The organism is Aeromonas sp. TW 6, assembly GCF_013168745.1.
GTDB lineage: Bacteria > Pseudomonadota > Gammaproteobacteria > Enterobacterales > Aeromonadaceae > Aeromonas > Aeromonas caviae.
Genome location: NZ_JABERS010000025.1, coordinates 1 through 57,671, shown reverse-complemented (window position 1 = coordinate 57,671; position 57,671 = coordinate 1). Strand labels below are relative to the sequence as shown.

52 protein-coding genes (1 of these 52 running past the window's edge) are annotated in these 57,671 nt (G+C 56.9%); 34 read left to right on the top strand and 18 right to left on the bottom strand.

Translation table 11 applies throughout. From position 1 onward, the window contains the following. Positions 1 to 87, top strand: the final stretch of a protein-coding gene (locus HKD46_RS13490) for a DUF2726 domain-containing protein (RefSeq protein ID WP_114522814.1). The gene continues 474 nt to the left of window position 1, outside the view; the window shows 87 of its 561 coding nt (coding positions 475-561); its start codon lies beyond the left edge, outside the window; it ends in the stop codon at positions 85 to 87. A 503-nt stretch (positions 88 to 590) separates the two neighbouring features. Here the strand turns inward: HKD46_RS13490 and HKD46_RS13485 are convergent. The 5 genes from HKD46_RS13485 to HKD46_RS13465 form a co-directional block, all read right to left on the bottom strand. Beyond that, the gene (locus HKD46_RS13485; RefSeq protein ID WP_171865539.1) at positions 591 to 1,910 is read right to left on the bottom strand and encodes a PD-(D/E)XK nuclease-like domain-containing protein; all 1,320 of its coding nucleotides are present in this window, start codon (positions 1,908 to 1,910) and stop codon (positions 591 to 593) included. A gap of 76 nt (positions 1,911 to 1,986) precedes the next feature. Beyond that, the gene (locus HKD46_RS13480; protein WP_147273901.1) at positions 1,987 to 2,700 is read right to left on the bottom strand and encodes a hypothetical protein; all 714 of its coding nucleotides are present in this window, start codon (positions 2,698 to 2,700) and stop codon (positions 1,987 to 1,989) included. A 408-nt stretch (positions 2,701 to 3,108) separates the two neighbouring features. Next, the gene (locus HKD46_RS13475) at positions 3,109 to 3,834 is read right to left on the bottom strand and encodes a thioredoxin fold domain-containing protein (protein WP_114522817.1); all 726 of its coding nucleotides are present in this window, start codon (positions 3,832 to 3,834) and stop codon (positions 3,109 to 3,111) included. Beyond that, a complete protein-coding gene (locus tag HKD46_RS13470; protein ID WP_114522818.1) occupies positions 3,831 to 4,352 on the bottom strand; it encodes a hypothetical protein in 522 nt (173 codons plus the stop codon). The genes HKD46_RS13475 and HKD46_RS13470 overlap by 4 nt, the downstream gene beginning before the upstream one ends. A gap of 159 nt (positions 4,353 to 4,511) precedes the next feature. Further along, on the bottom strand, positions 4,512 to 4,754 hold the full coding sequence (locus tag HKD46_RS13465; protein ID WP_114522819.1) for a hypothetical protein: 243 nt from the start codon (positions 4,752 to 4,754) through the stop codon (positions 4,512 to 4,514). 163 nt (positions 4,755 to 4,917) lie between these two features. Here HKD46_RS13465 and HKD46_RS13460 point away from each other — a divergent pair, with 163 nt between their 5' ends. The 5 genes from HKD46_RS13460 (at position 4,918) to HKD46_RS13440 (ending at position 7,458) form a co-directional block, all read left to right on the top strand. After that, complete coding sequence (locus HKD46_RS13460) at positions 4,918 to 5,238, top strand: hypothetical protein (protein WP_114522820.1); 321 nt, start codon at positions 4,918 to 4,920, stop codon at positions 5,236 to 5,238. Then, positions 5,223 to 5,948 carry a hypothetical protein gene (locus tag HKD46_RS13455; RefSeq protein ID WP_114522821.1) on the top strand — a complete coding sequence of 242 codons (726 nt, stop codon included), beginning with the start codon at positions 5,223 to 5,225 and terminating at the stop codon, positions 5,946 to 5,948. Before HKD46_RS13460 ends, HKD46_RS13455 begins: the two co-directional genes overlap by 16 nt. 233 nt (positions 5,949 to 6,181) lie before the next feature. Further along, positions 6,182 to 6,397, top strand: a complete 216-nt coding sequence (locus HKD46_RS13450; protein WP_114522822.1) for a hypothetical protein — start codon at positions 6,182 to 6,184, stop codon at positions 6,395 to 6,397. Positions 6,398 to 6,472: 75 nt separating this feature from the next. Next, entirely contained in the window at positions 6,473 to 6,871 is a 399-nt protein-coding gene (locus HKD46_RS13445; protein WP_147273902.1) for a hypothetical protein, read from the top strand. 167 nt (positions 6,872 to 7,038) lie between these two features. Next, positions 7,039 to 7,458, top strand: a complete 420-nt coding sequence (locus HKD46_RS13440; protein ID WP_161507968.1) for a hypothetical protein — start codon at positions 7,039 to 7,041, stop codon at positions 7,456 to 7,458. On the opposite strand, the gene HKD46_RS13435 is transcribed toward HKD46_RS13440, so the two are convergent. Next, positions 7,455 to 8,534, bottom strand: a complete 1,080-nt coding sequence (locus tag HKD46_RS13435; RefSeq protein WP_161507969.1) for a DNA-binding protein — start codon at positions 8,532 to 8,534, stop codon at positions 7,455 to 7,457. The two genes, HKD46_RS13440 and HKD46_RS13435, sit on opposite strands and share 4 nt — an antisense overlap. Before the next feature lie 191 nt (positions 8,535 to 8,725). Here HKD46_RS13435 and HKD46_RS13430 point away from each other — a divergent pair, with 191 nt between their 5' ends. Beyond that, on the top strand, positions 8,726 to 10,396 hold the full coding sequence (locus tag HKD46_RS13430) for a DUF4942 domain-containing protein (protein ID WP_171865538.1): 1,671 nt from the start codon (positions 8,726 to 8,728) through the stop codon (positions 10,394 to 10,396). A gap of 259 nt (positions 10,397 to 10,655) precedes the next feature. Here the strand turns inward: HKD46_RS13430 and HKD46_RS13425 are convergent, their stop codons facing one another. The 11 genes from HKD46_RS13425 to HKD46_RS13375 all read right to left on the bottom strand — a co-directional run bounded on the left by HKD46_RS13425 (position 10,656) and on the right by HKD46_RS13375 (position 24,107). Continuing rightward, the gene (locus tag HKD46_RS13425) at positions 10,656 to 13,199 is read right to left on the bottom strand and encodes a TraC family protein (RefSeq protein ID WP_161507971.1); all 2,544 of its coding nucleotides are present in this window, start codon (positions 13,197 to 13,199) and stop codon (positions 10,656 to 10,658) included. A gap of 82 nt (positions 13,200 to 13,281) precedes the next feature. After that, positions 13,282 to 13,917, bottom strand: coding sequence for a TraV family lipoprotein (locus tag HKD46_RS13420; protein WP_114522828.1), 636 nt, complete (start codon positions 13,915 to 13,917; stop codon positions 13,282 to 13,284). A gap of 10 nt (positions 13,918 to 13,927) precedes the next feature. Next, positions 13,928 to 14,707, bottom strand: a complete 780-nt coding sequence (locus HKD46_RS13415) for a hypothetical protein (RefSeq protein WP_114522829.1) — start codon at positions 14,705 to 14,707, stop codon at positions 13,928 to 13,930. 28 nt (positions 14,708 to 14,735) lie between these two features. After that, positions 14,736 to 16,493: a hypothetical protein gene (locus HKD46_RS13410; protein WP_114522830.1), complete on the bottom strand. Its 1,758-nt coding sequence runs from the start codon at positions 16,491 to 16,493 to the stop codon at positions 14,736 to 14,738. Positions 16,494 to 16,636: 143 nt separating this feature from the next. Further along, positions 16,637 to 17,350 carry a hypothetical protein gene (locus tag HKD46_RS13405; RefSeq protein WP_114522831.1) on the bottom strand — a complete coding sequence of 238 codons (714 nt, stop codon included), beginning with the start codon at positions 17,348 to 17,350 and terminating at the stop codon, positions 16,637 to 16,639. A 110-nt stretch (positions 17,351 to 17,460) separates the two neighbouring features. Then, positions 17,461 to 18,069 (bottom strand): lytic transglycosylase domain-containing protein, encoded by a 609-nt coding sequence (locus HKD46_RS13400; RefSeq protein ID WP_114522832.1) that lies wholly within the window; start codon positions 18,067 to 18,069, stop codon positions 17,461 to 17,463. After that, entirely contained in the window at positions 18,069 to 18,557 is a 489-nt protein-coding gene (locus HKD46_RS13395) for a hypothetical protein (RefSeq protein WP_114522833.1), read from the bottom strand. Before HKD46_RS13395 ends, HKD46_RS13400 begins: the two co-directional genes overlap by 1 nt. Before the next feature lie 9 nt (positions 18,558 to 18,566). Beyond that, positions 18,567 to 19,952: a TraB/VirB10 family protein gene (locus HKD46_RS13390; protein ID WP_114522834.1), complete on the bottom strand. Its 1,386-nt coding sequence runs from the start codon at positions 19,950 to 19,952 to the stop codon at positions 18,567 to 18,569. 14 nt (positions 19,953 to 19,966) lie between these two features. Next, positions 19,967 to 21,139 carry a type-F conjugative transfer system secretin TraK gene (locus HKD46_RS13385; protein ID WP_114522835.1) on the bottom strand — a complete coding sequence of 391 codons (1,173 nt, stop codon included), beginning with the start codon at positions 21,137 to 21,139 and terminating at the stop codon, positions 19,967 to 19,969. Beyond that, complete coding sequence (locus HKD46_RS13380) at positions 21,139 to 22,032, bottom strand: TraE/TraK family type IV conjugative transfer system protein (protein ID WP_114522836.1); 894 nt, start codon at positions 22,030 to 22,032, stop codon at positions 21,139 to 21,141. The genes HKD46_RS13385 and HKD46_RS13380 overlap by 1 nt, the downstream gene beginning before the upstream one ends. 104 nt (positions 22,033 to 22,136) lie before the next feature. Further along, a complete protein-coding gene (locus tag HKD46_RS13375) occupies positions 22,137 to 24,107 on the bottom strand; it encodes a helicase-related protein (protein WP_171865537.1) in 1,971 nt (656 codons plus the stop codon). 71 nt (positions 24,108 to 24,178) lie between these two features. Here HKD46_RS13375 and traD point away from each other — a divergent pair, with 71 nt between their 5' ends. From traD to HKD46_RS13305, 14 genes are all read left to right on the top strand, one after another. Further along, positions 24,179 to 26,107: a conjugative transfer system coupling protein TraD gene (gene traD, locus HKD46_RS13370; protein ID WP_161507976.1), complete on the top strand. Its 1,929-nt coding sequence runs from the start codon at positions 24,179 to 24,181 to the stop codon at positions 26,105 to 26,107. 1 nt (position 26,108) lies between these two features. After that, positions 26,109 to 26,777 (top strand): DUF4400 domain-containing protein, encoded by a 669-nt coding sequence (locus HKD46_RS13365; protein ID WP_114522839.1) that lies wholly within the window; start codon positions 26,109 to 26,111, stop codon positions 26,775 to 26,777. Positions 26,778 to 26,891: 114 nt separating this feature from the next. Further along, positions 26,892 to 27,224, top strand: a complete 333-nt coding sequence (gene traA, locus HKD46_RS13360; RefSeq protein WP_171865536.1) for a TraA family conjugative transfer protein — start codon at positions 26,892 to 26,894, stop codon at positions 27,222 to 27,224. Positions 27,225 to 27,287: 63 nt separating this feature from the next. Further along, a complete protein-coding gene (locus HKD46_RS13355) occupies positions 27,288 to 27,578 on the top strand; it encodes a hypothetical protein (RefSeq protein WP_171865535.1) in 291 nt (96 codons plus the stop codon). Between the two features lie 45 nt (positions 27,579 to 27,623). Further along, complete coding sequence (locus HKD46_RS13350) at positions 27,624 to 28,391, top strand: hypothetical protein (protein WP_171865534.1); 768 nt, start codon at positions 27,624 to 27,626, stop codon at positions 28,389 to 28,391. A 21-nt stretch (positions 28,392 to 28,412) separates the two neighbouring features. Continuing rightward, positions 28,413 to 28,910: a metal-dependent hydrolase gene (locus HKD46_RS13345; RefSeq protein WP_114522843.1), complete on the top strand. Its 498-nt coding sequence runs from the start codon at positions 28,413 to 28,415 to the stop codon at positions 28,908 to 28,910. A gap of 280 nt (positions 28,911 to 29,190) precedes the next feature. After that, on the top strand, positions 29,191 to 31,569 hold the full coding sequence (locus HKD46_RS13340; protein ID WP_171865533.1) for an Ig-like domain-containing protein: 2,379 nt from the start codon (positions 29,191 to 29,193) through the stop codon (positions 31,567 to 31,569). A 23-nt stretch (positions 31,570 to 31,592) separates the two neighbouring features. Next, positions 31,593 to 33,950: an Ig-like domain-containing protein gene (locus tag HKD46_RS13335; RefSeq protein WP_171865532.1), complete on the top strand. Its 2,358-nt coding sequence runs from the start codon at positions 31,593 to 31,595 to the stop codon at positions 33,948 to 33,950. 28 nt (positions 33,951 to 33,978) lie between these two features. After that, positions 33,979 to 36,363: an Ig-like domain-containing protein gene (locus HKD46_RS13330; protein WP_171865531.1), complete on the top strand. Its 2,385-nt coding sequence runs from the start codon at positions 33,979 to 33,981 to the stop codon at positions 36,361 to 36,363. A gap of 25 nt (positions 36,364 to 36,388) precedes the next feature. Beyond that, positions 36,389 to 38,779, top strand: a complete 2,391-nt coding sequence (locus tag HKD46_RS13325; protein WP_171865530.1) for an Ig-like domain-containing protein — start codon at positions 36,389 to 36,391, stop codon at positions 38,777 to 38,779. A gap of 25 nt (positions 38,780 to 38,804) precedes the next feature. Next, positions 38,805 to 41,192, top strand: coding sequence for an Ig-like domain-containing protein (locus HKD46_RS13320; protein ID WP_171865529.1), 2,388 nt, complete (start codon positions 38,805 to 38,807; stop codon positions 41,190 to 41,192). 11 nt (positions 41,193 to 41,203) lie between these two features. After that, complete coding sequence (locus HKD46_RS13315; RefSeq protein WP_114522847.1) at positions 41,204 to 45,409, top strand: hypothetical protein; 4,206 nt, start codon at positions 41,204 to 41,206, stop codon at positions 45,407 to 45,409. 73 nt (positions 45,410 to 45,482) lie between these two features. Further along, positions 45,483 to 45,767 carry a hypothetical protein gene (locus HKD46_RS13310; protein ID WP_114522848.1) on the top strand — a complete coding sequence of 95 codons (285 nt, stop codon included), beginning with the start codon at positions 45,483 to 45,485 and terminating at the stop codon, positions 45,765 to 45,767. Between the two features lie 140 nt (positions 45,768 to 45,907). Continuing rightward, complete coding sequence (locus tag HKD46_RS13305; RefSeq protein ID WP_147273905.1) at positions 45,908 to 46,261, top strand: hypothetical protein; 354 nt, start codon at positions 45,908 to 45,910, stop codon at positions 46,259 to 46,261. Between the two features lie 78 nt (positions 46,262 to 46,339). On the opposite strand, the gene HKD46_RS21635 is transcribed toward HKD46_RS13305, so the two are convergent. Continuing rightward, positions 46,340 to 46,546 carry a DUF1778 domain-containing protein gene (locus tag HKD46_RS21635; protein WP_114522850.1) on the bottom strand — a complete coding sequence of 69 codons (207 nt, stop codon included), beginning with the start codon at positions 46,544 to 46,546 and terminating at the stop codon, positions 46,340 to 46,342. 111 nt (positions 46,547 to 46,657) lie between these two features. Between HKD46_RS21635 and HKD46_RS13295 the strand changes: the two genes are divergently transcribed. The 13 genes from HKD46_RS13295 to HKD46_RS13240 form a co-directional block, all read left to right on the top strand. Further along, positions 46,658 to 47,209, top strand: a complete 552-nt coding sequence (locus HKD46_RS13295; protein WP_114522851.1) for a 3'-5' exonuclease — start codon at positions 46,658 to 46,660, stop codon at positions 47,207 to 47,209. A 22-nt stretch (positions 47,210 to 47,231) separates the two neighbouring features. Then, a complete protein-coding gene (locus tag HKD46_RS13290) occupies positions 47,232 to 47,543 on the top strand; it encodes a hypothetical protein (RefSeq protein WP_114522852.1) in 312 nt (103 codons plus the stop codon). Positions 47,544 to 47,585: 42 nt separating this feature from the next. Further along, on the top strand, positions 47,586 to 48,017 hold the full coding sequence (locus HKD46_RS13285; protein WP_171865528.1) for a hypothetical protein: 432 nt from the start codon (positions 47,586 to 47,588) through the stop codon (positions 48,015 to 48,017). Between the two features lie 228 nt (positions 48,018 to 48,245). Next, on the top strand, positions 48,246 to 48,752 hold the full coding sequence (gene lepB / locus HKD46_RS13280; RefSeq protein WP_171865527.1) for a signal peptidase I: 507 nt from the start codon (positions 48,246 to 48,248) through the stop codon (positions 48,750 to 48,752). Next, the gene (locus tag HKD46_RS13275; RefSeq protein ID WP_171865526.1) at positions 48,712 to 50,007 is read left to right on the top strand and encodes a TrbC family F-type conjugative pilus assembly protein; all 1,296 of its coding nucleotides are present in this window, start codon (positions 48,712 to 48,714) and stop codon (positions 50,005 to 50,007) included. The genes lepB and HKD46_RS13275 overlap by 41 nt, the downstream gene beginning before the upstream one ends. Then, complete coding sequence (locus tag HKD46_RS21400) at positions 50,004 to 50,132, top strand: hypothetical protein (RefSeq protein WP_260395745.1); 129 nt, start codon at positions 50,004 to 50,006, stop codon at positions 50,130 to 50,132. The genes HKD46_RS13275 and HKD46_RS21400 overlap by 4 nt, the downstream gene beginning before the upstream one ends. Beyond that, complete coding sequence (locus HKD46_RS13270) at positions 50,129 to 51,280, top strand: TraU family protein (protein WP_171865525.1); 1,152 nt, start codon at positions 50,129 to 50,131, stop codon at positions 51,278 to 51,280. Before HKD46_RS21400 ends, HKD46_RS13270 begins: the two co-directional genes overlap by 4 nt. Positions 51,281 to 51,378: 98 nt before the next feature. Next, on the top strand, positions 51,379 to 54,507 hold the full coding sequence (gene traN, locus HKD46_RS13265) for a conjugal transfer protein TraN (protein WP_171865524.1): 3,129 nt from the start codon (positions 51,379 to 51,381) through the stop codon (positions 54,505 to 54,507). 71 nt (positions 54,508 to 54,578) lie between these two features. Further along, a complete protein-coding gene (locus HKD46_RS13260) occupies positions 54,579 to 55,388 on the top strand; it encodes a hypothetical protein (RefSeq protein WP_171865523.1) in 810 nt (269 codons plus the stop codon). After that, on the top strand, positions 55,388 to 55,711 hold the full coding sequence (locus HKD46_RS13255; protein WP_171865522.1) for a hypothetical protein: 324 nt from the start codon (positions 55,388 to 55,390) through the stop codon (positions 55,709 to 55,711). The genes HKD46_RS13260 and HKD46_RS13255 overlap by 1 nt, the downstream gene beginning before the upstream one ends. 372 nt (positions 55,712 to 56,083) lie before the next feature. Then, the gene (locus HKD46_RS13250) at positions 56,084 to 56,533 is read left to right on the top strand and encodes a hypothetical protein (protein ID WP_171865521.1); all 450 of its coding nucleotides are present in this window, start codon (positions 56,084 to 56,086) and stop codon (positions 56,531 to 56,533) included. Positions 56,534 to 56,691: 158 nt separating this feature from the next. Further along, the gene (locus HKD46_RS13245) at positions 56,692 to 57,354 is read left to right on the top strand and encodes a hypothetical protein (RefSeq protein WP_235673830.1); all 663 of its coding nucleotides are present in this window, start codon (positions 56,692 to 56,694) and stop codon (positions 57,352 to 57,354) included. 54 nt (positions 57,355 to 57,408) lie between these two features. Continuing rightward, positions 57,409 to 57,671, top strand: a 263-nt coding sequence (locus HKD46_RS13240; RefSeq protein ID WP_171865520.1) for a transposase, incomplete at its 3' end; no start/stop codon positions are given.

Below are 57,671 nucleotides of genomic sequence, written 5' to 3'. Positions count from 1 at the left end.
GAGGTCCGGGCGAAGCTGCAACCGCTGTTGGACAAAGTTGCCGCCCGCAACGTGGTGCCGCTGTCCCCGTTAAAGGCCGTCAAATAAGCCTGACTCGATGTGAACGACCAATGACAAAGGGCTGCAATGCAGCCCTTTTTGACGTCAATTATCCGTGACCACACGGACTCATGTAAGAACTAACAAAAGCTAATAACGTCTATCCGTGATCGCACGGAGGAGTAATGCCAGTACGTGAAAGACTCTACCACATTGCCGGTCTAAGGACAGCCCAGTATGAGATGCGAGCAAATGTCCTGCGAGGACGGCGAGAGAATACCGAGGGAGCGTGACCTGGCAGGTACTGGCAAGCGAGTTGGACCTAGAGATGCGGAACGGACGTCGTTATAATGCGCCCACGTAATGGCTACCTGTGCAATTACGAACCAAAGACACAATTAAAACCCATTCTCTTGGGCAAAACAGCACATTTTAAAGGCGAGCTCCCATGCGGGGCTTGCCTTTTCTTTTGCCAATTGTCTCGGGAGGACTGTGAGGGTGATGAGCTCACCCCCAGGAGAGTCACTGTCATGGGTCAGGTTGGATTGTGGCTACCAGTCTAAAACCATGGTGGTCTGGTTGGGGTTGTAGCCGTACCAAAAATCCCGGCTCTTACAGAATTGCAGATCCTGCATCATCGAGCGGCGGTTGTTTTCAGCCCGCACCCGCACCCTCTCCGAGAACTCAAACACCTCACAGTTGTCCATGTCGGCAAACTCCACACAGACGAAGCTAAACCCGCGCAGTTGAATGCCAAGCAGCTTGGCGACGTGGGTATAGAAGGCATCCTGCAAGTCATAGCCAAGGTCGCGAGCCTGATAGGTGAAGCGATCCGGGTTGGTGTCACGGGTGGTTTTGAGGTCCACCGAGATGAGGTCGTAGCGCAGCCAGTCGAACTTGGCCTTCACGAACATGCCGGTTTCCGGATCCTGAGCAATCATGGTCAGCTCCGCGATACCGTCACGCAGCAGGGAGTCAGCCCGCATGTGGCGGCGTACCGAGTCACGGGCGCGATGGGCGTCCTGATAGGTGATGGGGTCGAGCACGAACTCATTCATGTAGGCGATGCAGGCGGGCAGGGTCATCACCCGCGCCTCATGCACCGCTTGCAGGTTGTGATGTGTCACCAGTGTCGGGTCGATGACGATCAACTGGGCATACAGGTCGTCCAGATCATCGCTCACCGGGGTGAGGCCCTTCTTGGTGCAGGCACTCTCGTAGTCCTTGAGGGACAGCAACGCCTCCGGATAGTCAGCCGGGTTGGGCTTCATCCACGGCAAACCGAGCTTGCGGAACCGCTTCATCAGGTGCTCATGGGCCAGCACATCGAAGATCTGGTCGGCCATGGCCGGGTCGGCTGCCAGCAGCTGCTCAATCAGGCCGGATTTGAGCGTGCCCTTGGGCTTGAGCCCACGCTTCTCGATGGCGGCCTTGAGGTCAGCGACGGTATGCAGCGCCTGTGGGTAGTCGATGGGGTTGAGGTGATACCAGTAGAGGTCGGCGCAGCGCTCAGGCTCAAGGATGAGGCCATGGGAGACAGTCCCGGTCATAAAGGCGGTAGCGGTGGAGGCCGACTTGGCACGGCTCAGGGGAGCCACATACTCGCGATAGTAGAGTGCGGGTGACTGAGCAAATTTCTTGAGCTTGGAAGAGCTGAGCGCCGGGATGGCGTGATAGTCATCGTTATCCACGTCGGCATAGATGCCAGGGACCGGGTTGCCCTCGCGGTCGAGGAAGTTAGGGGTATTCCACTCCGAGTCATAACCCGGCTTGATAGCGTTTTGGAGCAGGGTGCGTGCGCCACTGGCAGTGGCTTGCTGACCGATAATCTGCGAAGAGAATGTCGGTTGGTTGGTATCAAGACTGCTCATCATGCTATCCATAAAACCCCCTGATGTCTGTTTGATAAATATTACCAACAGATAAAAACGCCAGCAAGCAATATTTCTATAACCCGAAGTCATTAAAGTCAAAGGCGCAGGCTTTGGGCTTGGGCGGCTCATACAGGGTCAGGATTGTGTCGGCTAGACGCGGGTTACCAGCCGCCTCCATCAGGGTTTCGATGGTAGAGGGGATAGCCTTCACAGAGCGAAAGCGGCGCAGGGAGCCCGATAAGGTAGCGGTGAGGCGCTGGCGCTCCTGCTGGCACTTCTCAACGATGCCGTTATGCGCCTCCAGCAGCCGGAAGTAACCGCTGAAATCGGTCGGGAACGGGAAGCGGGAGTTGATCTGCCATTTCATCATGAACCGGATAGCGACGTTGAGCATGAGCCCTTTGATGGTCCTCTCGTTCTGCTCGACTCCGCCGTAGCACTCGGCGTTCTGGTAGTCGATGGCGGCATCCAGCTGCGAGCGGTCAATCAGCGCGTAGGTGTACGGCTTGGTCTCTTTATAGCGGGTCAGCCCGATGACGACGGCGGCCACGTTGGCAACAGAGCGGTCGGCCGTGGCGGACGGCACCAGATCATAACCCACCTCGTTACCGTGGTAGGTGAAGTCGTCGCCGTAGTAGACCAGACAGCCCTGCACATGCAGGCCGGTGGCGTTGAGCGCCTTGATATAAGCCGTGGGGGAAGGGTCAACCTCTGCGGTCAGCTCGTTGTTCACGCTGCGGCGCAGGATGAGCAGACAGTCTTGAGGGTTGAGTTGAAGGTCGATCATCGCTTCCTGAACAGCCTGAAGGCTGTACGGGTTGGCTTGTGCGGCATTCACGGTCTGGCCCTGGAACTGGGCGGTGATAGTAGTGAGTTCAAGACCCGCGATCATGTGACCTCCGAAAACATGTTAACTATACATAAACGCTATATGTAAGCGTTTATGAAGTCAAGCGGTTGACCCAGATAATCACGAAACCGGGTGCCAAGGATTGGAGAAGGCTGCCACCAGGGAGCACGGCGCGTAGCTGCCGTCCTTCGTGGACTCTGAGCCTGTCCGCGCGGCCGACGAGCCGGGCCTGGAGGAGGGCGTAGGTCGGACAAGACGCCCTTGATGGCCGCACCCGGAGTGAGGTGAAAACGGAGAAAGAAAAGGGCCCCGCGAGAAGGCCCTTGGAGGAGTGAACGCGCAGGATCAAGCGGTGGGAACGGCCAGCATTTTGATAATGTCCTCCACGGAGTGATAGCCCGTCACCAGATGACCACCAGGCAGCATTAGGGTCGGGGTACCTTGCAGGCTGACCTTCTGGCCCAATGCCCACCCCTTATCAACTGCATTGCCCTTGGCGCACTTGGCGTTCGGCACCTGTCCGCCAAGGAACAAGGCGGAGATGGCTTCACGCGGATCGGCCGCGCACCACGCAGAGCTCATGTTTTCAAAGCTAGGGGTGCCGGGACCACTGCGGGGGTAGGCAACGTAATGGACAGTGATCCCCTTGGCGGTGAGCTCAGGCACTTGGGAGTGGAATTTTTGACAGTAACCGCATGTCACGTCAGTGAAGACGACCACACTGGCCTTCTCTTTGGGGGCCTTGAAGGTCATGGCAGTGCCGTCGGCAATCATCGTTTCGGCCTGCCGCCAGCTCGCCGCCACCGTCAGGTTGGTCGGGCGGTTGTTCTTATCGAACTGCACGGCTTGGCCAAACAGCATGATGTCGCCGTCCGGGGTGGCATAGACCGTCTCACCGTTGATGGACATCTCGATGAGGTGCTTGCTCAGGCGCTGCACTTTGTCGACCGCGATGTTGCGGGCTTTCATCTTGGCGGCGATGGCGTTGAGTTCCGTGTCGTCAGATGCTGCCGTGACGGTGCCCGCCATGGACAGCGAAGCCAGCAGCAGAAAGGTGAGGGTTCGTTTCATGCGGTGGCCTCGGGCATGGCGCTATTGTGTTCTTCGAACATCACAACCAGCTCCATGGCCAGTTGGGAGTCAGCGCGGGCGTGGGTGATCAGCTGGGGTTGAATCCCATAGTTGGTGACGAACACGTACCAGCTCCCGGCGAAGATCTCCACCTTGACGTCCTCGCTGGACATCAGGGTAAGAGAGCGGCGGTACATGACCTGGCCAAAGAGCCGATCTTCCACCACCACCTGGTTATCCGGCGAGAAGAAAACGTAGCGGTTAATCATCACCGCAAAGGTGATCAGCACGGTGAGCACGAAGAAGCACATCTCGACGGTGGCACTGGGAGCCGCCTTCGTCAGGATATAGTCCAGTGAGATCATCCAGATCAGGATAAGCCAAACGATCGCACTGACAATCACCATCGAGAAAAGCAAGGGTGACGCAGTGACGGTCCGGGTTCTCACCTCGATGGGGTTCAGAACAGGCCACTTCTGGTGCTGCTGGGGAGTGGGCTGTCCCTCATTGCTGTGCATAATTACAACTCCTTTCACAAATACCGATAACTAATGGTGGGCGTCATCGTTATCTATATCTAACGCCGTGGTAACACATTCGTGGATAAGACCGTTTACCCACCGCCGCAAACCAAAAGGGGGCTATGAGCCCCCTCTGTCCGTGACGGAAATTCGTGCTCACGCCTTCTGTGCCAAGGCAGCGATGGCAGCCTTCCAGGTTAGCTGAACCCGGTTCTTGCGGTAGAGCAGCAGGGTTCCGGCGAACACGATGAGCGACGCGGTCATCATGTTGAATTGTTGGTTGGACAACAGAAAACCGAAGCCGACCGCCAGCAGACCAAACAGCGAGAGGAGGAAAAACGCCTCCGGAGCACCACTGGAAGGATTAGAGACAGTTTTCTTGGAGGGAGCACTTTTCATATCAAACCCCTTTTTTACAGAAACGCATAAGATTATCGTTAAGCATCAGTCTTATATCAATATAAGATGAGCGGGCAAAATAGGCTAGACAAGGATCTCTGTCGCAAGTTACAACGATGCGTGTTGAGGATGGACCCTTGCCATTGACCAAAGGGGGGAAGACATGGAGATAGCGACACTACTGCTCGTCTCGACATTGGCGGCGCTTCCGCCGGTCGATCTCAATAGCGACCATCTGTGCGATCCGGTGACGTCTGAGGAGTCGCTGCCAGATGTGGCAGAACGGTTGAAGCTGGAGTGGTTGTCCAGGGCAGACACGGTAACGGGTCACACGGCGCTGGGAGAACACGACCAGGGCACAACCCTATCCATTGAGTCGGTGACTGAGACAGCGGTGACGACGGTGCAGCCACAGGCTGACGTCCGCTATTCCCAGTATTTCGACCTCGATAGCGAAAGGAAGTATCTATGCGTATCAGACTAGCGGCGATAACTGCGGGGCTATTGGTCTGCGCCAGCACGCAGGCCAGTAACTCTATGAGTGATGCGTGGAAGCTCTATGCGCCGATGATGGTGGCGGAAATCTATGCCATGTCATCACCAACGGATGACAACGTAACCGTGATGCAAGCCCGAGGTGACTACCTGCTGACAAACCTTGGGGTACAGCCCAACAAGCGCATCCAGAGCATGACCCAGGCTATCAGTGTGCTGGTGACGTCCGGCAAGATGGACGGGTCAATCAGCGACCTCAAAGACGTGGGACTGCTACCGGAGTTACTGCCTGACTTGCCCCAGGATCAGCCACTCACTGAGGTATTCAGCCATCCGTCCGCCTTCGCCAGCATCAAAGAGTGCATTCTGCAGGGTGAGTTCGGCCAGCAAGCTATGTGTCAGGCACTGGGGTTCTATCTGTCCGCACTGCGCTATGAACCGGCGCGACGCGAGGTGGCGGTCCTGAAGGATGAGTTTCTGAACACCACCGGGATCTACCCGACCATCATTGAGCTGTCACGTTATCTGGTGCGGCTACCTGACCAGCAAGTGGACGACAACTTAACCGTCGCAGCGTCGGATACGCTGACCAATGAGGAAGAGGGTAATCCCTTCAAAGACCCCAGCATCGACCTCATGATGGCCAAGCAGGCGCTGATCAATGCGGTGCTCGCAGCGAGGCAGATCACCCAGCTGTAGTCCGCCAAAGACAATGATGCTCTCCGGGGGAAAGATTCACCCTGGTAACGCGGTGGCCAGCTGGCCAGCACAACGCAGATGACATAGGGCCCCCATGGTGGAGGCCCTTTTTTATTCTCTGAGAGCATTGATGGCAGTCGAATGATGCCAGCGCATAGGGTGAAAAATGCTCGCACAGATTGACCATAAAGGGTAAACTGATGTCATGATAGTCACAGCGAAAGGTGAGTCATATGGAGCAGGAAAAAGTGGTGCAAATTGTTAGTCGCGGGCGTAGCGTCTGGGTAACGCGAGCTGAGATTGACGAGCTGCCGCGCAATGCGTGGTCTGCCTACTGCGCATATCGGCTGAGTATGTCCCACCGGCAAGCCATTGCTGAGCTGACCCATTTCACCGTCACCTATCCAGCGTCGGCCTGGCCAAACGGCGTGGTACCCAATGTGGCCTGATAGACAGGCTCAATGCGAGCCCGAAACACAAGCAGAGGAGTAGCAGGTATGACAGAGGGAATGACTGGAGTGCGTGTGAAGGTCGAAGACCTCAGCATGGCTGAACTGAATTTCTGGGCCGGGCGAGCGCTGGGCCTGCCGGTCGTGCTGCAGGGCGATGAGGTCCGTCTGATTGGGCCGATCCCGGCTGAGTGTGAGCCTCATCTTGGCCCATACATCAGTGACCAACGTCCACTGGACTTCGTTGGCGATCCTGCGCTTGGTCATGTGGTCATTGAGTGGATTGGCTTCAATCTCACTCGGCCAACCACCCATCAACGGGAACGTCGCTGGTGGGCAGTGACGGATTGGCGCGGCGAGAATCGAGCGCATGTCTGGCAGGGCCCCGTCAGTGCCTGTGGCAGCACCGTCTCCCTGGCGGTGATGCGAGCCTTGGTTGAGGCCACATTTGGTGCGAGTATTGAGCTGGTTTAGCGGCAATGTTCAGCAGGGAGTAAAGCGATGTCGATACGTTATTGCACCCGGTTATTGAGTTTGTGGCTACAAGGCAAGATCACCGGCCACACCGTTATCTATGCGCTACGACAAAAACCTGCTGCCGTGGCAGGGAAGGGAGGAGCGTTCATTTTGAAGGAAAGGCCATGACAGCAATTGTGATAGGAAACGATGGTCCGTTGATCCAAACGACCAACTACTACGACAGTGAGGCGGCCAGTCGTGGTCTTCTTTACGTGTCATGGAATGCCAATGCGGCGCGAGTGCTGGTACCAGATAGCCAGCTGGCCATGGTGGCGGAGATGAAGACCGGAAAAGAGTGCATCGTCTCTGCCGGTCCAACGGAGAGGGGGCTTGCCTACGAATTGCTGTTCGAAGACCACACCGACAGCCCGTTTAGCGTGACCGTGGATATGCGTATGAGTGACCGCCTGATCCCCGCGTCACAGCAGGGCGGCGGGTTTGTGGTTACGGTCTGGACCCGGCACGGGCAGCAGCTCAGCCTACCGGGTCGCTATCGGAAAGTGAAAGCCCTGCCCTGTCTCGCTCCATGGGGAAAGCATTAAGCCTGTGGTTTGTCCCCGGCACTGAGGCGTCCGGCCATCAGTTCCAGTAACTCAGCGTGTTGTTTCTCAGCTGCCTGCAGTTGTCCTGCTATGCGGGCAGCATCAACGGACGCCTTCTGGGCTTCAGTAGTGGCCTCATCGGTGCGTGTCTGCGCGGTGGCCAGTGCCTCCAGTGCCCGTGTCAGCTCACCTGCCATCCTCGCCTTATCTTCCTCGGCGGACTTCGAGAGAGCCGCGTGCTCGCGCTGCGCATTCGACACCTCAAGCTGCAAGCTGGCAACGTGCTCACCACGCTCTTTCGCCACGGCTTGCTGAGCGGCGAGCTGTTCCTCCAGTCTGGTCATCGCTTGCTGGTGGACCAGCACCGCATCGTTGGCTGATTGCTCCCGCGCGGCCAAGCGTTCACGGAGCTGTGCGAGCTCTTCCCCCTGCTGTTCAATCTTGCCAGAGAGTTCCAGTCGCACGCGCTCGGTCTCTGCCTGGGCGTGCTTGGTGTCCGTTTCGTACTGCGACAGGGCAAGCTGCTGCGCCTCCTGGGCGGCGTGGGTGGTCTTCTCGGCGGCGAGGCAACGCTCCTGCAGCTGCGCCAGCTCCAGCGAGAGGGAATACTCGGTCGCCTGTGAGGCGATAAGTTGTTTTTTCAGGGCCTCCAGCTCGGTCTGGGTGCTCTCCTGCTTGGCATCAGCCTCATCCAGGGTGTGAGCCGCATCGGTCAGCTCGGCATTGAGTTGGCTCAGCTCCTCCCTGATCTGCGCGGTCTGCTCCTGGGCGTTGCGCTCGGCAAGCCGCACCGACCGGCCATGAAGATCGGAAATCATGGCGGACAGCTGCTCCGTCATGGTCGTGGTGAAAGCCGTCAGCTCCTCGGAGAGCTCAAGGGGCAGCGCCAGCTTGTCCGCTGCAGGCTGCGTCCCTTCCTTACTGTTCAGGTGATCCTGCCAGACCTTCATCAGACGAGCGGGGTTGCCACTTTTGATCTCCTGACGAAGGCCAAAACCGGTCACGGCACGGCCCTTCTCAAGTAATACGTGACCTGCGTTGATGACCTGTTTATCGGTGACATTGGCTGGACGCATGACTGACCCTCTGAAGGCTTGGAAATTGACAGGGAGAGGGTAGCACAAATCAGAAAAAACTAAACAAACAAACCAAACAAACAAAACAAACTTTAGTTAGTTTGTTTGTTTCGCTTGCCAGATTGACCATAAAGGGTAAACTAATGGTGCGGGACGGGTGGGCCGTTGACTGCAAAAATGAGGGTTTTTCGATGAGCGACCTACAGTTCTACCCAACACCGGCGGCGCTGGCTAAGAAGATGGCGTCCAAGTTCACCCGTCCCATCACCCGCCTGCTTGATCCGTCCGCTGGTACCGGTGATCTGCTGGACGCGGTCGAACAAGTCAAAAGGGTGCGCCGGAGCTCGGACTGTGTCGAGCTGGATCCCGAGCGCCGCGCCGTACTCAAGGACAAGGGCCTGAACATAGTGGGTGCTGATTTCCTCGATATGGAGCCGGTGGCCTGTTATAGCTCGATCATCATGAACCCCCCCTTTGCCGAAGGGGCCCGCCATGTCCTGCACGCTTTTAATTTCCTTTTTTGTGGTGAACTGATCGCGCTGGTCAATGCAACCACCCTCACCAACCCCTACACCGCCGAGAGGAAGTTGCTCTGCAAACTGATTGAGGATCACGGTGGCGATGTTGAGTACGTCGAAGCGGCGTTCCAGACCGACGAGACCGAGCGCAAGACGACGGTAGATTGCGCGATCATCCACCTGGTCAAGAAGAACACCGAGCAGTTCGATTTCATCCGACTGATGGACAAGACCGAGGCAAAGGATGCGTTGGGCAGCGAGCGGGTAGAGCAAGCCCGCGATCTCATGTTGCCGGGGGATGAGCTCAAGAACCGGGTCATAGATTTCACCCAGGCCGTGGAATTTATGAAGGTCCATCGGAAGGCCGAGATGATGGCGGTTCGCTTTAAGCGGCGGTTGGGCAAAGCCATCAACGACACCACAGAGGACACTCAGACCGATTCTGAGAGCGATCTGATTGAGTCGATGCACAAGGACTATCAAGCCCTTAAAGATGCGGCATGGAGCGGCGTGATGCGCAGTTTGCGCGTAACCAACCGGCTCACCAGCGGCGCACAGAAAAAACTGGAGTCCCAGTTTGAGGACATTCGCCGGATCGATTTCACCTTGACCAACATCGAGGGCTTTTTGCTAGGGCTGGTGGAGCAGCAGGGGGATATGCAGATTCAAATGCTGCTGGATTGTTTCGACATCTTCAGTAAGTACCATTTCTGCAACCGGGTACATTACAAAGGCTGGAAGTCCAACAGCCGTCATCGTACCCAGGCATTTAAGTTGAAGATGAGCCGGATCATTCTACCGGCGTCCAACCGCTCTGACCTTCAGAGTTGGGGCGGGCTCGGTTATTCAGACCTGCAGGCAATGGCCGACATCGACAAGGCGTTTGCCCTGCTCGACGGCAAGCATTTCGAGGCGGTAGATGGTCTTCACCGCTTCTTCTACCACAACCGTAAGGTGGTGAGCGGCGAACGCTTCACTACGGCCTACTTTGATGTCCGGGTCTACGCTTCGGCCGGAACGATCCACCTCTACCCTCGTAACCCGGCTCTGCTCGATAAGCTCAATCGCTATGTGGGCCGCCATCGCAATTGGTTGCCTCACGACGAGCAGGCGGCTAGTCCCGCGTTCTGGGCGCAGTATGAAGCGGCCGACAGGGTAGAGAAGGCAATGATCTTGAAGGGGATCAGTGCTTGGGAGTTGCGCCAGATGGATTGCGATTCAGTCCATGCGCAAGAGACCCGCGAGAAATTTGAAAATGCGCTTACTGTGGCACAAGCAGCGGTCGGGGTGGAGTATTACCCCGAAGGGTTGGCGTACCAGGAAGAACTGTTGCTGATCGCATAACCTCAGTGTCCGGGTCGGAAGCTGGCCAGCAGAAAGGGGCGTTGAGCCCCTTTTACATAACTGCCAATGGATGTTCCAAGGGGATGTTACAGCGCCTCATCATTGACGTCTCTATTCCCCTGAGCAATCTCAATCCCGCATTCCTCGCATGATACCCATCACTGTCTCCTATAAACGAAAAAGCGGTGTATCTGAAAGCCGCCCGGCGAGCGGCTTTGATAAGCACCCAAGCCCACGGAATGGGTGCTCAGGTAGGCCGTTATCGACGCTTCTTGATCTCTTCCGTGGCGTAGATGATGGCGTCGCGCAGGTTGTAGCCCTGTGCGGTGTACTTGGCGATGATCTTCTTCTCCTCCGGATCGGTGGTATGGACGGTCATCGACCGGTCGTCCATGTAGAGGCGCATTACCTGGTAGATGCCCTCATACTGCACCAGCACCTCCGAGAACATGCCCTTGTCGGTACGGACGGACTCCATCAGATCGAACACAAACTGCGGCGCATCCATGAGCTTGTCGGACTTCAGACGGCTGATAACCGGTGTTTCCTGTGCCAGCGTGAGCAGCCACGGGCTGTTTGCGAAGATCGCCTTGCCGGTCTTGGAGGAGTAGTAGTCCGAGACCTGCTGGGTGATACACACCCCCATGGCTTGCGTTTTCCGGAACCTACGCCAACCCGCCTCGATAAATTCCGCAAAGAACGAGTTGTTCGACGTGCTGGAGCCTTCCCCGATGTACTCCCACGCCTCATCCAAGATGAAGGCGCGGCGGCGGCCATCGTCCTTCTGAAACATCGCGTCCTGGGCCTGCTGGATGACGCTCATCAGCACCACGGTCTGCAGGTGCGGTTGAGCCTTCAGTTGGCCGAGTTCACAGACGATCATGCGCGAGGTGAACCGGATGGTGGGGGCGAGCTCCCGGTCAAAGATCCGGGCGTACTTACCGCTGCGGGTGAAGTCGTGCAGCTGGGCCCCGATGTCGCGGATCCGCTGGTCCTCGTGCTCGTTACAGAGCTGGGCAAACAGCGTGATACTGGCCTTGCTCGGGTTTGCCACGCACATTTCGAGCAAAATGCGCGACATGACGCTCGACTGGTAGTTGTCGATCTTGCCATCCGGTGCCGCCATCAGCTTGAGCATGTTGGTGATCATGGTCAGCTTGAGGCTGCCCGCCAGCGTCACATACGCCTCTGGGTTGGCGTTGGTGTCCTCCATGGACTGCGGGTTGTCGTTGTCCAGCAGGCCGGAGAGGTCAACGAACGGGTCAATGGAGAAGATCTGCTCCTCGCTGAACTCAATGTACTGGCTGGAGTGGAACTGGCTGGCCAGCGCCTTGTAGGAGCCCCCGGAGTCGATGACAAACACCTGGCCACCATCTTGAGACATGGGTCGGCCTGGGACACCGGTCGTCAGCAACTGCTTAACGAGGTTACCGGCGAGCACGGATTTACCGGCACCGGAGCGGGCCGCGATGGCGATGTTGAAGGAGGCGTTGGTCTTGAAGGGGTCAATGGAGATGAGCTGCCCCTCGCGGGAATAGCCCACCAGAACGGGGTTGGCGCTATTGCCCTTCCATGGTCCATAGATGGGTGCGACACAGGCCAAATACTTGGTGGTGAAGACCTCTTGGCGCTGCAACATCCCCCGGATCTGCGGGTCGTAGCCGTGACACATCGGGAGCATTTCAATGAGCAGGGGCATCGCGATGAAGCGATCGACCCCGTAGCCATAGCCCTTGGTTTCCAGGTAGGACATCACGTTCTTGACGGCGGCATCCTGCTTACCGTCGTTGTCCAAGAAGAGGGTGGCCTGCAGCCAGCAGTTCACGATGGACTGGTTCTCCTGCTCAAGCTCGTGCTCGATGGCCTTGAGGTCTTCGAACTGGAAGCGCAGGCGGTTACTGTACTTCATCACCCCGGCCGATTCCTGGTTGGTTACCAGCACCTTGCGGGCATCGAACGCGCTCTTGGCCTTCTTGCGGTTCGGGAAGTGGACATTGAGCGAGATCAGGAAGTCTGGGTGAATGCCACCAATCCCGGTGTTCCAGTTGGAGAAGAAGTTATACATGTCTCCGACCATGGCGTAGTCGGGCCGTTTGTAGCCATTGAGTACGCGGATTACGCGGTTCTCATCCTGTCGGTTGGGGTCGCCCTGCAGTACGATCCCTTGGTTGTCCACGGTGACCATGCGGCCCGGTTGCAGCACCTGATGACGCAGGGGGATACTCGGTTTGACTTGGCACCCGCCCTTGGCCCAAGCGGTTTCCTTGCCAGGATTGAGCATCACCTGCATCCGGCGCAGCCACATCTCGTGGTTAGCGACGACGGGGGCGGACCCCATACTCTGGAGCTTCTGGACAAGGTCGGCTTTGACCTCTACCGCTTTGGCTATCTCTTCCTCTGTCGGGATCTGATTCTCAATCGGGATAGTGACCGAGTACCAGACCTCAAAGTTGCGAGCAACCAACGTGTCCTTACCGGGTCGCAACCCTTGGCTGCTCGAATCGTGCAGGTAGTCCCGGCCAAGGTCGGTCAGCAGCTGCTCGAACTCCCAGTCCTCCCGCTCCATGCGGCCACCGCGCAGGTTATCCCAGTTGTTGAACACCCCGATCATGTCTCGGTTCGCGGAGAGCGAAACAACCATGGTGGTATCGTCGGGGTAGTTGTACGTGAACAGCGACCCCAGCAGGTTTTTCATGGCGGCTGAGACCCCATTCAGGGGCTGGCAGACAATCATGAAGCCAAGGGTCGCGGGGTCGAGGAGGAAGATCTGCTCGTCCTGGTAGTAATCCAGAACGGGGATCATCTCTCCAAACTTGCGGTGCTGGACTAGAGCCCGCTGCCGTTGAATAATGGACGAAAACATAACAACACCCCTTATGATTCAATCACTTACGCAGTAACTCGGGCGGAATTGCTACTTGGCCAGGGGTATTGGTGATCTTCTTCACACCCAGCGGGTCGACGGTGTGCGCCACCTTCTCTTTGTGGGAGAGGTTGGCGTCGGCATCTTGGCGGGCCTGCAACGGGATGATCTTGGCGGGCTGCTGGTTGGCGGCAGCGCCAACCAGCCAGCGCTTCGGTTCGACTTCCACAAACGCATATCCCGGCATGTTCAGTGATTGCGCATCATCTTCGTAGGCTGCAAACAGCACACGCAGAATGCGGGCATCGGCACGGACGGCCATCGGCTCGGGGGCAGAGAAGTCATCCCGGTAAAGGCTCAGCGAGTTGGATGGGATGACGCCAGCTGCGGGGATTTCGACAACCGCGCCACTGGCAGCTGCTTCATCACCAGTGGCACCTGTCTTTTTTCCGTCTTCGTCCTCGTCATCGTCAAGGCCATCCTGAGTGCCATCGAACAGCGAATCTTTGCTGTTGGTCATCTCGTAAACGTCTCGCGGTCCTTTACAGACATAGCCATTCGGTTTGCCAGGGCAGCTGGACTCCGACTGACCGATGATGGAGCAGCCTGCCATTGGCAGGAGCAACATGAGCAACAGGGTTTTGGCTGAATTTCGCATCGTGCTTTCCTTACTTCGATACTACGGATTCATCAGAGGATTCATCAGACGGACGACGCTCGTTCAAAAACGCCAGTAAATCATTCGGGATCCCAGGTTGTGCCAGGCCATCAACGCGCCAGATAGCCGGGACGCCTTTCAGGTTGAAGGTGCGGGTCAACATGGTGTTGAGCAGTACCCGTTGCCCCTTGCAGGTTGGCTGCTCGGGAAGCTCGGGGTAGGGTTTCCCCTTCATCAGCAACTCCACCACCTCGCGGCCCTTGTCGTAATCCACCTCGTAGGTACACCACAAATTCAGGGCGGTCTTAATGGACATTTGCCCGGCGATGGGGGTGAGCATGATTTCGACGTGGACCTCGTCGCGGTGCTCGGAGAGCTTGCGCAGGAGGTCCGTGCAGGACGCGCAGTAGGGGTCAACCATGATCCGCGCCTGCAGCGGCAGCTTCGGGTTGCCATAGGGAATGGTGCCGATGTCCACGAGGTTGAGCCCCATGTTCGCCAGCGTGAGGTATTGGGCATCGACCGCATCATCCACGGTCTTGATCTGTTTATTGGTGAAGACATCCTGCAGGTATCCCTTGAGGAAATACCTGCCGTTGGTGCTCACGATCACATCGTTGCCATTTTTATCCTTGGCAGCGACCAGTCCATCCAGCGGAAGTGGCACGGATTTCACCACGTTCTTTGCCACGGCTTCCTCAGAGTCCGCGGGGGACACGGAGGGGGCCTCAGCCTGGGAAAAGCCGCTCACCAGGAGGGTCAATGCCAGTAGTACCGGTCGCTTCTTCATCACGGTGCTTCCTTTCTGTTGTTAGCGATTAGTCGTCGCCATCGTCGTTATCGTTATCGTCGTCGTCGTCTTGCTTGGTATTGATGGTGTTCGGGTCAATCTTGGTGCCGTACTGGACCAGCGCCTCGTTCAGATAGGCGATGGAGCCCTCGTCTTTGAAGGTGATGACACCGCGATCGCCAATCAGCTCAAAGCTGAAGAAGTGGCAGTCCACCTCCATCGCAATGCCGGGCACCTCTTGAGGAGTGATGTCGTACTGCGCCATCAGCTCAGCAATCTGCTGTTTGAGCTCAGGGGTGGAGAGCCCTTGCTCATTGGCGGCGGCTTCAACGCGAGCTTTGTGCTCCATGAACTCGTCCAGCATGTGCGGTTTGTTGAGGGCACTGACCAGCTTGAGCTCATTGCGGGTGCGCTTGATGATCGCCCCGGCCACTTGGGAGTGGGTCAGGTAGACCTTGTTGGCGTCACGCAGCAGGCGCTCGATGGCATTGATGATGTGAACCCGCACGCTGTTACGGCGCGAGATGATGTCGGAGATCTCAAGCTGGTTACCGTTGATCTGGTAATAGCTGTCCGGGGTGACCACCAAGCCTGCCGTAATTTTGCGGGCGCGGCCTTGGATAAGATCGACGTTGCCCTTGACGTCCGGGGCGGACGATTCGGGGTCGGTCATGCCCTTCATGAAAGCGTTAATCGCCTCCAAAGCCTTGGGCTGGTGGAGGGTGATCGCCAGCGAACGCGCGTCGATCGCCGCTTTGAAGAAGTGGGTGTTGATGTGCGCCCGATCAGCTTTGCGGCGGCCGTAGGCATTGCGAACCAGCATGGCGGCAGGCTCACGGATGTCTGCGTACTGCTCACCCAGCAGGTGGCACAGGGCTTGCTCGATGATGCTGACGTCTTTGGACTTGATCCGCTGGTTGGAGCCGATCATGTGCTTGATGGTGAACACCGGCTTTGGCAGCGACACTTCACCCTTATCTGTCACGAGGGCTTCGGGCATTTTCTTGATGATGGCCCGTAGTGCGACACGTAGCTGCTCGGGGGAGAGCTCTTCGCGTTCATCGCGTTCGGTCAGCTTGGCACCTTCGGCCAGGAAAGCGTTGACCTTAGTGACGAGATCCTTGGGCATCTCAATGACGATGTCGCTGCGCACCCGCTGCACGGTGAAGAACTCGCACGGGATGACCCCGTTGTAGTATTTGAACCGAGGGTCGCGATTTTCACGATAGATGTTGGTGACCATCTCAGGAATGCCGCTACCGGGGTTCGCGTACTCGGCCATGTTCTGGTAGTCCTGCGTGACCAGACCGGCCATCAGCGACAACACCTCCAGCGTGTTACCCGCCAGCTTGCCATTGCGGTTAAAGCCGGGGCTGAACTCCAGCTTGCCGGAGGTCAGCTGGCACTGGTAACCATCGACAATGACGGCGTTACGCGACTGCGCACCGGACTTCATGCACAACGCCTCATAGGCGAGGCTCTGGATGGCTTGGATCTTCTTGTCCACATCGACAGGACGGGAGATCTGCACCGCCGCATTCTTGCGATGGATGGCCTTGAATTGGTAATAGCGCGACAGGGCTTCTTCTTCGGTCGTGAACTGGCCCGCTTTGACCAGGGTATGGTACAGCAGCAGTTCAAGCGCCCGGCAGCCAACGGGGGAGGCGACTTGCTCACCACGTTCCCATTTCGAGTAGGTGTTGATGGTCGCACAGCCAAGCCGTGTGCCCATCTCCTCCTGAGTGATCACGCCGGACTTCTCGAATCGGCTCAGGTAACTGCGCATTGGTTCGAACTCCTCCCAAGTAAACAAGGGCGGCGGTAGTCGGTGTGAACCCATCTTCTTAGGGGTAGCGTTACTGTTCATTGTGATAGTCCTTACGAAACTGCTTAATATTGCCTGAAAACACCAAACATAATCAAATATCATTAGCTCTGTTTGCGAGATTCCATATCGCGTTTACGGATAGCCTGATTAAGACTTGTCATGACGGTGTCGCTGGTAATTCCGGGGTAGTTCTCGACGTAGATGGAGATCATCATGTGCGCGACCTGGATGGCCTCCATCAGCGGGACGGGCACGGCGCGGACGGGTTTGTTGTTCTCGTAGACCGAGAAGAAGACATGACGGCCTTGGTGCTCTAGCTGGAACCCTTTCTTGGGGCCGCCCTGAACGCCATGGTTATCAAATTTTGCCTTGCAGGTTTCCCCCATCCCCAGCAGCACGGCCACCACCTCCAGATACTCGGTGCGGGTGAGCTGGATGCGCGTCTTATTGCCCCAGTTGTAGGTCCGATTGGCCGGGTTGAGCATTTCCGCCGCCTCGATGGAGATGGTCAGGAAGTTTTTTCGGGTGATGTCGGGTATGAAGTTGAGGGCAGCCTTGGAACCATGAATTTTGATGCTGAAATACTCGGGATACTTGCCTTGCGCTCCATTGGCAGCCTTGGATTCCTGCTGCGGGGCCTGTGTCGCTGCACCCTGACGGCGCTGCTGGTGGACGGGCGCTTGCGTGGGGGCAGGCTCGTCTGCATAGCCGTTGTACTGCTGGTCGACGTAGTCAGACTCGTCGTAGTGAGGCACCTGCGAAGCGGAGGCAGGCACAGACGGATGCTTGAAGCCAGAACGGTGATTGGCGTACATGACAGTCACTCCACAAGTAGTTTGTAAAACGACTATAACACGCGCCTATGATTGAACGGAAGCGTTTTCACGCTCCGCTCACATTGTAGGGGGATGGATTAGGGGGCGATTCATTGCCTCGGACGGAACATGGAAGCGAAGGTGGGAGGGGAGTCCTGCAAGTCTTTGCCAGAGAGCTGGCGTGACAACATGGTGGGGATGTTGGCCAGGGACACCGGTTGGGTTTGCTCTTGGGCGAGTTGGGGCTCTACGGCTTGCAGGGACTCAGTATACCCGCCTTTGACCGGCTTGAAACCGTATTGCTTCTTGAGGCGTGTGTAGTGGGTCAAAAAGCGGCTGAGGTAGACGTTACGCTTGGAGGGCGTTACCGAGTGGTAATCACCCACCCCTTCCCAGATGACCCCTTTGCGAGCCCGGATCTTGGAACTCAGGAACCAGGTGCCGACCATGATGTTGATGCACGGGTTGTAGGTGATGTGCTTCCAGGTCAGGAATGGGTATTCCTTGTTGATGAGGCTCAGGTTGATGGTGTTGATCTGCATTGGCCCGAGGTCATAAGAGCCATTGGTATTGCGCGACATGGTGCCGACCTTGCCACCTTCCACCTTCAGGATGGTGCGGATCACCAATTCAGGAACGGCATAGGTGCGCGAGGCGGTGGAAACACACTCGGCCACGACGGGCTCAGGAACGGGGTAGGGGGCAGGGGCAGCGAACATTACTCAGTACCTTTGCTAGTGTCGGGTTCTTGCATCGGATACATCTTAAATTCCGGCGCGGCTATGACAACCGCGTTCTCGTTGAGCACGAGGCCGTGGTTCATCTTCAAGCGGGCAATCAAGTCAGCTTGAGCCTTGTTCGGGTCTTTCTTGAGCATGGCCTGTGACACGATCTCCTCGGGCTTGGCGTAGTAGATGAGCGGCGCATCGTGCAGGTCGTAGTAGGACATTGAGTGCATGGAGTAGGCCAACCAGAGCAGACCCACCAGGTTAAGCACCCCCAACACGCCTAGCACCGGTTGCCAGTTGAACTCCTTGGCGGACGGTGACGGTTCGACCACGGGGGCGGGCTCAGCGACGCTCGAGGTCGCTCGGGCAGGCTCACCGTGAAGGATGTCCTGTTCACCCGATCCCGTCTCGGGATCGTGGTGCTCGTCGCCTGGGGCATCACCGTGCGCGTTAAAGGGAGGCAATGGATGGTCTGGCATGGAAGCTCCTTATTCGATCACCGGTAAGCTCATTCCCTTCTCAAGGAAGAACGTCACAGGGGTGCCGGGTGAAATTTCGATGACTGGCCACTGCTGTTCGGCAATCGAGATCGCGTACTGAGCAAGACGGTCAGCACCACCCGAGACGCCACCCAGTACGCCGCTCTTGCCGACATCAGTCATGTCCGGTGTCTGGAAGGTGGTCTGTTCACCGGGGTTCTGGTCCAGTGTCGGGATGGCTTGTGGCTTGGTGGCCTCAGCGACTGCGGAGAGGAAGGACGCGCCAAAGGTAGTGATCAGCGCCTTACCGGCCCGTGATACCACCGTGCCACGGATCCCGTTGCGACCATCAAAATCAGACACAGCGTAGCCGATCATCCCTGTTTCCATGGACTCACCGCGCTCGTTGATGCAACTCATCGTCACCGACCGGATATAGGCCCGCTCGGAGGCGAGGTCACCGGTCACCGAGCCAATCACAAAGCAATCGGCCAGATCGGCGTTGTACGAGTTGGGCATCAGCACATCCAATTTGACCCGGATGGTGGTGGGCAGCGGGGAGGCGTTTTTGGAGAGCGCGGTGGGGGCGTCCACACCGTTGAGCATCACGCCGGAGATAATCGAGCCAGCGGGGATGTACGTTTTCGCCTTGGCTTTGACCATCTCGCGCTTTTTCTTCTCGATCTCGGGGTTGGTGGGCTTCCTATCCACCGGCCCCTGCTTTTTTCCCGCGCCGCCTGCACTCCCTGTGCCTTGCTTGCCATCGACATACTGAACCACGATGGGCGTCTCTTCGACTACACCGGTCTTTTTGATGTTGGTGATGGATGTACTGGATACGGTGCGGATCATGCCGTTGGTTTCGGGCTTGCCACGGGCACGGGAAACGCTTTGGGACTGCTGGGGCGTCAGTGTGGCCGGGGAACCATCAGCGGACACAACGCCGTTGCTGCCACTGAGGCCGGATTCGTTGGCGCGGGTGATACGGGCGTTCGAGACATTGCCGTTCACGATCCGGTTGTTACGGGTCAGCACACCGATGAGCTGGGACTGCTCGGCCATGGTTTTCTGCATGTCAGCCATTTTGGCCAGCACCTTGTCCAGCTCGCGCTTCTGGTTGGCCTCGTTCTTCTGCGTATCCCGCCGGATGTCCATCAGCTCCTTTTTCTGCTGGTCGTAGGTTGCCTGTGCTTGCTCGGCATCCACCTTTTCCAAGGTGCCGGTATCAAACACGTTGGACTCAATCAGGCTGCGGCGTGACTTCTGGACCGTCGACTCATCGTCCTTCCAATTCAGCGCCTTTGAACCGACAAACAGGATGGCACCTAGCGCAGTCACTGCGAGTCCTACCCGGACTGGCTTTTTCTTGAGTAATTCTTGGATCTTAGGGTGCATAGGGTGTACCGCCTTTACTTCACACCGGACGGGGAGGCTGCAACAGGACGGCCGCCTGGTACTTGCTGGTAGCCGTTAAGGCCGAAGCTGCCGTTCTTGTCGAGTCGCGGACGGGTCTGGAGCGCGTTCTGCTTCTTCGCCCAGTTCTTATCACGGACGATGTAGACCTCGGTGGAGGCCCCCGGTCGCAGGGTGGCGGCATCCATCACCCCAACTGCCAGGGTGTCGCGGCTCATGCACATCTCCTCTTTGATACCGGAGCTGGTGCCGCTGTTGTTGGTCACCAGTACCACATCCACCACCTCACGAGCGCCAATCATGCGCTGGCCCAACTTGTTGGTCAGAAAGTCCAGCTTGCAGGGTTTGTGATAGGCGGTGGGCACCTCCGAGAGGTTGTCAGCCATCGTGAATCCGGCTGGCACCTGCCCAAGGGCGGTGTAGCGGAGGATTTCTTTGATGCGCTCGGTGTGACGGTCAGAGCGCACGATCTCTTCTTCCTCGGTGGTGGCCTTTTCGACCAGCTCAGCTTCCTTCACCTTGCGCTGGTACTGATAGGCTTCGTTGAGCATGTCGCCGGTCATCGGGACGCGAACCTTCACGAGGGCAGGCGGCACGTCGATCGGCACAGCGGTGAGGTTGATGGCGGAATTGGGTACCCCTTGCTCCATCAGGATGAGGCCAACGGGTTCACGGCTGTTGAGGGTGACGTAGAGTACCCCGCCGTCGACTTCTAACACCGCCGACTCGTCGCTGGTCTTCACGGACACGTTCTTGTAGTTGGTCTCAATGCGGTTCATCAGGCCAATCGCAACCGGGACCATCACGTTGCCTGACGGACGCACAGTGAGATTCTGGTTGGGGGCGTACTTCGATTTCACCTTATCAGCCCACTCTTCGGTCATGCCGTCGATGGGCTCTTGGGAAGGGTTGTTACCGGAGAGCCGCTGTTTCTCCATCATGTTGAGGAGCAGGCGCTGTTCCTCGGGCAAATTCACCGGCAAGGGTGCGGGTGCGTCGGACGCCATGCTATTGGCGACGATGCCACCCACGGTGACCACTGGGTTTTCCGGGGCTGCTGTCGTCAACTTGGTGGGGTTAACGACTTCAACCGGTAGGGGACTATCTTCTGCAAATGCCGCATTACCGACGATCGCGGCAATGACCAAAGCGAGGGGTGCAAACCGCATCAGTGCTGCTCCTTGGCGTTTTCAGGATGGTTTTTCGCATCCTTTTTGTTGTTCTTCTTGAGAGGTTCCAGAATCTCACCTTCTTCGGTCACATCAGCGGCGCGGTCGAAGTGCGGGGTATCTGCGTACTGGTCCAGGTGAGTCACTACCGGCATCCCCATTTCGTTCAATCTGATAATGAACTCGTAGGTCCAGCGCGAGCGTTCAGAGCTTTCAGAGGAAGGGTTGGCGGCATTGCGCTGACCATTGGCCATGCGAATAGTCTTGTAGCCCCAGACCCAGACCATGCGGGTGGTCGGGTCGTAATGGATGTCCTGCACTTCAAACTGCTGAGAGAAGTTCGAGAGGCGCAGCTGCTCCACCAGTCGGCGCATTGCCCGTTCACTGGAATCTTGCAGACTGGGGGAGAGTAGGGAGGTGACCTGCTTGGTTACGAACTCGACGTTGCGCGGGTTGATGTTGCCGATCATGTGGGAAATGAAGAGCGCCCAACTCTCCATCCATTCCTTATTGGGTAAACCATCTTCGATACGGATCTCACCAGTCAGAACCGGTGGTTTGATGATGACCGTCGGCTTGTGGTTCATCTGCGTCCAGAGCGACATGGCCAGCATGACCACCAGGCCCACGTTCGACACCATCAGGAAGTTCGAACGCACCATCGCGGAAGACCATGAGGTATGGGCACCGTTGCGACGATCTCCACCAAACAGATTGAACTCTCGGGGAGCCAAGCGTGAAGGGGGCGTTACAGGGTCTGCTGGTGAAACGGGGGCTTGCTGTAGGGCCTCTACAGGCGCAGCCGTGGGCTCTGTGTCGCGATCACGCGAGCGGGGCAGCCCGGAAGAGCGATTGAATAATGCTCTGACAAAATTACCCAAAACATCGGACATGGCAACAGTCTCAAGAGAAGGTCTGCCTCAATTAGATAGCGTTGCTTTGAGCTAGTCAATATAAACGATCAAGAATGGCAACCAGCACCGAAATGGTGTGTATATTAAGTATTATCTAGATCAACTATAAATTGCTCGATGAAGTCGATATTGATGGGCCGCCGTGGCAGCAGGCTGGTTCCGGCCCCGGCCTGAGAGCTCCCCTTCAAGAGGTCTCCGCAACCGCGCAATCGCAGATCGGCCAGCGCCACCTCATATCCCTGCGTGTGGGTAGTCAGGATCTCCATTCGCTTGAGGGTGGTGGGGGAAGGTGGATTGGGCAGGTACAGGTCAAAGAGGCCATGACCGCCGGTGCGAACGAGACGACCACGCAGCTGGTGCAGCTGCACCGCCCCAAGACGGTCGGCATTGACGATCAGCACATGCCGAAGGAAGGGCAGATTGACGCCCGTCTCGACCACAGTAGTAGCGATCAGGATATGGGCCTCTTGGTCTTTCATCGCCTGCAGGGCCCCTTCGTTCTCCTCGGCGGTGCGGCCACCCGTGGCAAACACGATGCGGGGGCGAAAGCCTAGCGAGCGCTCCATTCGGTCGCCAATGCGCTCGAAGTCACGCACCACCTGCTCCACACTGGCCTGTTCGCGGGCCTCCATCTCCTGCCGATCCTTCACGGACATCTTCGTGTCGGCTTTGGTCTCTTCCTTGCGGGCGCACACCACCAAGACCTGGCCACCCCCGGCGAGAGTTTGCATCAGCCTGTTCATCAGGGTGGGCCGGTCGGCATGGGTAAACACCAGCGTATCTATGCGCCGCTTCACCGGGGACTGGGTGAGCCGGAAGATCTGGATTTTCCCACCCCAGCGGGCGAGTGCCATGGTGCGGCAAATTGGGGTCGCGGTCGCTTCAAGCACATGGGCCGCGCCCAGTCCCTGTCGTTGCTGGACACTGAAGCGCTGTTGCTCATCGACTACAACCAAGTCCCAGGGTTCTGACCAACTGCGGTGCAGCAGCCCCGTGGTGCCACACCAGATCAGCGAGTCCACGTTGTCAGCGCTGGTGGACTCATCAGTGAGCAGTTGCGGTGAGAGCTCAGGGAAGAGGGAGATGAACAGGGAGTGCATCTGATTGACCAGGATACGCGAGGGAAGCATGACCGCGACCCGAGCACCGGCCCGAGCGGCAGCCCCCACCACCAGGGCTATGCAGTAGCTTTTCCCGTAACCGACCTCTCCGAGCAAAAGATTGTGTGAGGGCGAGGGTTGATTGCAGGCCCCGAGGATAGCTTCAGAGATGGCGATCTGCTCCCCGGTTAAAGGGAAGGGGCAGCGCTCTGGGAGCCCGGCAAACCCGGCGGAGGGCAGGGGGCGACACACAGGCGTCGGGCCCCTGTCGGCGTGCTTTAAGCGGTACGCCTCGACGTAGGCGGCCAGCCGCTCAAGCATGGTGAGGCAGGCTTCCCCTTGTGCCAGGGAGACCGGCCAATGGACTGCGGCCAGCATCTGGCTAAATGTCCATGACCTACATCCAATGGCACGGCGCAGATCACCGACCGGGATGCCGGTGGTCGCGGCTCGCAATGAGGAGACCGCCTCGGGCAGGCACTCATCGAGCGCACTGCACATCAGGCTAAACACGGCGAACCGGTCCAGCTTGCCACGCACCGGGGGATAGACCGGCACCACCCGGCCCATCAGCGCCAAGGGCACGGCCTCGACCTTGTTGAGGTGGCAGCGGCCCGTGTAGTCGGTGACAACCAGCCCGCAAAAGGCGGCTTCCTCGTTCTGCGGCAACAACTCGGTGTCGGCGGCGGTGCAGAAGAGGGAGAGGGAGAGGATTTGCCCAGCGGCATCAGTCACTCTCAGGACGTAGCGCGGCTTTGGACCGCTTGCCCAGCCCTGATGGACACAGAACCCGGTCACCACCACCTGCTGGCCGACATGGCTTGCCAGTTGGTCGAACGCGGTGACGACACAGCGGTAGTCCCGATAGGCGGTCGGCAGCAGCAGCGGAAGCTGGTGCTTTTCCAGCCCCAGCAGATCCCAAGGTTGCTTATTCGGAGCCCTACTTGGTGCCATACTCCTCCCAATTTCGGAATACATGCAATACTATGCGCTAAGGTTAAACGTAAGCATATATGGAGAAGGGCATGAGCACGATAGGAAAGGCCCATTCGCGGACACTTATTTATCGTACCTGTTTTGAGTGGAATGCCGCGCTTGGTTGGCTCACCGCTGTGGTGGTGATGATAGGGATCCTGTCCCAGTCATGGTTTGAGCTCGCGCAAGAGGCCCGCTGGGTCTACCTCGGGGTGATCGTCTTCTGTCTGGTTGCTGCCCTCAACAATTTCAGGGAGGCATGGCCCATCCTGAAGGCGCAAGCTCGCATGTTCGTCACCGGGATGATTTTCATCACCCCATCCGAGTTGCGTATTCACAACCTGGTCGGCAAGAAGCGGGGTAACAGCCTCATCAAGAAGCACGATCACGAGGAGACCTTGCTTGGCTATGGCTTTGAGTGGGGGCCTGAGCATACCAACATGGCCTACCAGCTGATGAACATGGATACCAAGCGATCGCAGATAGTGATGCCCTTCCCGGTGCGCTGGTATGTCCAGCAACATATGGAGGCGACACGCAGCATGGGTGGGTCGGCCTGGATCTATAACCTCGGGGAAAATGCCCTGCAGCGGGTGCGGGCCGATAACTGGTATGGGCACACGTTGATCACCGGCAACGTCGGTACCGGCAAGACCACCTTATTAAGGCTGTTGTCCTGCGGGGCCATCCACCATGGCAACGTCGTGCTCGCGGTGGACCCGAAGAACGACCAGGACTGGCGCGATGCCATGAAGGCGGAGTGTGATGCGCTCGGGATCCCCTTCTACTCATTCCATCCGTCCTATGCCTCGTCCTCTGTGGCCATTGACCCGCTGCGAAACTACACCCGAGACACTGAAATCGCCTCACGGATAGCCGGTATCCAGTCTGACCCGTCCAAGCCTGACCCGTTTCGCGACTTCAGCTGGTACGCGCTCTATCGCACCACCATCTTTTGTCGCTATATAGGCGAGCGTCCAACGCTGGTTCGCCTCAAGAACTACCTCATCACCCAACGGACGGTGCTGTTCGAAAAGGTACTGACCCGCTACCTGACCCTGCACTTTGGTGCGGGCTGGTGGGATGAGATTGGGGAAGAGGTAATGAGTTTGGGGGAGGGCGACAAGCTGACCGGCATGGTGCGTTATTACGAAGAACTGATGATGCGCCACCACCCGGAAATCGCCTGTGACGAAGCCTGTGCGGCGTTTAGGCACCCATTCGACCACTTTCAAAAAATGGTAACGAGCCTGTTGCCGCTCTTGTCCAACCTGACGGCCGCACCGCTCGATGAGCTCCTGTCCCCGGAGTACGACGCGGACAATAACCGCAAGATCATCGACCTCAAGTCGCTCTTCGATACCGGCGGTGTCTTGCACATCGCGATTGACTCGCTCTCAGACCACCAGACCGCGCAAAAGCTGGTGCAGCTGCTGGTGGCCGATGCGGCGGGTATCGCCGGTTCGCGCTACAACAGCGAAGGGGATAACAGCACATCGCTCAAGGACATGCGAAGGGTGTCTCTGTTTTTCGATGAGGCCCACGCAGCGCTGTGCGAGCAGCTGCTGTCACTGCTGGCTCAGGGCCGGGCGGCCAAGCTGGAAATGACCATCGTGACCCAGACCATTCCCGATCTGGTGGCCAAAGCCTCTGAGGCGGTGTCTGACCGGGTGATTGGTCTGTGCAACAACTGGATCACCACGCGCATCTCGGACCCGACCACTCAAACCAAGATGGCAGCAAACTTCTCCAAGGTGGATGTGGAGCAGCGCTCTATCTCTCACTCCCAGCGCACCGAAACCGTCGACAACATGGACAAGTTTGCAGGCGGCTACTCGGAGAGCCTGAGCACGGTGGAGCGGGATGGTTTCCCACCAAACCTGCTCGGTGACTTACCCAAACTGCAGTGTGTCGCCCGATTTGCTGACGGGCGCAAGATGCTGTTGAAGATCCCGGTCGTGGTCAGGGAGGGAGCGTAACGTGATAATCGACGACGAGCGTAACGACAACGGCCCCAAGGACACGCTTAAGGACTTCCTTCGCCTGCTGACCTTTGGCGTGTTGTGCCTGCTGCCTTTTCTGCAGGACCTGCCCACCTATCAGCGATCCGTGGAAGCGGAAGTGCTGGCCAACAAGCAAGTCATGACCATCAACGGCTACTCGGCGGCTCAAGGGGTCGCCAAGCAATTCTACAACGTGGTGATGACCGATCTCGGCGTCTACCAGTTCATCAACGTCAGCCTGAAAAACACCCGGACCCCCGACGACAAATTCGAGGAGTTCTGGGCTCAGTTCCTGATCGTCTCGGATCGCATTGTCGATAACGTCCCGTTGCTGGTGTTCCAGATAGGCTGGCGCTTTGGGGTAGCAGTGTACTGGATCCTCTACTTCGTGCCGTTCTTTGCGGCCTGCATCTATAGCGGGGTGCAACACTGGAGGCTGTCACTGGCGCAGTCATCGGGGGCCAAGATTGAGCGCTTCAAGCTCTACCGGAGCGCGACGAGGATCACCTTTTTCCTGTTTGTCCTGTATCTGCTGATCCCAACGGCGGGGGCGGCGACACTCGCCAAATACCTTGTCCCTGGCGGACTTTTTCTCTGTGGCGTGATGTTGAACCGCATGATTGCCAGCTATCACAAGATGGTTTAACAGTTCGGCAAAAAAAATTGCTTAAAAATGATCCGTAAAGTAGTTGACGACGAAAACGCACAATAATAACCTTAATAGCGTGAAATGTGCGTTTCTATCATGGAGAGTGTGATAATGAGTAAATCTATCGTGTTACCGGCTCTGCCCCAGCAAAACAAAGGTATGAGTCTCAAGTATTTTGTTGTCTTCCTGGTGGCAATGGCTGTGCTGTTTTCTCTGGCACATGCCGGTACCGACCAAACCGCGGTAGATGACGTCTGGACCGAGCTGCAGGGCTGGGCAAAGGGCGCACCCGGTAAGATCATCGCCTTGATGAGCTTCCTGAGTGCCGTGTGGTTCGGTATCGTCAAGCCGAACTATACGAACGCAATTGGCTCCATCATTTTCTGTTTGATGATGGCTAACGCTTCCGACATCATTGAAAACTTCCTGACCATGTCCTTCTAATTCAAGAAGATACATGTAAAGCCCGGCATCTAAATGCCGGGTTTTTTTTTAAGGGGTGCGTATATGAGTGATGGTCAATACAGGGTGCCGTTCCGTCAGAATGAGGCAACCATGATAATGGGGGTTGAGGCACCAAAATTGATGGGCTCCATCGTACTGTGGGTGGGTATGTCAATTTTGGGCTTCAACGCAATTGGTATCGGGATGGCCGTGGGGTATTGGATTTTCTACAACAAGGCCAAACAGAACGCTGGAATGAAGGGCGGGGTAGTTCACACTCTTTGGCGCAACGGCCTGTGGGCTGATGGGAAAAAATATAAATACAATCCTATTGACCCCGATCTTTACAGCTAAACAAAAACGCTTTAGGATGGCTATAACAACCAATCGGAGGCATATATGAAAGCGACATTAATCTGTTCAGTTGTTGCAGCTATCCTGCTAACCGGATGCGCGAGTGACGCAGAAAACCTGGCAAAGGATCAGCTTGCCGTGGAAGCAATGCGTCAGGATGCTGCCAAGGAGGCGCGAGCCAAGCTGACCGAGCAGCTGCAAGACCAGTTGGATGAAGTCGTACCGAGCTGGTACTTGGAACCGCCAAAGATGGATGCGACCGGCGTCTACGGCGTGGGTACGGCCCACACCAAAGATCTCAGCCATACCGTGCGCAAGGCCAAATTGCTGGCGACCTACGAGGCAGCCAAGGTCTTCAAGATGGAGATGAGCGGGCAGGAGCGCTCCATGTCTCACGACGTGGGCGAAGAGGGCGATGTGGCTGAGCGCACCGAGCTGCTGATCGACGCGCTGGTGGCCCGTGTGCCGGTGAGCGGCTATGACATCGTGAAAACCGAGGTGAAGCCCTACGATGGCCAGTTCCACGCCTTCGTCTTGGCCAAGATCCCGTTTGATGAGTTCAACCGTATCCTCAAGAAGAACAAGGACGCGATGAAGGGCGAGTTCGACGGCGCATTTGAAGCTCTTGAGAAGCGCATTAATGAACGTGAGGCCCGCGCGGCTGCACAGGGAACCACGGTCGCAAGTCCCGCAGCTGCTCCTACTGAGCTGACGGTCGGTAAACCGGTCAGTGCCTTGCAACCCGTCGGCCAAACCCCGCAGCAAGCCAATGCGGAGATCGAGCGCATGATTGCCGGAGAGGTGGCCCACTAAGGGCCCTTCAAGGCGATCCCGATGAAGGGTCTAACACACCAAGCGTTCGCGGCGTGTTGCGCCGCCATCGCCATCCATGCCGGGGCGATTGACATCCCAATGTGGGTCGGGGTGCCGATCGCCGGATTGGGTGGTCTCGTGCCGGATCTTGATCATCCGCGCAGCAAGCTAGGGCGGCGAGTCTACCCACTCTCGGTGCTGCTCTATCAATTTTTGGGACACCGTGGATTTCTCCATAGCGCAGCATTTTGGGCGCTGCTGACGGGCGTATTCTGGCTCCTTAATGGGTTCGCTGATTTCCTGCCTGCGGAAACATGGAAACTCTTGTCCATCGGCCATGCCAGCCATCTTGCAGGAGATATGTTGGTCGGTGGAAATGGGGTGCAGCTCCTGTGGCCGATGAAGCAGCGACAGACCATCGTGCCAGGAACGTGGTCGCTGGGCGGCCTGCACGAAATCGTCTTGTTCTGCATCTTTAGCCTGATAACCGCCTATCTCTTTGGCTACACCTGGGGTTAACAACCCCCGGTTACAGCACAAAATCAGCAAATTCCCCCCAAAATTGTTGTTATACACCGTGTTAAATGCTGGTGAACTTTTACGCGATCAGGTATTGTAGAAACGCACAACAAAGGCCCTAAAGATCTTTCTTGTGCGTTTATATTTAAAGGGAAGGTACCTCTTCGTTAGATTCGTCGTTGTAACCACCATGGAAATGACAGGAACGGAGAGGAGAAAGGCCATCTTGCACCTTCAAACAGCAGGGGGCGGGGATGGTTGGTGAAAGGAGCTCATAAGAATGAGAAAGGGTCCACGCGCTAACTTCCAGCTGAGCAAAATTGCATTACTGATGGCCCTGCTAGGGCCAGCGGCGTTTGTCCATGCCCAGGTCTACGAGATGTCCTACACGGACACCAACGGGGCGTTGCAGGTCAAAGGGCCCAGCGCAACCTGGTACAGTGCCAACAGCGATGTCGTGGTCACTGCGATCTCCGGGCTCGACCGCAAAGTGAAGCTCGAACTGGTGAAGGGGAACACGGTCGTTCAGTCGCAGACCTCACCGCTCATCACCGTTGCCAACCGCATCACGGCGGCAGATGGCAAAGACTTCTACGGCTCTAAGTTCACCCTGACCCGTCCGGCTGATGGTTACTACGTGCTGCGCTCCACCGTGCTGGACATCAATAACGCGGTCGTGACCACCACCAACTACACCTTCAACGTTGATACTGTCGGCCCGACCGCGACACAAGGCTATTCCTTCACGATAGGCGGGGGTACAGGTGGTTCGGTAGCGGTATTTGGACCGGATTCGGGTGGCAACTCCATCAACCTCAATGGCATTGTGGATGATGGCAGTGGCGTAGCCTCCGCGACCTATTACACCATTGACTCTGCCGGGACTAAGCGCGAGAAGGCGACCACCTTAACCTCCACGACGCCAGCAAACTGGAACGCGAAAACAACCTTCGCCGCTGCCAGTAACGTCGCCCCCACGCAGGGGCTTTATACCATTGGGCTTGCTATCACCGATCAGGCCGGGAACATCGGGAAAATCGAGAACCAGAGCTACATCGACCCGATCCTGCCGCCGCTGGTATCCGAGATCTGGAACTCCTCCACCGGGTTGTGGCAACCCCTGGCCGGTGCAGTGAGCTATGAGAACCCGGTCAAGGTACGGGTCAAGATCCCCAAGACCGACCACGTCAATTTTAACGCCACCAATTATGGCTTCGTGCAGTCGCCGCACAGCACCGATGCCTCCTATGCCTACTACCAATACTCTGCGTCAGCGCCCTCGTCCTATGGCTACTGGCGCTTTACCACCAAGGCGGGCCTGTATCGCGACGTCCAAACGTCGGTCGTGAATAACGTCACGCTGCTTGGCAGTGCTGCCCCCGGACCGGCCTACACCAACATGCAGTACGGTGTGGTGGGCAAGGCCATGGTCAACTCAGGCTCGGTCCGCTTTAGCGTGCCAGCGACCGTCGACCGCGTGACGATTAACGTGGCCGCCCGATCCTATCCGCAAAAAATCACGGTCAACAACGTCAACTGTATCGTGCCGATCGACGGCACCAGCTGCACGATGGACCCGCTGGTGAACTACACCAACGGCAGAGGGTACATCCCTTACACCATCAACATCACCAACACGGTCAATACCTCGCAGAGCGTTAACGTTGGCTACTTCTATACCTACTGGGATTTCAACCCGCCGGTCATTGATGACTTCAACTACGTCTCCGATGCCCGCAAGTTGCTCTTGTACGTCACGGACAACGACCGGACCGATAACTGGCAGTTGAGTGTCTGGGATACCCGCGATTTCAAGGTCAAGGCAACCAATAGCGCGAACCAAGTGTTCACCGTGCCGCTGATCTCCTACAAGGACGAGAGCTTTAAGAACAAGTACGCAGAGTTCAACACTGCCACGCTGGCCGAAGGCGTTTACACCTTCACTGCGACCGCAACTGATACCGACGGCAACGCCGCTACAAGCACGCTCACCGGGGTAGTGGTTGACTCGACCGGCCCGACTATCAACGTGACCAATAAGAGCGGGTCGATGACCAACGTGGAAACCATCAAGGATTTCCGCGTTTCCGTCACTGACACTGTCGATAACGACCCGGTCATTACCTCCATGAGCCTGACCGGCGGCCCCATCAATGACAACCTGCAGCTGGGCTTCTCGAAGCTCTCCGATGGCTACCAACCAGAAGTACCGCGCATGTTCCCCACCCTGGAAGCGGGCCAGGAATACACCTTCAAGGTGGAGGCCCGAGACAGCCAGGGTAACAAGTCCACTTTTAGTAAGACCTTCTCACTGGCCCAGAAGAACCTGGTCATGGCCGACCCCGTCAGTGTGATGGCGGTGGCGAAGTCCTTGCTGGACTCTCACGACCAACCGCTGGGAACGGTGGTGTTCAAGGGGGCGCTCACGGATGGCGGCACCCAAAGCCGTGGGCCCCAAGCCGGTTATATCACCCTGCGTAGTGACGCTGCGTTCTCGGTGATCTTCAACGGTCAGCAGGTTCAGCCCGGTGAAACCAAAGATGTCGTGATCCCGCTCGATGTGCAGGGGTCCGCCAAGTTGCCGGTTTGGCCAGCCACATCAGGCGTGACTGGGAAGGCGAATTTCATGATCGACATCCCCCAGTTAACCGTGAACTGATGGCTCAGGGCGGAGATTTCACAATGCTAAAACTCAATAAAATAGCCATAGCACTCGCCCTGCTGGGGATGACCTCGGTGGCCTCGGCACAGGTCTATGAGATGTCCTTCGTGGACAGCAACAACGCGACCGTCGTGAAGAGCCCATCACTCACCTGGTACAACCCAACGGGTTCCGTCTCGGTGACCGCAATCTCTGGGCTGGACCGCAAGATCAAGCTGGAATTGCTCAAGGGCACGACGGTCGTTGAGACCCAAACCTCAGCGCTCATTACCCTGGCCAACCGGATTGTGGCCAGCGACGGCAAGGAGTTCTATGGGATCAAGTTCTCGCTGAGCACTCCTGCTGAGGGCAACTACATCCTGCGCTCCACCGTGCTCGACATAAAAGGGGTGGTGGTCACCTCGACCGATTACACCTTCAACGTTGATACCAGCGGGCCCACAACTACCAACAGCTTTGTGTTCAGCAACTCCAGCGGTACCGGTGGATCGATGAATGTGTTCGGGGCTGACTCGGCGGGTAACTCCATCACCCTCGGTGGGCTCACCGATGCCAGCGGGATTGAATCTGCGACCTACTACACCATCGATGCCGGTGGTACCCGGCGTGAGAAGGCGACGACATTCAGTGCGACATCGCCGGTTGTCTGGAACGTGAAAACGAGCTTTGCGGCAGCCACTAACGTAGCCCCGGTGCAGGGTCGCTACACCATTGGCCTCTCCCTCAAGGACTATGCAGGCAACTTTAGCAAGTTCGAGAATCTGAGCTACATCGACTCCGTTAAACCTCCCTACTCGATAGAGGTCTGGAACTCGGTCGACGGCATTTGGATGCCACTGGCCAACTCGGTGAGCTACGAAAACCCAGTTAAATTCCGCTACAACATCCCCAAAACCGGTCTTGTGGCCTACAACGGGACGAACTACGGCTACGTCCAAAACACCCATTACACCGATGCAACCACGGGGTATATGGAATACACCGCCGTGGTCCCGCAGAACAACTCCAAATACTGGCGACTCACCACGCTATCCGGGCTGTATACCGACTTCAACGCCCCCGCGCTTGATGTCGTGAAGCTGCAGGGCAGTGCCGGGCCAGCACCCAAAGTGAAGAGTTTTTCCTATGGCGTCACTGGGCAGCCCATGGTTGCGTCAAACCAGGTGCGCTTCAACAAGCCCTACACCATTGATCGCATTCAAGTGTTTGTGGAAGCCAGACCCTATCCGCAGACTGCGTCGTATAACAGCATCACATGCCAGATTCCGGTGGGCAGCACCGATTGCACCCTCAACACCAACATCAGCAACTCGGTAGGCAGGGGATACGCCACTCCAGGCATGTACGTCAAAAATGCAGACAACACGGTGCTCAACGCCTTTGGCGGCTACCTCTATACCTGGTGGGACTTCAACCCGCCTGTGATGGACGAGTTCAGCTACCAGCCCGATACCCGTAAATTCATCATGCGGGTAACCGACAATGACCGGTTGGATAACTCCCAGATCGGGATGTGGGATACCCGGAGTTTCGTCGTCAAAGCGACCAACAGCCAGAATCAGGTGATCACCGTCCCGATGATCCTGAGCCGAGACGACACCTACAAGAACAAGTACGCCGAGTTCAACGCGGCAAGCCTGCCCGATGGTGACTACTCCATCACCGGGACTGCCACGGACATTGATGGTAATGCAACCTCAATGACCATCTCCAATCTGGTGCTCGATCCAACCCCGCCGGTGATCACAATCACCAACACGGCCGGGTCGATGAGCCAGGTAGAAACCCTGAAAACCCTGCGCGTGTCCGTCACGGACAACCATGACCACGACCCGGTGATCACCTCCATGAGCCTGACCGGGGGCCCCATCAACGACAACCTCGAACTGGGTTACTCGAAGGTCGCTGACGGCTATCAGCCGGAAGTGCCCCGCATGTTCCCGACGATTGAGGCAGGGCAGGACTACACGCTCAAGGTGCAGGCCAAAGACGATCAGGGCAACAAGACCACCCTCAGCAAGACCTTCAGCCTGAGTCCGCAAAACGTGGTGGTGGCCCCGTCACAGAATGTGCTGGCGGTCGCCAAGTCACTGCTCGATTCGCACAATCGCCCCCTAGCTCAGGTCACCTTCAAAGGCGCTCTGACTGATGGCGGCACCCAAAGCCGGGGTATTCAGGCGGCATTCTTTACCCTGCGCCGCGACTCGCAATTTTCCGTGATGTTCAACGGTGACCGCGTCGCCCCCGGTGAAACCAAGGAAGTCGTGATCCCGCTCGATGTCAGCGGCAATGCAGCCATTCCGGTTTGGCCTGCCGATCCCGGTGTGACTGGCAGGGCCAATTACCTGATAGACATCCCGCAGCTGACGGTGAACTGAGTTAATGAGCATGGAGTGGGCAAGCCCGATGAGAAGACTCAATAAGATAGCCCTAGCGCTCACCCTGTTGGGTATGACCTCGGTAGCTTCGGCACAGGTCTATGAGATGTCCTTCGTGGACACTCTGGGGGCGATGAAGGTTAGGAAACCCACCGCCACCTGGTACAACCCGGCATCACAACTGGTGGTGACCACCATCAGCGGGCTGGATCGTAAGGTCAAACTGGAGATCATCAAGGGGACGAATGTTGTTGAGACCCAGACCTCGCCCCTGATCACGCTGGCCAACCGGATCGTGGCTTCTGATGCCAGTGAGTTCTACGGAGTGAAGTTCAATCTCACCCCGCCCGCAGACGGCAACTACACCCTGCGTACGACTGTGCTCGACATCAACGGCAACCCCGTATCGAACAACAGTTACACCTTCAACGTGGATACAGCTGCCCCAACGGCCGCCCCGATCTATGCCCAAAACAGCGGCTATAGCCAGGTTACGACCGGTGCTGAGTGGAAACTGGGCCTGGGCAACTCGGGCTACGAATACTTCTTCCTCAACTCAGTGCTTGATAGCAGTGGCATCGCCAGCGGCAAATACATCGTTTATCGCCAGGATGGGACGATCTACAAGAGCGTGGATGTACCGTTTACCCCCGCCACCAACTCGTTCACCTACGCCATGGAGGACAGCTTTCCCTCCACGAATTTGCAGGAAGTTTTCCAGATCGGCTTCAACGTTACCGACAATGCGGGCAACGTCTTTATCAGTCCGCGTCAGGGCGTGCGCTATGACAACATGCTGGGTACCCCGTCCCAGCCGTTCGGTGTCTACGACCCTGCCTCTAGCAACGTGCTTGGTCCGGGGCTTACTGGATTCGTTCCGTATGTGTCTGGCATGACGGTTAAGACCAACCCTATCCGACTGGCCTACCGGATCCCGGTTAGCGATTACGGTGGGTACTACGAGTGGGGCACCCGACTCCTCAATGGAGGCGGTGAGAACATCAAAGTGGGCGAGGACGCGAACTACGTCTACATCACCATGACCGCGCCCTTTGGCCTCAAGGACATCAACACCATACGCTGGACCACGTTTGGGCAGTGGGGTTATGGCTATTTCGTTTACAACCTTGTTCAGGATGCCTCTGCCCCAGTCACCCCCTCAATGTCCTCCGTGCAGTACGAGTTCAGCGACATAGGCTGGTCCAGTTGGGCACGTAACATTCCGAACGACCTGCTGCCGGTTACCATCACCGGTTACCGGGTTACCGCACAGGCCCGTACCTACGACCAGACGTTTACCCATCGTAGTGCAACCTGCGTCATTCCGGCAGGAGACACCACCTGCACCATCACCGCTAACATACCGATGAATAAGGGAACGGCGGGCGGCCTGCATGATCAGGCAAGCCTGAAAAACCCCGGCGGAACCCTATGGTCGAATCCCGGCTGGGCTGACACGTACTGGAACGATTATTACTACCCGCAAATCACACCGGAGTACGACGACAGTACCAAGATCCTCAAATTGCTCGTCAAAGTGCCTGGGTACAATGGTCGGATCACGCTGAGCTCGCTCACCCTGGAGAGCAATGGTGTGAAGGTGACTCCAACTGGCGGCAAAATTGCGCAAAGCGGCGGCGATTTCACCTATCAATATGACCTGGCCACCCTGCCAGAGACGACCTATGACCTCGCCGTGGTAGCGAAGGAGACATTTGGCCCGACCACCAAATTGGACCTCTTCCATTTTGTCTCCGACCGTACAGCTCCCACTCTCGCAATGACTTACAAAGGCGGCGCTGTTCCTACTGGCGTCGAAACCATCAAGGATCTTCGGGTTCAGATCTCGGACACGGTCGACCCCAATCCGCAAATCATCCGCATGACGCTGGTGGGTGGCCCCATCAACGATGCGCTCGACTTGGGCTACTCCAAGCTCGAAGACGGTTGGCAGCCAGAAGTGCCGCGCATGTTCCCAACGCTCGAACCCGGTGAAGAATACACCCTCAAGGTGGATGCGATGGATGCTCAGGGCAACAAGCGTTCGCTGAGCAAGACCTTCTCGCTGGCACAGCAGAACTTGGCCGTGGCCAACCCCGTCAGTGTGTTTGCGGTCTCGAAGTCGTTCTCGGACAGGCACGATCAACCGCTGGGGATGGTGGTATTCAAGGGTGCCATGACCGATGGCGGCACCCAAAGCCGGGGGCCGCAAGCGGGGTATATCACCCTGCGAAGCGATGCCGCGTTCGGGGTGATGTTCAACGGACAGCCAGTGCAACCCGGCGAGACCAAGGACGTCGTGATCCCTCTTGATGTGCAGGGGTCTGCGAAGTTGCCGGTATGGCCAGTCACATCCGGTGTGACCGGTAAGGCCAACTTCATGATCGACATTCCCCAGTTAACCGTGAACTGAGGGCCTTCAGGGAGTGAATTTCACAATGCTAAAGCTCAATAAAATTGCCATTGCACTCACCCTGCTGGGTATGACCTCGGCAGCTTCGGCACAGATCTTCGAGATGTCCTACACGGACAGCAACGGGGCCCTGCAGGTCAAGACGCCGACCGCTACCTGGTACAGTGCCAACAGCAATATCGTGGTCACCACGATCGCGGGCCTCGATCGCAAGGTGAAGCTGGAACTACTCAAAGGGGCTGCCGTGGTGCAGACCGAGACCTCGGGCATCATCACCGTGGCCAACCGGATCACCGCGTCGGGCACAGATTTCTACGGAGTGAAGTTCACGGTCAACAAACCGGCGAGCGATGGCAACTATGTGCTGCGCTCAACCGTCTACGACATCACCGGCGTGCAGGTATCGACCAACTCCTACACCTTCAACGTCGACACCACCCCGCCCACCGCCAACGCGATGACCGTCAATGCGTCGGGCTACGGGCAGGTGAACTCAGGCACGGAGTGGCTGTTGGGAACCGGTGGGTCAGATACCCCCAACATCGTACTGCCCAACCTCACGGATCCCTCCGGCATAGCCAGCGGGAGCTTCCTCGTCTATCGGGAAAACGGCACCGTTTATAAGAATCTGGCTCGCACTTATGAATCGGCCTCGTCCTCGCTTTCCTATCCGTTGGAATCGTCGTTCCCCACCTCGAACCTGGACGAACAGTTTGGCGTGCAATTCGTGGCTACGGACGGTGCAGGGAACATCTATCGCTCGCCCATTCAGAAAGCACGTTGGGACAACACGGTAAACGCCCCATCGGAGCCCTTTGGTGTCTACAACCCCAACTCCAGCAACGTGCTCGGACCGGGCTTGGATAAGTTTGACCCGTATGTGGCCGGGATGAACGTTAACACCAACCCGATCAAGCTCGCGTACAAAGTCCCAAAGACCAACTACAAGGACTATATCCAGTCGGGTATCTATCTCACCAACGGCGCGGGTACGCTCAGCAAAGCAGGGGAAGATGGCACTGACGTCTATCTGATTGTCACCTTGCCCTACGGCTTTACCGACGGGAACTACGTGCGCTGGGTCAACTTCGGTAGCTGGGGTGGCGGCACTATCGGCTACAACCTCAAGCTGGGTGCTGGCGTTCCAGCATCACCCACCGCACCGACCATGGAATACCTCTACAGCGACATCGGCTGGGGCTCCAAGGCTCGCGATATTACGAACACCTCACTCCCCATCACCATCAGCAGCTGGCGGGCAACGGTAGGGGTCAGACCTTACGATCAGAAGGTTTATCACCTTGCCGGTTGCACCATTCCGGCTGGGGAAACCCAGTGCGTGGTCCCGTGGAACTACAACATCAACTTGGGCACCACCGGGTACTTCCACGACAGCTCCTTAGTAAAAAGTACAGATGGCACATTGATGGGCTCGCCGGTGTGGGCAGATATTGCTTGGAACGATCAGCATTATCCGTCCATCACGCCTGTGTTCGACAGCGTCACCAAGAAGCTGACTCTCAAAATTGTGCAGCCGGGACGCGGCGCATACTTCGATCGCCTGCGGTTGAATGACGCCTGGATTGAGAACAACGGGACGCGCGTCAATCCGACTGGGGGCCTCACCGCCAACCTGGACGCTAACTACACCTACGTGTATGACCTATCCACCCTCGCGGAAGGCAATTACACGCTCAAGGCCGTCGCCCAAGAACGGATGGGCCCGAAGACCACGGTCGATTTGTTCCCCTTCACCTCTGACCGCACCCCGCCCTCGCTGTCCGTTCAGTACCACGGCGGCACGGTGCCCACTGCCATCGACACGGTGAAAGACCTGCGCGTGCTCATCAGCGACACCGTCGATAACAACCCGGTGATCACCCGCATGACGCTGGTGGGTGGCCCCATCAACGACGCTCTGGATTTGGGCTACTCAAAGCTGGCAGACGGCTGGCAGCCAGAGGTGCCGCGTATGTTCCCCACGCTGGAACCCGGTCAGGAGTACACCCTCAAGGTTGATGCTGTGGATGCTCAGGGCAATAAGCGCACGGTGAGCCAGACCTTCTCCCTCAGCTTGCAGAACCTGGCCATTGCCGACCCGGTCAAGGTGATGGCGGTCGCGAAGTCCTTGCTGGACTCGCACGATCAACCACTCGGGATGGTGGTGTTTAAGGGTGCCTTGACCGATGGCGGCACCCAGAGCCGGGGTCCACAAGCGGGTTACATCACCCTGCGAAGTGATGCCGCTTTCTCGGTCATTTTCAATGGCCAACCAGTGCAACCCGGTGAGACCAGGGAAGTAGTGATCCCGCTCGACGTGGATGGGTCTGCTCGGTTGCCAGTCTGGCCAGCTACCTCCGGTGTGACCGGCAAGGCGAGCTACATGATTGATATACCTCAGTTAACTGTGAACTGATGGCGTTCAGGGAGGAGATTTCACAGTGCTAAAACTCAATAAAATAGCCATCGCACTCGCCCTGCTGGGCATGACCTCGGCAACGTCGGCACAGATCTTCGAGATGTCCTACACGGACACCAATGGGGCCCTGCAGGTCAAGACGCCCACCGCTACCTGGTACAGTGCCAACAGCAATATCGTGGTCACGACCATCGCGGGCCTCGATCGCAAGGTGAAGCTGGAACTGCTCAAGGGCGCTGCCGTGGTGCAGACCGAGACCTCGGGTATCATCACAGTCGCCAACCGGATCACCGCCTCGGGCACGGATTTCTACGGGGTCAAGTTCAACGTCGCCAAGCCCGCGTCGGATGGCAACTATCAGCTGCGCTCGACGGTGTATGACATCCTCGGCAATCAGGTATCGACTAACACCTATACCTTCAACGTAGACACCACGCCGCCCACCGCCAACCCGATGACGGTCAATGCGACGGGATGGGAGCGGGTGAATACTGGCGCGACATGGTTGCTGGGTACCGGTGGGGCAGATACCCCCAACTTCGTACTGCCTAACCTCACGGATCCTTCCGGCATTGTCAGCGGCAGCTTCCTCGTCTTCCGCGAAAACGGCTCCGTTTATAAAAATCTGGATCGTCCTTACGAAACCGCGTCCTCATCGCTGTCCTATCCGATGGCTTCTTCGTTCCCCGCGTCGAACCTGGATGAACTGTTTGGTCTGCAATTCATCGCCACAGATGGCGCGGGCAACATATACAAGTCACCAATCCAGAATGCGCGTTGGGATAACGTGGTCAATGCGCCGGGGGTGTTCGGGGTTTATAACCCCAACTCCAGCAACGTGCTCGGGCCGGGCCTCGACAAGTTTGATCCCTATGTGGCGGGTATGACGGTCTATACCAACCCCGTCAAGCTCGCCTATAGACTCCCCAAGACCAACTTCAAGGACTATGTCCAGTCTGGTATCTACCTCTACAGCGGGGTAGGTGGGGTCGTTAAAGCCGGTGAAGACGCCACCTACGTCTATCTGGTGATGACCTCACCACACAACTTCTCCGACCAAAACTACCTTCGTTGGATTAACTTCGGTAGTTGGGCGGGCGCGGGCGTAGGCTACAACCTGGTGCTCGGGCCGGGCGTACCCAAAGCGCCTGACCTCCCCAACATGGAATACCTCTACAGCGACATCGGCTGGGCCTCTCGCGCCCGTGAGATACAGAACTCAGCGTTGCCAGTCACCATCAGCCAGTGGCGAGCCACGGTCGGGGCAAGGCCCTTTGACCAGAAGGTAAGCCATCTTGCTGGTTGCACCATCCCGGCGGGGCAGACTCAGTGCGGCGCTGCTTGGAACTACACCATTAACAAAGGCACCACTGGCTACTTCCACGATCAAGCCATCGTGAATAGCGCTGATGGCACACTGATTGGCTCACCGGTGTGGGGCGAGATCACTTGGAACGATCAGCACTATCCGACCATTTCCCCTGAGTTTGACAGTGTCACCAAAAAGCTGACTCTCAAGATCGTGCAGCCGGGGCGTGGGGCGTACTTCGACCGTCTGCGTCTGAACGACGCTTGGATTGAGAACAACGGGACGAAGGTCACGCCAACCGGGGGCCTCACCGCCAACCTCGATACCCAATACACCTACGTGTACGACCTCTCCACCCTTGCGGAAGGCCATTACACCCTCAGCGCCGTGGCCCAAGAGCGGCATGGCCCGAAGACCTCGGTCAGTCTGTTCCCCTTCACCTCAGACCGCACCCCGCCCTCGTTGTCCGTCAAGTACCGCGGCGGCACTGTGCCCTCTGCCATCGACACGGTGAAAGATCTGCGCGTGATGCTCAGTGACACGGTGGACAGCAGCCCGATGATCAGCCGCATTACGCTGGTGGGAGGCCCCATCAACGATGCGTTGGACCTCGGGTATTCGAAGCTGGCAGACGGCTGGCAGCCAGAGGTGCCGCGTATGTTCCCGACCCTTGAACCCGGTCAGGAGTACACCCTCAAGGTCGATGCGGTGGACTCGCAAGGCAACAAGACCTCGGTCATCCAGACCTTCTCCCTGAGCCTGCAGAACTTGGCCATAGCCGACCCCGTCAGCGTACTTGCAGTCTCGAAGTCCTTGCTGGACGCCAACGATCAACCACTCGGGATGGTCGTGTTCAAGGGGGCGCTGACGGATGGCGGGTCGCAAAGCCGTGGCCCGCAAGCGGGGTACATCACCCTGCGTACTGATGCCGCATTTGGCGTGATTTTCAACGGTCAGCCGGTTCAACCCGGTGAAACCAAAGACGTGGTGATCCCGCTTGATCCGCAGGGGTCTGCCAAGTTGCCGGTCTGGCCTGCCACATCCGGTGTGACCGGGAAGGCGAACTACATGATTGACATCCCGCAGTTGACGGTGAATTAGGAGACGTAGGTATGGAACATAAGCTAACAAAAATCGCGGCAATTGTGGGGGCTGTTGTCGCCCAACCTACCTTCGCCGCCTCTATGACTGTGACTGGGGAGATCACTTCACACCAGCCGAAGGTATCTGTCAGTGCGCCTGGCCCGTTCTATGAGGGGGTCAAGGAAGTAAAAGTGATGCTCGCCGCGACTCATGATGGCTGCCGGGTGCTCAACTACAACTCGGCTAACCCACCAGCTGGGACGCTAGGGTGTTACCTGCAGATCAACAACGCCGATCTTCCTGTCGGCATGGTCTTTGACAAGGATGACCCATCGCTCAAGGGGTTCACGGCGCAGAAGGGGGCCAAGTCTGTCCCCTACCAGCTCGTATACCGCAACGGGAGCGCAGAGACCCCCGAGGTGATCACCTCCGGCTTCCTGCCCTTCAACGTGGAGCCGACCGTTCCGCCGGTCATTACCAAGTTCCAGCATCAGTTTGACGAGCCGGGCTGGGTGGATGGCAATGACCCGCTGATCCACAAGCGCCAGAACGCAGGCGCTGTGAAAGTGACGCTCGAAAAGCGTCCGTATGATCAGCGTGTCAATATCGACGGGTTCTCCACTTGCTTGGTCAAGGAGGGTGCGGATAACTGCGTGGCCAGCAACAGCGCCATGACACACGTTCGTGGAACTGATGATGTGGGCGCGAAGCCGATGGCGGTGGACGTCAACTCCACCAACAACTATTTCGTGCCGGTGGTCAACCAGGTCGCCTTGTCTTGGGACTTCCGACCGCCCCAGGTAGGGAAGATTCAACAGGGCAACATGGAGTCCCCGCTGGATACGATTGAAACAGTGAGCGGCACCCAAGATGTGCTCTATAGCACCATCGCTGTGTTGGTTAACTCGGTTCACAATGAGGCCGGTAAAACATGGTGGCAGCCGTCTAACCTGCGTATGGTGTTGACCCCAGACCCGGCAACTCCGCGCAAGGTCATTTTGTCCTACAAGGGCAAGACCTTGCTGAGCCTTGCCAACACCACGCACGACAACACAACCTATTCCGCGAAGCCTGTCGGGCCGTTCAAAGTCACCGGGCCCGCACAGTTCCGTTACGACTTTGACCTGAACACCATCAAGGACGGTGACTTCCTGGCCACGATGGAAGCCTCCGATGGCTACGGTAACACCAGCACCTCCGAAACCGCCCTGCCGTTGCGTCTTGACCGCTATGGTCCACAGGTTGGCGTCTACGACACCGAACTGTCGTTGCTGGGCGAAAACACAGTCCTCTTCTTCCCAGAGCACCTGACCGTCGCAGCGCATAACGGCTACGCCGGTGGCGTCACAGAGGTAACGGCAAAACTGGGTGACGTGACCCTGCCGTTGTCCCCAACGGACACAGAAGGCGTCTTTACGGTCGGAAAAACCGATCTGTCGACGCTGCAGGCTGGAACCGCTTACCCGCTGGTGATTTCCGCCAAGGACAAAGCCGGTCGGGTGACCAGCAAAACCACGATGGTGCAGTACGCGGCTACCGATCTAGTGTTGACCGCGAGCCCGTCCAAACCTGTGCAATTTGTGCAGCGCACCTCGGTTAAGGTTGAGACCTCCGGCTATCACTGCCCAATGACCTTCGACGAAGAACAGGCGCGGATTTCAGCTTCCACCACCGGCTCTATCACCTGCTTTGCCGAATGGGATCTGCCAAGCGGCCTGACCCCTGCGGTGAGCGTGGTGGGTAAGATCAAGCTCGAAGGATTCATTGACGATTCGGACGGGATCGTGGGCTATGACCTCTATGCGATCAGTGCAGAGGGGTACAAGCGCAAGGTTCGCTCTGGCACGGCCGATCTGCAGCCCCAAAAAGCGGCCGAGCCGAAGATCAGCTTTACTGGGCGGCGCAAGCAAGGCGAAGACGGTCTGATGGTTGACATCAATGGTGGCGTCGCCGGTACAGCGCTGGTCTTGTCCTCACCGGGTGATGTGGAGATCGGGGTAAACATCCCAGGTCTGGTGGAAAGCGATTCTACCGTAGCGATGCGGGCCCGTTCGGACGGTCTCTCACGCTTCTCCCAGATCATCAAAGTGCCGAAGGGTGACATCTGGACTGTCTATCCAATGACGGTTACGGCCAAATATGCCCGCACCGATGAGTTCAAGGTGATCAAGGAAGGCAAAATCTACGTTGTGCCGAACAAGCGCATGAAGATAAACCTGACCGGCCTCTCTAATGAAATCGCAGATAACGCACCTACTGAGGTGACGGCCAAGGTTGGTATCTTCGATTCCAAGACGGACCAGATCAACTACATCGCGAAGGAGCATGGCCAGTGGGACATGCGTCTTGTGCAGGAACTCACCACCTTTGAGAAGGGTAAGGGAGCTACCAAGAAGATCATCGAGCTCACGGACAAGGTCCGCACTGATGCCAACGGTGAAGTCAAACTCAACTTTGACCCCTCCAAGACCGTGGGACGCTCTATCACCTACATGATCGTGGGTGACGTTATCTCACCGTTTGAGCATTTCAACCTGAAAATCCAGTCCCGTAAACAGCACCTCATGCTGATTAAGGGGGTGGGTGTTGATGGGAAGCCGGACGTTCTCAGTATCGTTGACCAGGTACCGATGAAGGCCACCGTGCGGGTATCGACGGAAACAGACCAAGATAAGAAGGCGCTGGGTGACATTGAGTGGCAGATCCGTGATGGTGACAGCGGCAGCTGGCGTCCTGCACCCAATGCGTTGAGCAAAGCAGCTTACAGCTTTGAGACCGAAGAGCCGGGTAAATGGCAAGTGCGGGCAGTGCTTCATAACAGGATCACCGGTGTTGAGCAGCCAACCGACATCACCACGATCGTTGCCTACGACAAGCCGGAAATCCAGATTTCGCAGGATAGCGTCGTCTTGAAAGGCCAGCCGGTTAAGCTGACCCTGCAGGGGGCTCGTGGTGCGGATCTCGACCAGGCTATGAACGTGCAGTGGTCGGCCGATGGCAAGAACTGGGAGGATGGAGACATCACAGCCGAGCTGACCCCGGTGGCGGACAGTAAGTACCTCTATGCTCGCGCCGAGTTTGCAGCATCTGACGATGATGCTGACGCCAGCAGCTGGGTCACCACTAAGTTCATGCCCAGAGTCCTCACCCCGCAAGTCATTCGTGCCAGTGTGGAAGGTCCGTCGAAGGCGGAAACCAACAAGCCATTCACGCTCAAGGGCAACTACAAGAACGACTACCTGTTGGTGAAGGATGTGAAGTTTGTGGAGGAGTGGGTGATGCCAGATGGCACCATCGCTACCGGCAACACTGTCTCCTATACCCCGACAGAGGTTGGTACTGACAAGCTCACGTTCCTTTACCGTGTCTGGGTAGATGGCCAAAAAGATCTGACGCTCAAAGAGGTCGATAAAGCGGTGGAAACGTGGACCTATGCGTTCCCGCGCTTCACCTCTGGTCAGCGTCAGGCATTCCGGATGGCCCCCACTCAGATCCATGTGCGTAACACCACCCGTCTGCCTACCTATCCAGGTGTGCAGTACACGGTAACGGTAGAGCCGGATGCTGGCATCAACGAGGTCTCCTTTGACCCGGTGAAGGGCGATTGGGTTGGTAGCGTAGCCGAGCCGGGCCTGCATACCGTCAAGATCACCCTGAGCGATAACCGTGGTAACAGCGAAAGCCATGACCACATGTTCGCCGTGGATGAGGCGGTGCCGATGCAAGTCAAGCTGACGCCTAGCTATAGCAACAAGTTCATGCGGTCCCCGATGAGTGTGAACATGTCCAGTGGCGTGTTGCTGGACCACCCTGATGACGAACTCACGGAGATCAAGTGGGCCATTGATGGTCACGAAGTTGAGATGCCGATGCGTCGTCAGGTCTTTACCGGCATCACCGCTGGTAACCACACCATCACCTTCGATGCCTTGAGTGAGCTGGGACAGCGTGCCCACGTCACCCATGACTTCACCGTTGTGCCTAACACACCGGCGGAGTGCAAGTTGGTCCCGTCCTCGACCACGACCAGCTGGCGCGTCACCATGAACTGCGAAGACCCGGATGGCCGTGTGGTCGCGTACCGTTGGAAGATCAACGGCGAGCTCATCACCAACACCTCCTACGCCATCGCCATGACCAAGGCGTTGAACCCAGGGGTGCTGGACATTGAGGCGGTGGCCGTGGACGACTCGGGTGACGAGAGTAAAGCCAGCATCACCCTCACCGGCGGCTAAGCAGCAAGCCAATCAGCAAACACAAGGCCGGGGGAGACCCCGGCCGGACACAGGTCTGATGGAAGGTGGATGTATGGCAGTAGCAGTCAAAGAAGTGAGCCCGGAGGCAACAGGTGCGGTGGTATCAGGGGAGACCTTGATGAAGCACTTCCATTCCTGCGTGCAGGAGTTTGACGATCATTTCCAAAAAAGTAGGCTGGGTGAGTCGCACCTGCGTTTTCGGGAGATCATCGCACTTGGCGGCGTACATCAGATTTACTGGTTAATGCTAGGAGCGGGGGCCGTCAACGAGGCTAAGGAAGTCGCCACTTGGTGGGAGCAGAATGAGTATCGCCACCGGCAGGGGCGGTGCATCTAGCGCCGACATGGCGTAGGAACAGTGTAGGGCCTGCTGGTGGACACCGGGAGGCCCTTTTTTCATGCAAACAGCCACGGGGTGGCATATCACGAAGAGGGAAGGGGATGGACAAGGGAGCGGTCACAGGTGTGGTAAAAGGCATGGACAAGAAGTTCATGCGCAAGCTGGCGATCTGGGCGGTGGTGCTGGTGGTCGGTGTGACGGTAGGGAAGCTGTATCGCACAACAGTTGAGCAGAGTCTCGGTATGCTTGACCGCGTAAAACTGCTCTGGCCAGACGTCCACGGTCTGGATGCAAAAGACCGCGACCTTATCGCCGCGCTGGCGGTCAGTTGTCAGATAGAGAAGCAGCCAGTTGAAGTGGAGGCGATCAAGGGTTGTCTTCGCCTTGGCGCAAGGAGCACCCTGAGTAAATTGCCGAAAGGGGTCACGCTGGGTGAGGCACAGACCCGACTTGAGGTGCTACTCAAGCAGGCTTACAACCAGGGGCGTTAACTCGCCCCAATACTGCTGACCGCCCTGTGTGTCCGCCAAGGACAACGGAGGTGAGCTGTATCCAGGGAACCTAGTGATTCACTCCGCTCGATGCGTTCCGATGATGCGTTCGGCATGGCCATCGAGAATGTCCCTCAACCACTCGGACACTGTCTTGCCTTCCAGCGCAGCTGCCAACAGGTAGCACTCCTTTTGCTCAGCCGTAACCCTCAGCTCAATGCGATCCGAATGCTTCTCGCTTTCCGGCTTGTAAGGCGGGCCGCGCCGTGGTCTATGCTCGTTCATTCGTGAATTATTACAGGTGTATTTAATATTGCAATCGGGCTCGCTAGTGGCTTTAATGTACGGACAGCAATTGAATGATACGACACATCAGCAAGTAGGAGAAAGGCCGAGATGACACCACAACAACAGGCAAGAGAATGGTTGAGCGGGCCCATTGCGGTGCTTGACGTGGAGTCAACTGGTCTTGAAAGCTGGTCAGAAGTGGTGGAAATCAGTGTTGTCGACGAATTCGGCCAAACGTTGATAGATACCTTGGTAAAGCCTAAACGGAAGATCCCGGCTGATGCCACCGCTATTCATGGCATCAGCAACGCAATGGTGTCGAATGCTCCAACATGGGCTGAAATCCACGATCGCGTGGCGGAAGCCGTTTCCGGCAGGACGGTAATTGTCTACAACCTCGCTTTCGATCGCCGCGTGATGGCGCACACTGCCGCGCTATACGGCTTGCCACCTATTGAGATGCAAGCTGAGTGTGCGATGCTCCTTTATGCCGAGTACGCCGACGAATGGGATGACTATAGAGGCAGCTATCGCTGGCATAAATTGATCAATGCCGCTCGCCGTGAAGGGGTCGTTATCGAGGGTCAGGCGCACCGGGCCTTGGCCGATGTGCAGATGACTCTCGGGGTTATCAAAGCCATGGCCAGCAGCGAAGACTAGGTATCAAACGGGAGAAGATGTGATGGGTAGATCGCTAGAAGGAGACGTGCTTCTGATCGTGGACGGGGAGCAGGTGTGGATTGATGGCGAGGAGTTTTACCGTGTGTCGGGCGGAGATTCTATTGAGCTCGACGGTGAGCGAGTAGAACTAGCTTCTAAATTCCACTGCGAGCACGAAACAGATAACAAGGGCACGCTCCACCTCGAAGTGATCGTTGAAGGTCGCCAGATACATGAAAATATCACCTTCATCGACAAGGGCAGCGCCCGGACTATTGAAGTTGAAGAAAATAATTTGTCGCTGGCCGGTTCGAGCGGGCGTGAATGGGGGTAATGAAACATTCGATCCACTCCATCCTGGTCAGGAACTCAAATTATGAACCCTGTGAACCCATACCCGATCAGCCATCAGTTGCGAGCCCTGCAGCGCACAATGGCTCAAGCAGGCTGGGAGATCACCTCCCTCGAACTTGACCTCACCGGGGTCCAGCACGAGGTCACGATCCGCTGCGACCGCGATGATGGTCGCTGGATTTGGGCGCGGGTGGATAGGATTGGCAGGTGTGTGCTGGAGAGCTTCCAGCGCACGCGCACCCTCGGACGGCCGAGCTACGCCACCGGCAAGTGGCCGCTCTCACCGCAAGTAGAGGATGAGTTTCTGTCTCGCCAGCAAGCGGTCAATGGTCGTGAACTGGTGCGGTTGGTGACAGAGTACCTGACGGACAACGCCACAGAGACAATCAGCCTGGGCGAGGTACGCAGAGCCTGGGACGCCATCACGGACACTCGCACCCGTTTCCGGGTATAAACCCTTCCAAGGCCGGGCTACCGGCCACTCTTTCTGGCAGCTCCATACCGTAACGCCCCCGAATTAACGCAGACACTTCTTCCGTCCTCTACGGACATTGACACACCGCTTGTCGCGCCACGCTCTTAACCTCATCTCTCGCAAGATCTAATCCAGATTCGTTGCGCCCATCACGCTTTACAAATATGATGGAGATCGGCTTTAAAAGTCAGAGATAGGCGTTTTTAAATGACGAGAGACCTGACGTTCTACCGACGTAGAGACATAGCAGTGATGGTTGTCCTGGCAGGACTGGGTTTTTACCTGTTCAAAGCTCTGTTTGTGATTGGGATGCCATCGCCCAAGTTTTCTGGGTGCTTGACCCACAAGATCTTCCTGGTCAGCAAGTTGGAAGAGGATGTGGTCAGGGGAGGCATCTATGCGGTCTCGATGGACCGGGATCTGAAAATCGCCAAGAAGGGCGAAAAGTTGATGAAGATTGTGGCCGCCACCGGGGGTGACAAGGTCCGGGTAGATCTTGATGGCGTGTGGGTCAACGAAAAGACCTATTACCCCGTGCCGCTGCACGGCATAGCAGGGCGATTGAAGATTCCAGAGTCCGAGGTGATGAAGACCATTACCGTCCCCGCCGGACATTTGTATCTGATCGGCAATACCGACCGCAGTTACGACTCGCGTTTTTGGGGAACGATAGATGAAAAGAACGTTATTGGCCGGGCTATTACTGTCATGTAATCCCGTGCTTGCCCAAGAGCAGCCGTCGGCACCGATGGATGTGGATGCACTGTCTCGGGAAATGGCCATCAATGCCAAGGCCATTCAGCAGCAAGCCATGAAAGACCCCACCAAGTTGGTGATGCGGACGCAGGCTGAGCAGATCACCGACGAGCAGCACGAGCAGGCCCAGAAGATCACCGATGAGGCGATGCGTAAGGCCGCCTCCGTGCAGACCACCCAGCAGATCGGTAAGGTGTTCGGCAACATGAAGCAGGGCGACCTCGCCGCTGTGCTTGGGGCTGACAAGGTGAGTAGCAGCGACAAGGATAAGGCCGCGGCGCTCGGGAACGGGATGATGTTCCTCTCGATGTCCCTGCCGGACAAAGACCTCATGGCGTCCCTGGAAGTGGCAGCTCGCTACTCGATGCCGGTCGCCTTCATCGGCCTGCTCAAGGGCAGTGGCACCATCACGGACACAGCAAGGCAGCTGCGTGTCATCGCTCGCAAGGCGGGGATCAGCGAAGACCGTGAGCCCCAGGTACTGCTCAATCCGGTCGCCTTCGAGAAGTACGGGGTGACCGTGGTTCCCACCATCATTCGAGATATGGGGGATGGCTCCTTCCACCGCCTAGAAGGCTCTATCAACATCAACTATTTCGAAGATGCCGTGGCCCAGCAGGAAGAGGGCGAGCGCCTGAACCAACGGGTGGGTCCGACCTGGAAGATTGAAGAACTGAGTCTGGTTGAGGAGATGAAAAAGCGGGCCTTGGCCATCGACTGGAAGGCCAAGCAAGATGCCGCCGTGGCTCGCTTCTGGAACAACCAGACGATGCACAGCCTTCCTCCGGCGAGCAAGGATGAGCGGTGGATGATCGATCCTACCGTCAAGGTGGTGAAGGACGTTGTCGACCCCAAAGGCAATGTGTTGGCCAAGGCCGGAACCATCGTCAATCCCTTGGCTCAACCCCACGCCGCGCTACGGATGATCGTTATCAACCCGCAGTCGCAGCTGGAGTTGGACTGGACCAAGGCTTACCGGGAGAAGAATCCCTTCGCCGGTCAAACCATGGTGCTGGCCACCGATTACACCCGAGAACAGGGTTGGGATGTGATGCGTCGGGCCAACGAGCATCTGCAGACCCGTACCCGGCTGCTGCCCAAAGAGCTCATAGAGCGCTTCCACCTAGCGGCAACCCCCACCGTGATTGAAACCTCGGGCACCGTGTTTGCCGTGCAGCAATTCGCCATAGCGGCTCAGGAGGCGACCCAATGAAAATGATATTCCTCTCAATCGGGTTTCTCGCCGGAGTGGTCTTTGCGACCAAATACCCCTATATGGCGGACACCATCTCGGTCTGGGTGCAGACCAATCCGTTCCTGACGGGGCTGATGCGATGACAATACTCGATCGGTTGGTCAAGAAACTGGTGCGAGCAGTGCTCATCGCCGCGCTGTGCGGCGGGGTAGCCGCCTTCACCACTTGGTCGGTGATGGCCGCGCAGCCCGGCAAGGATTTCAACTTGGATTGCGAGGACGGCAAGATCCTGCAGGGCATCATCGACAAGATATGCTGGTCCTGCGTGCTGCCAATGCGGATCATGGGCGTAGGCCCCAAACCCGCTGGCGCTGCCCCCAGTAAGTCAATCTGCATGTGCAATGACAGCAACGGGGTACCCGAGATTGGCTGGCAGCTTGGCTATTTCCAACCGGCCCGAGTCGAAGAGGTGGTAAAAACCCCTTGGTGCTCGCCGTTCCTCGGTGGGATCAAGCTGCAGGATAGTTCCTTCGAGGTGGGCCGCGACCGAGCCTCTGCTGAGACCGATAAGCCACGCCAAGTGTTTATGGACTCGCACTACTTCACGTACCCGATCTTCCAGATGTTGAACCTGTTGATGATCCCCTCCTGCGCCGGGGACAACCACATGGACCTCGACCTCCTGACAATGAGTGAGATTGATCCGCTCTGGAGCAATGACCTACTGACGTTTGTCTTGAACCCTGAATCGGTCGTTTTCGCCAATCCTCTGGCGCTGGCGTGGTGCATGGCGGACTGCGTGGCCACCACGCTCAAGTCTGAGTCGGAGAAGAATTATTTTTGCGCGGGCTGTGATGGGCTCATCTACCCGCATACCGGCAACATTCACGGCGTCACCGACCCGGTTCAAAACTCAAGCCTACTGCTGCAGCGCCAGCTGGCGTCCCTGCACCGACGCGGGCTTGCCGAAAAAACCATGGGGGAGGAGGAGATGTGCGAGTCGTCGTATAGCTACTTCATTCCGCGCTCGCAATACCGTGTGTCGATGCTCTACCCAGTACCCGAGTCAAAGAACTCGCGCCCGCTGTTTACGCCGCCTGCCCAGGGGGGTGGCGGTTCGTCCAGCCCCAGTAACTTCATTCCTTCAGAGGATTGCTGTCACCGGCTGGGAGAGTCGGTACACCAGTGGTCAACGCTCAAGGGGGGCCGGTCCAGACCGGGCAAAGAGAACTATGTGTTCCTCGTTTGGCGCTATGTCGATTGTTGCGTCGGCTACATGAGTACAAGGTAATCATTTCACAAAATGCAACAATAGCAACAATAGACACGATTTAAAAGATGGAGTTTGGGGGGCAAATGGAACAGGGCCAAATAGCACACGGAAGCGCCATGCGGCACTGGTCGTTAAGCGTCATTTTCACCTATTTTGTGGTGTTCGTTTTCCACCCGGCTTTTGTCCTGACGTTGGCGGTCAGCCTGTCACCCGGCCGTGCCATGGCGGCGCAAGCAAACGCCATCTATGACAGCCTGAACTCAAAGTACAAGGTCAACACGCCGGATAACGACGTCGCAAAAGAGGATCGCCTGAGCGAGATCCAGCAGAAGTATGGCAAGGGCGTGGGTGGCTCGGCAGATGTCATCAAGTCGCTGGAGAAGTATCAGGGCCAGAGCCATGTCGGCAATAACGTCAACCTCACCGGCTACAGCAAAACCGACTTCACCCAGTCCTACAAGGACACCTACAACCAGGCCACTACCGGGGGGAACGGTGTCGGCAACCTGACCCTGCCTGGCGTCTCAGGCAACAATGCCTCCATGAAGTACGCCCAGGACGGCGGGGTGAAGCTCACCCGTGATGCCAACGGCAATTACGTCAGCACCCCGACCAATGCAGCGACGGTCAATCAGGTAGGCACGGTTGTCGGCTCGGAAGCCAATAACGCGGAGAGTTCGTTCGAGGCCAAGAGCACCTATGACCCGCACGATGAAACCAATCTAATCGACGTGGTGAAGCAGGAGATCAGCCGGGCGCAGACTGGCGGGCAGACCAGCGATAGCGTGGTCTATCGCACCCTCATGAGTTCCTACAGGGAGAACAAACCACAAAACATCTCCCGTGATGACCCGGTGTTCAACGGGGCCAAGACCGCTGTTGATGATGCTCGTTACCAGCGCGGCCTGTTTGAAGGGTCGTGTCAAAGTATTACCCGGACAACGACCAAGGACACGCATTACCCCGATTGGAAGGAGGCCCGTTGTAGTTCCCCCAAGAAGGATAACTTCACCTCGTGTCAGCTCGAACGCGACCTCCATGTGCCGGTCTACATCGAGGGCGGAGACGGCTCCATGTCAGTGTGCGGGGCGGATTGCGTAAAAATCCGTATCGGTAAGCAGGGTGATAACTATTGGAATGGCGGCTCCTGCGGCATCTTCAGTAACGCTCTCACCCTGAAGTTCTCCGCAGAAGCGGTCGTTCGGCAGGCGATGATCACGTCAGCGGAGTGGGATGACCACATGGAAGTGAAGCTGGGGGATACCACGCTGCTCTACCACGTTGATAAACAGATGCGAGATCCGGCGACTTACCCCTTCCCGGTGGCAGGTAGGGGATGTGAGACCAATACCAGCTGGTACTTAGGGGATGGTAGCGGTACCGATAAGATTGGCGGCTACATCGACGTCACCAACCTGGTACGCAACAGCGTGGTGACCGATGGCGACCGTATTATCAACCTCTACAACCGGGTGGCGGTGGGTGACGGCGGTGAAGGCCACTTCGAGATCACCATTAAATTTGACAATGCCAACTTCCGTGATGACCACATCCAAAAGCCTGCCGGTTGCTGGGATGCGGTGCAGCGCTCTGACGGCACCTGCCAGATGGATAAGTGGGTACCGACCGACCAGGGCACCAAGCGTTTACCGGACTCCATCCTTAACTTAGGCGGACCTCTCTACCCTGGTGATACCGGCCATCTGACATGGAAGGCCAACGCCAACGGTTTCTTCTGTGACCCGCTCGCCAAGAACAAGTTCTGCATTGATGACGCGCAGACCCAGTGCTTCGACTACGAAGACATCAAGAACATGCCTGATGGATGTCTTGAGCAGAAGATGAACCCCATGTGCATCGAGAAGAAGCGCGATTGCGTACCGGGTTGGTTTGATGCCGGTACGGGGGCCTGTTACATGGAGGAGATCGTCTATGACTGCGACGAGGGTAAAACCGTCTCCGAGATAGTGGCCAACACCTCTAATACCTGCGGCGAGCTGCCCTGTATCGGAACCGACTGCAATGCCGGAGCCCCCGAGGCCAATAAGGACTTCGGCCAAGTGGCGGGTCTGTTGCAAGCGCTGAGCTTCATCTCTGCGGACGGGGAGTGCAATGTGGCCGACCCGACCCAATGCAAGATCTTCCCTGGCGAGGAAAAGTATTGCGGCTGGGCGGTAGGGATTGTGGGCAGCATGACCGACGTTGACTGTTGCAAGGAGCCTGATGTCGGTCCCGATATGATGTCTGCGGCGATGGCCGGGTTTAGCCTCATTCGTTCTGCCAACTGGCAGTCAATTGCCACCAGTGCCTCCGAAATCACAGGGTCAAGCAGCTTCACTGCCATCTACGAGGGTGTCAGCTCTGTGGGTACCAGTATCGGCAACCTGACAGCAGGCGCGATGGATGCCGTGGGTAATATGATGACCACCGCATCGAACACGGTCATGAGTTCGCTAGGACAGGAGGTGGCTGTCGAAACGGCAAAGGCAGCCGGGGGAGAGATAGCCAAAGAAACAGCGCTGGACGGGATCATAGCTGCAGTCGAACAGAAGGTGATGGGGACGCTTTACAATGCGCTCGGCAAGGAAGTGATCGGGGGGGTAATAACAGAAAACGCAGGGGTCTATGCGTTGACCCCGCTCGCTTCGACCATCGTATCCGCCTTCAGCGTCGTCATGATCGCCTACACCGTCTACAAACTGACGATGATGATCGCGCAAATGATTGTCTCCTGTAAGCCGGAAGAATTGGAAACAGCCAGCAAGATCCACGAAAAAGCCTGCTTCAAAGTGGGCGACACCTACTGCCTCAAAGAAATAAACATGGGCATCAAAAAGGTGTGTGTCAAACGAGCACAAAACTACTGCTGCTACAGCTCGATGTTGCCGAGGATCGTGATGCAACAGGCTGTTGTCCAGCTAGGACTCACAGATTGCAGCGGAATCACCATCGCTCAGATGCAGCAACTCGACTGGTCGCGAATCGACCTCACCGAATGGGTCGCTGAGGCCACCCTTGGTGGAGCACTGCCGGATGGGCAGGATGACCTGACACTCGAAGCGTTGACCGGCAATGGCCATGTACTGGCAGGCGGGCAGGATCGCGATAATACCTTGGAGCGGCTAAATAACCGCTACGAAAGCGACAAGCTCATAAACGCTTCCAAAGAGACCCAAGACCTCATTCAGCTTGAAAACGTGGACTGTTCATACATGCCAAGACCAGCCATTTGCAAATTCCAATAAATGCTGTTGACTGGCGGTAAACGTCAAAGTACAGTGTTTCTATAAAGCACACATTGGTTGAGGGAAGTACGATGAAAGCAAAGATCTTCGCAGTCACCACCTTGGCAGTCATGACCCTGGCTGGTTGTTCCTCTACGCCCAAAGACATGGGTAAGCCCTTCGTTCAGAATCCGACAAAGAGTGTGGCGCTTAATGTGGCCGCCTATGCCGGGTATCCGCATCTGCTGAGTGATAACAGCTACTCAAAAGGCTTCGATACCCTGGTGACCTCGACCAGTAATGCAATGTTGTTATCCAGTGATTTGGCCGGGAGTCTCGGCTCGTTGGGTGGGGCAGGTCTGGGGATTGGGCTGGGGTTCATGTCCGGTTTGGTTGCTGAATATCCTCTGCAAAGCTCAAACGTGTTCACCGCCAAGCTGAATCCTGGTGAAGATTACCGTTCTCCCCAAACAATCGTGCGTGTGTTGGACGCCAATTATCAAAAGCAAGTCGCGAAGCCTGACGATAGCGAGGAGCTTAAAACCTTCCTGAATAAGCCATCGCTCAAGGATTACGTCTGTACCGGCACGATGTATAAAGACTTCGATTTTACCTGCTCTGACCCGGCTCACGACACCTACACAATGCTGGTCAAGGTGGTTCGTCCCGCAAGTGGCACGGAGTTTGGGGAAGTCATGCCGCTCACGCCTGGCCAGTACGGCGTCTACCTGATCACCCCAGAGCGGGGCTACGCCCAAGAGGTTAAGGCAAATGCAGCCGACCCCTACTTCCACATGAAGGACGGTGCCTATGTGATCGGTGACACCATCCTGCCGAAGGTTGCCCCTCGTGAGGACGGCAAGCGTCTGGTGTTCCTGCACGGCAAGGCGACCATGATCTGATGAACACCATGTTGAAAGTGGCCCCCGCTGATTTGCGCGGGGCCCGTACCATCGGGGACTTGCCCTCTGCGGAGAGCTGCATGGTGGCATTGAAGATTGCGACTGTGCATATAGCTGAACGCATTGGCTGCCCCTATCACACCTCGATTAAATCGGCCGTCGCGGTATATCGAGCCTTCGATATGACCATCCATCAAGCGAGGGCACACAAGGACTCAGAATTGTTGCTACTGAACGGCTTAGACCTGCCGGTGAGCTTTTGTGAAGGCGAGATCGAATCCTTTGCTCAGAGCAAATTCCGAAGCAGGAGCATAGGCAGTTGAGAAGCAAGCAAGAGGAGGGGCGTAGACACCTTCGGCCCTAAAAAGAGAGCCCCAACGCTGTTCGAGCAGCAATGGGGCCGTTACCCAGCGATGAGGAGGTCATCAATGAGTAAGCGAAGGGTACCACCGAGTAGTAAAGAGCAGCAAGCGGTACGGGAAGCAGCACGTAATGACGCGCAGAACGCCCTAACGCTCTATCGTGCCGGTCGACGTAATGCAGGCGCGAAGCTGTGGGAGCGGTGTATGGCTGCCTGGGGGTAACAACCTAGCGCAGCAAGTAACAGGCGGGCCGCTGGTGGCTCGCCTGCTTTGCCATCTAAAAGACGCTCACCGGAAGTAATGAGATGGAGCGTTGTGAGTGGAGCAGAATACATGCAGGACGAAGATGTTCAAACGGTCGTCAATGAGCTGAGTGCCTGGATGTGTGAGGCCCGAACTGAGATGGGCATGACACAAAGTCGGGTAGCTGGGATGCTCGGCAAATCCTTCTATGCTGTGAAACGCTTCGATGCCGATTGCGGCAGCGCCTCTATCCAGACGTTCTTGGGGTATCTCAAAACCATCGGCCAACTGGAAATGTTTCGGGTGATGTCGCTGAATGGAGTCACAAACGATCCTCTCAGCGCTGCACAACTGACCAGGCGGCCAAGTAGCAAACCCCTTACGTACACCCAGTTTCTCAAGCACCTGAAATTCGAACCCAATGCCGAGCTACTGGTCACTGAAGCAGTGGCCATGTCGTTGCAGGAAGAAGGTTATCTCACCCGCACAGAATCTAACGGTAAGAGTGCTAAGGAAGGTGCGAACAAGTCCCTGATATGAGATCATGTTTGTCATCTGGAGCCATGAAAAAGGGTTCATCATGAGTCATCAGCTCACCTTCGCCGACAGTGAATTCAGCAGTAAGCGCCGTCAGACTAGGGAAGGTGCGAATAAGTCATATGGCACGAGAGCATTTAATGGTAACCCATTGATATTAAATGACTAAAATTTTCATTTTTTGTTCGTGGGATACTTGTTCGCACTTTCCCTTACACGATGGCTATCTTTCGCGCTCAGCACTCGAGCCTGATTATCTGAGAAGTGAGTTTTCGATTGAATATCCTGGTCCCAACGTAGCCCGGGTGAATGTATTACCCTCCTCTAGCTATCCACTTAAGTCTCTGGATGATTATGAATCGCGGCGTTTATTGAGCTGGATCTTGATCGACCCAGATGCTCGAGCCTCTTACGAAAGCATTGGTCGTAGTCAAAAGTTGAATGGCTATGAACAAAGTGGATATCGGCACTGGGATTTCGAGTTTACCCCTCCACCTTTACGCTCCGCTTCTTTTGAGGTTCGGGGGCGATTTGATAAACAAACCCAAAGCATGCTGGTTTACGAGGTAGCCAGTCTAAGAAACGTCCAAGCTGCGATTCCAGACGAAGTAGAGTTTTTCCATCCCAAGTTGCGAGAGTATGTGCATGGAGAGGGGGACGGTGCTGTGCGTTTGGTGGCTGAACGCCCGCCCATCCACTCGGTCCATGATGGGGCGGATGCGAGTGTGAATACTAAACCTGTTTTGTTGCAGGCTCCCTCCGTCGTATTTGAGTTTTCCAAAGCGTTCAATACACGTAAGCGTCCGGCCACTACCGTCTGGTGAATGGAGGCAGTTGTGGACAAAGTAGTTCCCACTAAAAAGTAGTGGGAACCAAAGATGGTGTACACCAATAGTCGTACCAATGGCAGCCGTAAAGGCAGAGCCAATTACTCACGAGAATTCAAACAGCGACTTGTCGAGGCCGCCAACCAACCCGGCGTCTCCGTCTCAAAACTCGCACAGGAGCACGGGATCAATGCAAACCTCTTGTTCAAATGGCGACGTGATGCCAAAGCCGAAGCCCCTGCGTTATATCCCATCGAACTGGTGTTGCCCCCTTCATCCACGGAGATCTTCTTGCCTCCGACCCCGCAGCCCGA

Excerpts from the sequence above, each read along its gene's own strand:
- HKD46_RS13485 (WP_171865539.1), bottom strand. The coding sequence starts at position 1,910 with ATGAGCAGTCTTGATACCAACCAACCGACATTCTCTTCGCAGATTATC.
- HKD46_RS13480 (WP_147273901.1), bottom strand. The coding sequence starts at position 2,700 with ATGATCGACCTTCAACTCAACCCTCAAGACTGTCTGCTCATCCTGCGC.
- HKD46_RS13475 (WP_114522817.1), bottom strand. The coding sequence starts at position 3,834 with ATGAAACGAACCCTCACCTTTCTGCTGCTGGCTTCGCTGTCCATGGCG.
- HKD46_RS13470 (WP_114522818.1), bottom strand. The coding sequence starts at position 4,352 with ATGCACAGCAATGAGGGACAGCCCACTCCCCAGCAGCACCAGAAGTGG.
- HKD46_RS13465 (WP_114522819.1), bottom strand. The coding sequence starts at position 4,754 with ATGAAAAGTGCTCCCTCCAAGAAAACTGTCTCTAATCCTTCCAGTGGT.
- HKD46_RS13460 (WP_114522820.1), top strand. The coding sequence starts at position 4,918 with ATGGAGATAGCGACACTACTGCTCGTCTCGACATTGGCGGCGCTTCCG.
- HKD46_RS13455 (WP_114522821.1), top strand. The coding sequence starts at position 5,223 with ATGCGTATCAGACTAGCGGCGATAACTGCGGGGCTATTGGTCTGCGCC.
- HKD46_RS13450 (WP_114522822.1), top strand. The coding sequence starts at position 6,182 with ATGGAGCAGGAAAAAGTGGTGCAAATTGTTAGTCGCGGGCGTAGCGTC.
- HKD46_RS13440 (WP_161507968.1), top strand. The coding sequence starts at position 7,039 with ATGACAGCAATTGTGATAGGAAACGATGGTCCGTTGATCCAAACGACC.
- HKD46_RS13435 (WP_161507969.1), bottom strand. The coding sequence starts at position 8,534 with ATGCGTCCAGCCAATGTCACCGATAAACAGGTCATCAACGCAGGTCAC.
- HKD46_RS13430 (WP_171865538.1), top strand. The coding sequence starts at position 8,726 with ATGAGCGACCTACAGTTCTACCCAACACCGGCGGCGCTGGCTAAGAAG.
- HKD46_RS13425 (WP_161507971.1), bottom strand. The coding sequence starts at position 13,199 with ATGATCCCCGTTCTGGATTACTACCAGGACGAGCAGATCTTCCTCCTC.
- HKD46_RS13420 (WP_114522828.1), bottom strand. The coding sequence starts at position 13,917 with ATGCGAAATTCAGCCAAAACCCTGTTGCTCATGTTGCTCCTGCCAATG.
- HKD46_RS13415 (WP_114522829.1), bottom strand. The coding sequence starts at position 14,707 with ATGAAGAAGCGACCGGTACTACTGGCATTGACCCTCCTGGTGAGCGGC.
- HKD46_RS13410 (WP_114522830.1), bottom strand. The coding sequence starts at position 16,493 with ATGCGCAGTTACCTGAGCCGATTCGAGAAGTCCGGCGTGATCACTCAG.
- HKD46_RS13405 (WP_114522831.1), bottom strand. The coding sequence starts at position 17,350 with ATGTACGCCAATCACCGTTCTGGCTTCAAGCATCCGTCTGTGCCTGCC.
- HKD46_RS13400 (WP_114522832.1), bottom strand. The coding sequence starts at position 18,069 with ATGTTCGCTGCCCCTGCCCCCTACCCCGTTCCTGAGCCCGTCGTGGCC.
- HKD46_RS13395 (WP_114522833.1), bottom strand. The coding sequence starts at position 18,557 with ATGCCAGACCATCCATTGCCTCCCTTTAACGCGCACGGTGATGCCCCA.
- HKD46_RS13390 (WP_114522834.1), bottom strand. The coding sequence starts at position 19,952 with ATGCACCCTAAGATCCAAGAATTACTCAAGAAAAAGCCAGTCCGGGTA.
- HKD46_RS13385 (WP_114522835.1), bottom strand. The coding sequence starts at position 21,139 with ATGCGGTTTGCACCCCTCGCTTTGGTCATTGCCGCGATCGTCGGTAAT.
- HKD46_RS13380 (WP_114522836.1), bottom strand. The coding sequence starts at position 22,032 with ATGTCCGATGTTTTGGGTAATTTTGTCAGAGCATTATTCAATCGCTCT.
- HKD46_RS13375 (WP_171865537.1), bottom strand. The coding sequence starts at position 24,107 with ATGGCACCAAGTAGGGCTCCGAATAAGCAACCTTGGGATCTGCTGGGG.
- traD (WP_161507976.1), top strand. The coding sequence starts at position 24,179 with ATGAGCACGATAGGAAAGGCCCATTCGCGGACACTTATTTATCGTACC.
- traA (WP_171865536.1), top strand. The coding sequence starts at position 26,892 with ATGAGTAAATCTATCGTGTTACCGGCTCTGCCCCAGCAAAACAAAGGT.
- HKD46_RS13355 (WP_171865535.1), top strand. The coding sequence starts at position 27,288 with ATGAGTGATGGTCAATACAGGGTGCCGTTCCGTCAGAATGAGGCAACC.
- HKD46_RS13350 (WP_171865534.1), top strand. The coding sequence starts at position 27,624 with ATGAAAGCGACATTAATCTGTTCAGTTGTTGCAGCTATCCTGCTAACC.
- HKD46_RS13345 (WP_114522843.1), top strand. The coding sequence starts at position 28,413 with ATGAAGGGTCTAACACACCAAGCGTTCGCGGCGTGTTGCGCCGCCATC.
- HKD46_RS13340 (WP_171865533.1), top strand. The coding sequence starts at position 29,191 with ATGAGAAAGGGTCCACGCGCTAACTTCCAGCTGAGCAAAATTGCATTA.
- HKD46_RS13335 (WP_171865532.1), top strand. The coding sequence starts at position 31,593 with ATGCTAAAACTCAATAAAATAGCCATAGCACTCGCCCTGCTGGGGATG.
- HKD46_RS13330 (WP_171865531.1), top strand. The coding sequence starts at position 33,979 with ATGAGAAGACTCAATAAGATAGCCCTAGCGCTCACCCTGTTGGGTATG.
- HKD46_RS13325 (WP_171865530.1), top strand. The coding sequence starts at position 36,389 with ATGCTAAAGCTCAATAAAATTGCCATTGCACTCACCCTGCTGGGTATG.
- HKD46_RS13315 (WP_114522847.1), top strand. The coding sequence starts at position 41,204 with ATGGAACATAAGCTAACAAAAATCGCGGCAATTGTGGGGGCTGTTGTC.
- HKD46_RS13310 (WP_114522848.1), top strand. The coding sequence starts at position 45,483 with ATGGCAGTAGCAGTCAAAGAAGTGAGCCCGGAGGCAACAGGTGCGGTG.
- HKD46_RS13305 (WP_147273905.1), top strand. The coding sequence starts at position 45,908 with ATGGACAAGAAGTTCATGCGCAAGCTGGCGATCTGGGCGGTGGTGCTG.
- HKD46_RS21635 (WP_114522850.1), bottom strand. The coding sequence starts at position 46,546 with ATGAACGAGCATAGACCACGGCGCGGCCCGCCTTACAAGCCGGAAAGC.
- HKD46_RS13295 (WP_114522851.1), top strand. The coding sequence starts at position 46,658 with ATGACACCACAACAACAGGCAAGAGAATGGTTGAGCGGGCCCATTGCG.
- HKD46_RS13290 (WP_114522852.1), top strand. The coding sequence starts at position 47,232 with ATGGGTAGATCGCTAGAAGGAGACGTGCTTCTGATCGTGGACGGGGAG.
- HKD46_RS13285 (WP_171865528.1), top strand. The coding sequence starts at position 47,586 with ATGAACCCTGTGAACCCATACCCGATCAGCCATCAGTTGCGAGCCCTG.
- lepB (WP_171865527.1), top strand. The coding sequence starts at position 48,246 with ATGACGAGAGACCTGACGTTCTACCGACGTAGAGACATAGCAGTGATG.
- HKD46_RS13275 (WP_171865526.1), top strand. The coding sequence starts at position 48,712 with ATGAAAAGAACGTTATTGGCCGGGCTATTACTGTCATGTAATCCCGTG.
- HKD46_RS21400 (WP_260395745.1), top strand. The coding sequence starts at position 50,004 with ATGAAAATGATATTCCTCTCAATCGGGTTTCTCGCCGGAGTGGTCTTT.
- HKD46_RS13270 (WP_171865525.1), top strand. The coding sequence starts at position 50,129 with ATGACAATACTCGATCGGTTGGTCAAGAAACTGGTGCGAGCAGTGCTC.
- traN (WP_171865524.1), top strand. The coding sequence starts at position 51,379 with ATGCGGCACTGGTCGTTAAGCGTCATTTTCACCTATTTTGTGGTGTTC.
- HKD46_RS13260 (WP_171865523.1), top strand. The coding sequence starts at position 54,579 with ATGAAAGCAAAGATCTTCGCAGTCACCACCTTGGCAGTCATGACCCTG.
- HKD46_RS13255 (WP_171865522.1), top strand. The coding sequence starts at position 55,388 with ATGAACACCATGTTGAAAGTGGCCCCCGCTGATTTGCGCGGGGCCCGT.
- HKD46_RS13250 (WP_171865521.1), top strand. The coding sequence starts at position 56,084 with ATGCAGGACGAAGATGTTCAAACGGTCGTCAATGAGCTGAGTGCCTGG.
- HKD46_RS13245 (WP_235673830.1), top strand. The coding sequence starts at position 56,692 with ATGACTAAAATTTTCATTTTTTGTTCGTGGGATACTTGTTCGCACTTT.